58 protein-coding genes and 1 rRNA gene (1 of these 59 running past the window's edge) are annotated in these 57,671 nt (G+C 38.8%); 14 read left to right on the plus strand and 45 right to left on the minus strand.

All coding sequences use genetic code 11. The annotated features are described in order from the left end of the window. Together M3189_RS21285 and M3189_RS21290 are read right to left on the minus strand one after the other, a co-directional pair. Positions 1–201: ribosomal RNA gene (locus tag M3189_RS21285) — 16S ribosomal RNA — on the minus strand; the annotation flags it as partial. 272 nt (positions 202–473) lie between these two features. Next, a complete protein-coding gene (locus tag M3189_RS21290; RefSeq protein ID WP_251637661.1) occupies positions 474–1,349 on the minus strand; it encodes a nucleotidyltransferase-like protein in 876 nt (291 codons plus the stop codon). Between the two features lie 150 nt (positions 1,350–1,499). Between M3189_RS21290 and M3189_RS21295 the strand changes: the two genes are divergently transcribed. Next, entirely contained in the window at positions 1,500–1,850 is a 351-nt protein-coding gene (locus M3189_RS21295) for a YgzB family protein (protein ID WP_251637664.1), read from the plus strand. Between the two features lie 32 nt (positions 1,851–1,882). Here the strand turns inward: M3189_RS21295 and perR are convergent, their stop codons facing one another. From perR to M3189_RS21365, 14 genes are all read right to left on the minus strand, one after another. Continuing rightward, positions 1,883–2,320: a peroxide-responsive transcriptional repressor PerR gene (perR, locus tag M3189_RS21300; RefSeq protein WP_251637667.1), complete on the minus strand. Its 438-nt coding sequence runs from the start codon at positions 2,318–2,320 to the stop codon at positions 1,883–1,885. 106 nt (positions 2,321–2,426) lie between these two features. Further along, the gene (locus M3189_RS21305) at positions 2,427–2,981 is read right to left on the minus strand and encodes a cob(I)yrinic acid a,c-diamide adenosyltransferase (protein WP_251637668.1); all 555 of its coding nucleotides are present in this window, start codon (positions 2,979–2,981) and stop codon (positions 2,427–2,429) included. Positions 2,982–3,194: 213 nt separating this feature from the next. After that, positions 3,195–4,442, minus strand: a complete 1,248-nt coding sequence (locus M3189_RS21310) for an MFS transporter (RefSeq protein ID WP_251637670.1) — start codon at positions 4,440–4,442, stop codon at positions 3,195–3,197. 230 nt (positions 4,443–4,672) lie between these two features. Then, positions 4,673–5,599 carry an alpha/beta hydrolase gene (locus M3189_RS21315; RefSeq protein ID WP_251637672.1) on the minus strand — a complete coding sequence of 309 codons (927 nt, stop codon included), beginning with the start codon at positions 5,597–5,599 and terminating at the stop codon, positions 4,673–4,675. 102 nt (positions 5,600–5,701) lie between these two features. Next, a complete protein-coding gene (locus M3189_RS21320; protein WP_251637674.1) occupies positions 5,702–6,799 on the minus strand; it encodes an FAD-dependent oxidoreductase in 1,098 nt (365 codons plus the stop codon). Positions 6,800–6,844: 45 nt separating this feature from the next. Further along, positions 6,845–7,531: a 3-oxoacid CoA-transferase subunit B gene (locus M3189_RS21325; RefSeq protein ID WP_251637682.1), complete on the minus strand. Its 687-nt coding sequence runs from the start codon at positions 7,529–7,531 to the stop codon at positions 6,845–6,847. Further along, positions 7,524–8,219 (minus strand): 3-oxoacid CoA-transferase subunit A, encoded by a 696-nt coding sequence (locus tag M3189_RS21330; RefSeq protein ID WP_251637684.1) that lies wholly within the window; start codon positions 8,217–8,219, stop codon positions 7,524–7,526. The genes M3189_RS21325 and M3189_RS21330 overlap by 8 nt, the downstream gene beginning before the upstream one ends. Before the next feature lie 16 nt (positions 8,220–8,235). Further along, a complete protein-coding gene (locus tag M3189_RS21335) occupies positions 8,236–9,186 on the minus strand; it encodes an MBL fold metallo-hydrolase (RefSeq protein ID WP_251637694.1) in 951 nt (316 codons plus the stop codon). Between the two features lie 22 nt (positions 9,187–9,208). Next, positions 9,209–10,906 carry a CocE/NonD family hydrolase gene (locus tag M3189_RS21340; protein ID WP_251637703.1) on the minus strand — a complete coding sequence of 566 codons (1,698 nt, stop codon included), beginning with the start codon at positions 10,904–10,906 and terminating at the stop codon, positions 9,209–9,211. A 423-nt stretch (positions 10,907–11,329) separates the two neighbouring features. Next, the gene (locus tag M3189_RS21345) at positions 11,330–11,743 is read right to left on the minus strand and encodes a Zn-ribbon domain-containing OB-fold protein (protein WP_251637705.1); all 414 of its coding nucleotides are present in this window, start codon (positions 11,741–11,743) and stop codon (positions 11,330–11,332) included. Positions 11,744–11,746: 3 nt separating this feature from the next. Beyond that, positions 11,747–12,910: a thiolase domain-containing protein gene (locus M3189_RS21350; RefSeq protein ID WP_251637707.1), complete on the minus strand. Its 1,164-nt coding sequence runs from the start codon at positions 12,908–12,910 to the stop codon at positions 11,747–11,749. A 43-nt stretch (positions 12,911–12,953) separates the two neighbouring features. Next, positions 12,954–13,955 carry a phosphotriesterase family protein gene (locus M3189_RS21355; protein ID WP_251637709.1) on the minus strand — a complete coding sequence of 334 codons (1,002 nt, stop codon included), beginning with the start codon at positions 13,953–13,955 and terminating at the stop codon, positions 12,954–12,956. Between the two features lie 21 nt (positions 13,956–13,976). Next, positions 13,977–15,017 (minus strand): phosphotriesterase, encoded by a 1,041-nt coding sequence (locus M3189_RS21360; RefSeq protein ID WP_251637710.1) that lies wholly within the window; start codon positions 15,015–15,017, stop codon positions 13,977–13,979. Between the two features lie 507 nt (positions 15,018–15,524). Next, positions 15,525–16,085, minus strand: a complete 561-nt coding sequence (locus M3189_RS21365; protein WP_251637713.1) for a TetR/AcrR family transcriptional regulator — start codon at positions 16,083–16,085, stop codon at positions 15,525–15,527. Between the two features lie 132 nt (positions 16,086–16,217). On the opposite strand from M3189_RS21365, the gene M3189_RS21370 reads away from it, so the two are divergent. Next, entirely contained in the window at positions 16,218–16,988 is a 771-nt protein-coding gene (locus tag M3189_RS21370) for an IclR family transcriptional regulator (RefSeq protein WP_251637715.1), read from the plus strand. A gap of 50 nt (positions 16,989–17,038) precedes the next feature. Here the strand turns inward: M3189_RS21370 and bcp are convergent, their stop codons facing one another. Both bcp and M3189_RS21380 read right to left on the minus strand, forming a co-directional pair. Then, positions 17,039–17,509 (minus strand): thioredoxin-dependent thiol peroxidase, encoded by a 471-nt coding sequence (gene bcp / locus M3189_RS21375; RefSeq protein WP_251637736.1) that lies wholly within the window; start codon positions 17,507–17,509, stop codon positions 17,039–17,041. Positions 17,510–17,574: 65 nt separating this feature from the next. Further along, positions 17,575–17,979: a potassium channel family protein gene (locus M3189_RS21380; protein ID WP_353057468.1), complete on the minus strand. Its 405-nt coding sequence runs from the start codon at positions 17,977–17,979 to the stop codon at positions 17,575–17,577. Between the two features lie 175 nt (positions 17,980–18,154). On the opposite strand from M3189_RS21380, the gene M3189_RS21385 reads away from it, so the two are divergent. The 3 genes from M3189_RS21385 (at position 18,155) to M3189_RS21395 (ending at position 25,471) form a co-directional block, all read left to right on the plus strand. Further along, positions 18,155–19,450, plus strand: a complete 1,296-nt coding sequence (locus tag M3189_RS21385; protein WP_251637738.1) for a glutamate-1-semialdehyde 2,1-aminomutase — start codon at positions 18,155–18,157, stop codon at positions 19,448–19,450. A gap of 288 nt (positions 19,451–19,738) precedes the next feature. Beyond that, positions 19,739–24,208, plus strand: coding sequence for a glutamate synthase-related protein (locus M3189_RS21390; protein ID WP_251637747.1), 4,470 nt, complete (start codon positions 19,739–19,741; stop codon positions 24,206–24,208). A 189-nt stretch (positions 24,209–24,397) separates the two neighbouring features. Beyond that, complete coding sequence (locus M3189_RS21395) at positions 24,398–25,471, plus strand: FUSC family protein (RefSeq protein ID WP_251637749.1); 1,074 nt, start codon at positions 24,398–24,400, stop codon at positions 25,469–25,471. Between the two features lie 44 nt (positions 25,472–25,515). Here the strand turns inward: M3189_RS21395 and M3189_RS21400 are convergent, their stop codons facing one another. The 5 genes from M3189_RS21400 to fabL form a co-directional block, all read right to left on the minus strand. Beyond that, the gene (locus tag M3189_RS21400) at positions 25,516–27,291 is read right to left on the minus strand and encodes an ABC transporter ATP-binding protein (RefSeq protein WP_251637751.1); all 1,776 of its coding nucleotides are present in this window, start codon (positions 27,289–27,291) and stop codon (positions 25,516–25,518) included. Between the two features lie 108 nt (positions 27,292–27,399). Further along, positions 27,400–27,930, minus strand: coding sequence for a nucleoside tri-diphosphate phosphatase (ntdP, locus tag M3189_RS21405; protein ID WP_095249190.1), 531 nt, complete (start codon positions 27,928–27,930; stop codon positions 27,400–27,402). Positions 27,931–28,124: 194 nt separating this feature from the next. Beyond that, positions 28,125–28,382 carry a YgaB family protein gene (locus M3189_RS21410; protein WP_090760403.1) on the minus strand — a complete coding sequence of 86 codons (258 nt, stop codon included), beginning with the start codon at positions 28,380–28,382 and terminating at the stop codon, positions 28,125–28,127. Between the two features lie 282 nt (positions 28,383–28,664). After that, complete coding sequence (locus tag M3189_RS21415) at positions 28,665–28,994, minus strand: gamma-type small acid-soluble spore protein (protein WP_251637753.1); 330 nt, start codon at positions 28,992–28,994, stop codon at positions 28,665–28,667. A gap of 70 nt (positions 28,995–29,064) precedes the next feature. Beyond that, entirely contained in the window at positions 29,065–29,814 is a 750-nt protein-coding gene (gene fabL, locus M3189_RS21420; protein WP_251637755.1) for an enoyl-[acyl-carrier-protein] reductase FabL, read from the minus strand. Between the two features lie 114 nt (positions 29,815–29,928). On the opposite strand from fabL, the gene M3189_RS21425 reads away from it, so the two are divergent. Then, complete coding sequence (locus M3189_RS21425; RefSeq protein ID WP_251637757.1) at positions 29,929–30,153, plus strand: hypothetical protein; 225 nt, start codon at positions 29,929–29,931, stop codon at positions 30,151–30,153. A gap of 11 nt (positions 30,154–30,164) precedes the next feature. Here M3189_RS21425 and mutY read toward each other — a convergent pair whose 3' ends face one another. Continuing rightward, positions 30,165–31,277, minus strand: coding sequence for an A/G-specific adenine glycosylase (gene mutY, locus M3189_RS21430; protein ID WP_251637759.1), 1,113 nt, complete (start codon positions 31,275–31,277; stop codon positions 30,165–30,167). A gap of 122 nt (positions 31,278–31,399) precedes the next feature. On the opposite strand from mutY, the gene M3189_RS21435 reads away from it, so the two are divergent. Then, on the plus strand, positions 31,400–32,380 hold the full coding sequence (locus M3189_RS21435) for a metal-dependent hydrolase (RefSeq protein WP_251637761.1): 981 nt from the start codon (positions 31,400–31,402) through the stop codon (positions 32,378–32,380). Between the two features lie 59 nt (positions 32,381–32,439). On the opposite strand, the gene M3189_RS21440 is transcribed toward M3189_RS21435, so the two are convergent. Next, entirely contained in the window at positions 32,440–32,709 is a 270-nt protein-coding gene (locus M3189_RS21440; protein WP_251637763.1) for a YfhJ family protein, read from the minus strand. A 138-nt stretch (positions 32,710–32,847) separates the two neighbouring features. On the opposite strand from M3189_RS21440, the gene M3189_RS21445 reads away from it, so the two are divergent. Continuing rightward, on the plus strand, positions 32,848–33,021 hold the full coding sequence (locus M3189_RS21445; protein ID WP_133370586.1) for a small, acid-soluble spore protein K: 174 nt from the start codon (positions 32,848–32,850) through the stop codon (positions 33,019–33,021). A 53-nt stretch (positions 33,022–33,074) separates the two neighbouring features. Here M3189_RS21445 and M3189_RS21450 read toward each other — a convergent pair whose 3' ends face one another. Beyond that, complete coding sequence (locus M3189_RS21450) at positions 33,075–33,398, minus strand: YfhH family protein (RefSeq protein ID WP_179161419.1); 324 nt, start codon at positions 33,396–33,398, stop codon at positions 33,075–33,077. A gap of 86 nt (positions 33,399–33,484) precedes the next feature. Between M3189_RS21450 and M3189_RS21455 the strand changes: the two genes are divergently transcribed. Next, positions 33,485–34,162: an SDR family NAD(P)-dependent oxidoreductase gene (locus M3189_RS21455; protein ID WP_251637765.1), complete on the plus strand. Its 678-nt coding sequence runs from the start codon at positions 33,485–33,487 to the stop codon at positions 34,160–34,162. Positions 34,163–34,171: 9 nt separating this feature from the next. On the opposite strand, the gene recX is transcribed toward M3189_RS21455, so the two are convergent. Then, positions 34,172–34,981 carry a recombination regulator RecX gene (gene recX, locus M3189_RS21460; RefSeq protein ID WP_251637767.1) on the minus strand — a complete coding sequence of 270 codons (810 nt, stop codon included), beginning with the start codon at positions 34,979–34,981 and terminating at the stop codon, positions 34,172–34,174. 147 nt (positions 34,982–35,128) lie between these two features. Here recX and M3189_RS21465 point away from each other — a divergent pair, with 147 nt between their 5' ends. Then, positions 35,129–35,263: a YfhE family protein gene (locus M3189_RS21465; RefSeq protein WP_081825373.1), complete on the plus strand. Its 135-nt coding sequence runs from the start codon at positions 35,129–35,131 to the stop codon at positions 35,261–35,263. A gap of 144 nt (positions 35,264–35,407) precedes the next feature. Next, a complete protein-coding gene (locus tag M3189_RS21470; RefSeq protein WP_251637770.1) occupies positions 35,408–35,596 on the plus strand; it encodes a YfhD family protein in 189 nt (62 codons plus the stop codon). 155 nt (positions 35,597–35,751) lie between these two features. Here M3189_RS21470 and M3189_RS21475 read toward each other — a convergent pair whose 3' ends face one another. The 11 genes from M3189_RS21475 to argC all read right to left on the minus strand — a co-directional run bounded on the left by M3189_RS21475 (position 35,752) and on the right by argC (position 49,361). After that, complete coding sequence (locus M3189_RS21475) at positions 35,752–36,339, minus strand: hypothetical protein (protein ID WP_251637772.1); 588 nt, start codon at positions 36,337–36,339, stop codon at positions 35,752–35,754. Continuing rightward, on the minus strand, positions 36,332–36,826 hold the full coding sequence (locus tag M3189_RS21480) for a hypothetical protein (RefSeq protein WP_251637773.1): 495 nt from the start codon (positions 36,824–36,826) through the stop codon (positions 36,332–36,334). Before M3189_RS21480 ends, M3189_RS21475 begins: the two co-directional genes overlap by 8 nt. A gap of 181 nt (positions 36,827–37,007) precedes the next feature. Continuing rightward, positions 37,008–38,384 carry an argininosuccinate lyase gene (gene argH, locus M3189_RS21485; protein ID WP_251637781.1) on the minus strand — a complete coding sequence of 459 codons (1,377 nt, stop codon included), beginning with the start codon at positions 38,382–38,384 and terminating at the stop codon, positions 37,008–37,010. A gap of 60 nt (positions 38,385–38,444) precedes the next feature. After that, positions 38,445–39,656: an argininosuccinate synthase gene (locus M3189_RS21490; protein WP_251637783.1), complete on the minus strand. Its 1,212-nt coding sequence runs from the start codon at positions 39,654–39,656 to the stop codon at positions 38,445–38,447. Positions 39,657–39,734: 78 nt separating this feature from the next. Further along, entirely contained in the window at positions 39,735–40,712 is a 978-nt protein-coding gene (gene argF, locus M3189_RS21495; protein ID WP_251637785.1) for an ornithine carbamoyltransferase, read from the minus strand. Then, positions 40,705–43,932, minus strand: coding sequence for a carbamoyl-phosphate synthase (glutamine-hydrolyzing) large subunit (gene carB / locus M3189_RS21500; protein WP_251637787.1), 3,228 nt, complete (start codon positions 43,930–43,932; stop codon positions 40,705–40,707). The genes argF and carB overlap by 8 nt, the downstream gene beginning before the upstream one ends. After that, positions 43,919–44,995, minus strand: a complete 1,077-nt coding sequence (locus M3189_RS21505) for a carbamoyl phosphate synthase small subunit (protein WP_251637980.1) — start codon at positions 44,993–44,995, stop codon at positions 43,919–43,921. The genes carB and M3189_RS21505 overlap by 14 nt, the downstream gene beginning before the upstream one ends. 5 nt (positions 44,996–45,000) lie before the next feature. After that, on the minus strand, positions 45,001–46,200 hold the full coding sequence (locus M3189_RS21510; protein WP_251637789.1) for an acetylornithine transaminase: 1,200 nt from the start codon (positions 46,198–46,200) through the stop codon (positions 45,001–45,003). Beyond that, positions 46,200–46,994 carry an acetylglutamate kinase gene (gene argB / locus M3189_RS21515; protein WP_251637792.1) on the minus strand — a complete coding sequence of 265 codons (795 nt, stop codon included), beginning with the start codon at positions 46,992–46,994 and terminating at the stop codon, positions 46,200–46,202. Before argB ends, M3189_RS21510 begins: the two co-directional genes overlap by 1 nt. Positions 46,995–47,008: 14 nt before the next feature. After that, complete coding sequence (argJ, locus tag M3189_RS21520) at positions 47,009–48,235, minus strand: bifunctional ornithine acetyltransferase/N-acetylglutamate synthase (RefSeq protein ID WP_251637982.1); 1,227 nt, start codon at positions 48,233–48,235, stop codon at positions 47,009–47,011. A gap of 88 nt (positions 48,236–48,323) precedes the next feature. Continuing rightward, positions 48,324–49,361: an N-acetyl-gamma-glutamyl-phosphate reductase gene (gene argC, locus M3189_RS21525; protein ID WP_251637800.1), complete on the minus strand. Its 1,038-nt coding sequence runs from the start codon at positions 49,359–49,361 to the stop codon at positions 48,324–48,326. Positions 49,362–49,614: 253 nt separating this feature from the next. On the opposite strand from argC, the gene M3189_RS21530 reads away from it, so the two are divergent. Beyond that, positions 49,615–49,974, plus strand: a complete 360-nt coding sequence (locus M3189_RS21530) for a hypothetical protein (RefSeq protein ID WP_251637802.1) — start codon at positions 49,615–49,617, stop codon at positions 49,972–49,974. A gap of 18 nt (positions 49,975–49,992) precedes the next feature. Then, positions 49,993–50,730 carry an Mrp/NBP35 family ATP-binding protein gene (locus M3189_RS21535; RefSeq protein ID WP_251637804.1) on the plus strand — a complete coding sequence of 246 codons (738 nt, stop codon included), beginning with the start codon at positions 49,993–49,995 and terminating at the stop codon, positions 50,728–50,730. 35 nt (positions 50,731–50,765) lie between these two features. Here M3189_RS21535 and M3189_RS21540 read toward each other — a convergent pair whose 3' ends face one another. The 6 genes from M3189_RS21540 to M3189_RS21565 are packed head-to-tail and all read right to left on the minus strand — an operon-like array spanning position 50,766 to position 55,652. Continuing rightward, positions 50,766–51,095 carry a group I truncated hemoglobin gene (locus tag M3189_RS21540; RefSeq protein WP_251637984.1) on the minus strand — a complete coding sequence of 110 codons (330 nt, stop codon included), beginning with the start codon at positions 51,093–51,095 and terminating at the stop codon, positions 50,766–50,768. A gap of 21 nt (positions 51,096–51,116) precedes the next feature. Further along, positions 51,117–51,311: a hypothetical protein gene (locus tag M3189_RS21545; protein WP_095249164.1), complete on the minus strand. Its 195-nt coding sequence runs from the start codon at positions 51,309–51,311 to the stop codon at positions 51,117–51,119. Positions 51,312–51,323: 12 nt separating this feature from the next. Continuing rightward, a complete protein-coding gene (locus tag M3189_RS21550) occupies positions 51,324–51,827 on the minus strand; it encodes a ubiquinol-cytochrome c reductase iron-sulfur subunit (RefSeq protein ID WP_251637806.1) in 504 nt (167 codons plus the stop codon). Next, entirely contained in the window at positions 51,824–52,393 is a 570-nt protein-coding gene (locus tag M3189_RS21555) for a 4Fe-4S dicluster domain-containing protein (RefSeq protein WP_179161400.1), read from the minus strand. Before M3189_RS21555 ends, M3189_RS21550 begins: the two co-directional genes overlap by 4 nt. Next, positions 52,386–54,548 carry a formate dehydrogenase subunit alpha gene (gene fdhF, locus M3189_RS21560; protein ID WP_251637813.1) on the minus strand — a complete coding sequence of 721 codons (2,163 nt, stop codon included), beginning with the start codon at positions 54,546–54,548 and terminating at the stop codon, positions 52,386–52,388. The genes M3189_RS21555 and fdhF overlap by 8 nt, the downstream gene beginning before the upstream one ends. A 3-nt stretch (positions 54,549–54,551) precedes the next feature. Further along, a complete protein-coding gene (locus tag M3189_RS21565) occupies positions 54,552–55,652 on the minus strand; it encodes an MFS transporter (protein ID WP_251637815.1) in 1,101 nt (366 codons plus the stop codon). A gap of 148 nt (positions 55,653–55,800) precedes the next feature. Between M3189_RS21565 and M3189_RS21570 the strand changes: the two genes are divergently transcribed. Further along, positions 55,801–56,385: a YdcF family protein gene (locus M3189_RS21570; protein ID WP_435368114.1), complete on the plus strand. Its 585-nt coding sequence runs from the start codon at positions 55,801–55,803 to the stop codon at positions 56,383–56,385. Between the two features lie 18 nt (positions 56,386–56,403). Here the strand turns inward: M3189_RS21570 and M3189_RS21575 are convergent, their stop codons facing one another. Continuing rightward, positions 56,404–57,671, minus strand: partial view of a sensor domain-containing diguanylate cyclase gene (locus M3189_RS21575; protein ID WP_251637819.1) — the 3' portion only. Its footprint extends 58 nt past the window's final position; the window shows 1,268 of its 1,326 coding nt (coding positions 59–1,326); its start codon lies beyond the right edge, outside the window — the gene reads right to left on this strand; its stop codon occupies positions 56,404–56,406.

The following is a 57,671-nucleotide window of genomic DNA, read 5'->3' on the forward strand; positions in this document are numbered from 1 at the left end:
TTTCCTCATGAGAGGAAAAGGATTATCCGGTATTAGCACCGGTTTCCCGGTGTTATCCCAGTCTTACAGGCAGGTTGCCCACGTGTTACTCACCCGTCCGCCGCTAACCAAGAGGTGCAAGCACCTCAAGATTCGCTCGACTTGCATGTATTAGGCACGCCGCCAGCGTTCGTCCTGAGCCAGGATCAAACTCTCCAAGAAAGTTGATATAGCTCATTTGTTACGTTGGCTTAGCTTTTACAAAAAGCTAAAAAATTGTTTGTTGACGTTCTTGTTTGTTTAGTTTTCAAAGAACAAATTCTTCTTTCGCTCGTAAGCGACTTTCATAATATAACACAAATCATTTTACAGTGTCAATATTTTTTTAAAAAAAGAAGACCGTCACTTGCGAATAGCTTTGCATCATTCGTTCGCAGCGACGGTTATTAATATATCAAGTATCCCCAAAAAGGTCAATAGCTTTTATTACTTTTTTAAGATAATTTTTTACTCACCTGATAACATCTGTGAAATATCCCATGTCCTTTTGTCTCTACACTAACCACATCAATGAGTCCTTTTTCAATTAGGAATTCAATCAGAACAGCTAAATCCACAGAATATGGAATCAATTCTTGTTCATTTTGAATCTCATTGAACGTCCAATATTCCTTGGGACTTAGAACTTCTAAAAGATGAGCACAACCCACTTTAGTACGAGAATGAATCATAAACTCACTAGCTAAAAATAATAGCTCCAGCCTTTTTTCAATTGCCTCTTCACTATTAACAAGTTCTTCATATAATTTTACAATTTCCGGTTCAATCTGTTTTACCTGCTGCCAAACCGTTAATTCCGGATGAAGACCATTTTCAATTACAGCAAGTCTTGCTAAGTGGTGTAAAGAGTGAACTACATAATTATATGCATCAAGATATTGTTTGTTCTCAAAGAGCGCCTTACCATCGATATACCGTCTTATCAACTTTGCAAATTCTAATCCCATTTTTACCTTACGGCCATTAAAAGGGAATTCACGTAATTCTGTTTTTAGATTTTCTATATACTCATTTCGATCAAACAATATCTTGGCATTTTGAAGCCATTCAAATATTTTTCGATTCGTGCCTAATAGAAGCCAATCATTTAATTGGCTCTCTGTGACGATGTGCATTGCCGCCTTGCTATCATTATAAGTATAGTGCTTTATTAATAATGGCTGCTCTCCTTCTTTTACAATAATTAAAAGTATTACATCAAAGGTGTCTGTGGTATGGCTTGATTTAAGTCTTTTCTCTACCATCAATACTCCAAGTGTATTGGATTGACTAGCCCGTTCCTGATAAATGGGCCGAAGAATGTCTTTCATTCATCATTCCTCCATAATTTTCGATAACGTATATGTTCGACAGTAATAATAAATCTCCTTCTTATTAAGAAGACAAATTTCGACATTTATTCAACATAACATTTTTTCACAAGATGTAAATATGGTATAGTTTGTCTAGGAGGAGAATATATGACTAAATATTCAAGTAAAATAAATAAAATTCGTAGTTTTGCTTTATCCTTAATTTTTATCGGCTTTATCGTAATGTACGGTGGAATTTATTTTCGAAACTCTCCACTTATTATGACCATTTTCATGCTGATAGGAGTTTTATTCATTATTGCTAGTACTGTTGTTTATTTTTGGATTGGGATGTTATCAACTAAAACCATTCAAGTGACATGTCCAAGCTGTGGTAAATACACAAAAATGCTCGGAAAAGTGGATATATGTATGCATTGCAGAGAAACTCTAACACTAGATCCTAACCTTGTAGGTAAAGAGTTTGATGAATCTTACAATAAAAAATCAAAAAAATAAAAGCCGATTTTATTAATCGGCTTTTTGCTGTATTAATGTACTTCTTTACTCGTACACTCTGGACATGTTCCGTAGACTTCCATTCGATGATTATTCACCTTAAAACCCGTAACGTGAGAAGCAAGTTGTTCTACTTCATTTAATCCTGGGTAATGGAAATCAACTATTTTCCCACAACTTTCACAAATTACATGGTAGTGGTGTGATGTTACAAAATCAAACCGTGCTGAAGCATCACCATATGTTAATTCTTTTACTAACCCTACTTCACGAAATACTCGTAAATTATTGTAAACTGTTGCCACACTCATATTAGGGAATTTCCCTTCTAGGGCTTTATAAATATCATCTGCTGTAGGATGTGACATTGAGTTTATTAAAAATTCAAGTATCGCATGACGTTGTGGAGTTATCCGTACTCCCGTATCCTTTAATGTTTCCAATGCTTCTTTTAACTGATTCATCGCCATGCACCTCTATTCCAAAAATATTCTTAAATTATAATTGTTATAATTAGTTTACTAAGGAATTAATACTTTTGTCAATATTGTTATATCATAATGAAGTAATTGTTTATTACTTTTCATTGTGTAACGTTTGCTCTGTAATCCCTAATACATGATTTACAAATCGAGCTGTTACAAATAGCAGGTCAGACAGTCTATTTAAATATGCCAAAACAAGAGGATTTACATCGTCCCCCAAAGATACGGCACATCTTTCTGCTCTTCTAGCAGTTGTACGAGCAACATGGAAAGCAGCACCAGCTGAATGTCCTCCTGGCAAGATAAAATTAGTCAGGGTTGGAAGTGATTCATTTAATTCATCTATGTGTTTTTCCATTTCCTCAATATCACTTGGATTAAGAGACCACTTTACTTCCTTTCCCTTTGGTGTAGCCAGCTCTGCACCAACATGAAACAGATTTGTTTGTATTTTATGATACACATTCTCTATTAATTCTTTCTTTTGAAAAGATTCACCATTTAAATAGCTTAATGCAAGTCCAATTATTGAATTCGTTTCGTCGCAGGTTCCATACGCTTCAACCCGCAAGTCATTCTTAGCAACCCTTTGCCCATAAATTAAAGATGTCGTACCTTTATCACCGGTTTTTGTATAAATCTTCATTATAATTCCCCCCATTATTGTTCTTTTATCTTAATACTAATATATGTACGTACCCAATGGTTTTATTTTAATAAAAAAAGGGTCGATAATCGACCCAACAAGTTTTATCTGAGGAGGTATGCCCTAATAAAATGATATTCATTCCACAGTTGTTTGCATTGGACAAATGCCTTTTCTATAGAAAATAGGCTAGAAAATGCTGAAACCCTCAACCTATACTCGGACGCTAGCTTCAACATTTGGAGTTAACGGAACTTTAGCTGGTGCTGTTTCTTTATAGAGGAAACAAAATAGGAATGCCAGAGCACCTGCAGCCGCAGCTACGTATAATGGTGTTTGAATTCCATACATATCTGCTAAAGCACCATTTATCATTGGATTTAAGAATCCACCGATTAACTCACCAATACCGATGGTTAAACCGATAGCAAGTCCTGAGTATTGTAAAGGAACAGACTCAACCGGAATAACGGACATTGACATACCAATTACACCTGAACCCGCAGACCCGATGAATAAAAGAAGCATCATTAATGGAATTGAATCCACGAAAACGATAGATAGTGGGATAAGTATTAACAAAAAGCCCGAAACCAATGAAGCTGGTTTACGACCCGTGCGCTCTGAAAGTGTTGGAATTAAGAAACCAAAGATCGCATATCCCACCCCGAATGAAGCCATTACGAAACTCATTGTTGTTTCAGATAAACCTTTTGCTTGTACCAAATATGTCGGTCCAAAAATTTGGAATGCCATTAGTGTTGTCATTACTAAACTGAAAATAACAACTGATAACCAAATATTGCGGTGCTTAAGAACATCTTTTACTTTAACTTTTTCAGTCGATTTTGTAGCATGCATAGCATGGAATTTCACTGGATCGGGATTTTTTACGGATTTAAGGATAACAAAGCTTAAAATAACCCCTGGGATAATCGTTAAATAGAATGCAGTATGCCAGTCAAAATTTGTTGCCAAAGCAACGATTACTACAGGCGCTAAAATACTTCCAAATAAAGCGTTACTGGTATTCATGGTGAAACCTAAGTTAAATCCTCTTCGACGCTCTGACGATTCCATTGCTAAAATAGATTGTGTTTGCGGAATCAGCGGACCTTCTACAATCCCCATTAATAGACGTAGTACGAATAACATTGCAAATGATTGTGCTAAACCGTGCATTAATGAAACAACCGAAAATGCCAGTACTAAAACAGCTAACATCGATTTCTTACTTTTCACTTTATCTGAAATAAAGCCACCCAATGGTCCAGATATTGACCAAGTTAACGCAAGAGCTGCTCCAAGTAATCCCAATTGTGTGTAGTTTAGTCCTAAATCTACAGAAATCATTGGGAATAAGTAGTTAATTGCTAAACGGTCAAAGAATACGAATCCGATTGTGAAAAAGACGATGACGACTAACTTATTTTCATACGTCCAAAACTTTTTGTTTTTCATATAATAAAACACCCTTCCTTAAATCATTTTTTTAAAATTACATTCTGAATATTAAGAAAATTATCTGCAGTTTTATCCTTTATAAACATGATGCGTCTATACAAGTGATGCTCCCGTTTAAAAATGGCAGTGTAAAGAATTACACACAAATGGAAGTGATCTAACATAATGTGCTTGGTTTTAACACGGTGATCACTTCCATAGAAAAATCTGTTAACCTATCAATATTCTTATTTAGAGCTTAAAAAATCAGCTGTTCGTTTATAAACATCTTTATATTCATCAAGATGGGTAAATTTCCCTAAGAAGCCATGTGTCGCCCCTTCATATCTTATTAATTCAGCATTCACACCGCATTTTTTTAAGTTCGCAGCAAATAGTTCACCTTCGTCCCGGAATGGATCATATTCTGCTGTAAAAATAAGAGCCGCTGGAAGGTTTTCTAAATTTTCTTCTCGAATCGGTGAAACAAGCGGATTATCGGTGTCCACATCCCCTAATAAATAGAATGAGTTAATTTCTGCTAATTGATCGCTCTCCACAAAATAACCCTTTCCATTTTCCACCAATGAAGGGTAACGGAATTCACTAAAGTCAAGGTCTAAGGATGGATAAAACAATACTTGCTTTGTAATGGTAAATTCCTTTTTATCACGCGCCATTAGGGTAATGGCAGCAACTAAGTTACCACCAGAACTATCTCCAGCAACTGCTAATGATTTCCCATTCCATTTTAATTCGTCTTTATGTTGTGTTGCCCATTTTGTAACATTATAGCAATCTACTAATGCTGCTGGATATGGATGTTCAGGTGCAAGACGGTACCCCACAGAAATCACTTTATAGCCTGATTCCTTGCAAATCGGGCGAACCACTTCATCATGACTTTCTAAATTTCCTGACATAAATGCGCCACCATGGAAATACAAGAGGATTGGATAAGAATCTGCTTCCTCTGATGTATAGATTCTGACTGGTATATCTGCTTCAATTGTCGGAATAGTTCTTTCTTCGACATCATAAACTTGTACACGTTGTTCAACCGGTAAAACTGGAGCATCGAACATTTTTCTATGTTCTTCTGGAATAATTTTTTGTTTACTTTCAGAGTGTGGAATGAAATCCAATATTTTTTTTATCTCTGGATGTACAGGCATTTACGAACCCTCCCTATTTCATCCGTCGCTCATTTGATCGAACAACCGACGGAATATTCCTATCATAGTTAATATTCTGAAACTCATAATCAAAAAAATCTCTTATTCAGCATTTTCAAAGAATTCTTTTTCAGGGAAAAAGGTATCTTCTTGGTCATTATGGAACTGACGAGATAAATTTTGAAATAAGTGGCAAACTGGTTTTCTCAGAGCCTCATACTTTTGTAATGCTTCTGCAACGGAATCGGTTTCTAATAAGCATTCAGCCAATACTCCTGCATCTTGAATCGCCATATTTGCACCTTGGCCTTGGTTATGAAGCATTGAATGAGCTGCATCCCCAAGTAAAGTGATACAATTATTGCTCCACTGTTTAATTGGATCAATATCATATAGCGCACGAACATCCCAATGATCTACATCTTCCGCAATCTTCTGGAAGTTAGGGTGGTAATTCTTTAACTCTTTTAGCATTTCCTCTTTTGGCACGTTTGGTCTTCCAGTCGGATCGCTATGTGGTACGGTAATATCGACAGAAACTTGTTTTCGATATTTTAATGGCAGCAAATATATGTTAACTTTATCATCTGCTGCAATCCGTAGTGTGTCTTCAGTTGCTAAACCATAGGTTTCATCCTCATTGACAAGTGCCCGATAGGCATGATAATGGTGGAAAACCGGCTGAGCTTGGCTAAAAAATAGCGAACGAGTCAGGGAACGAATACCATCTGCACCAATAACCAAATCAGCTTCCACTTTCACACCATTTTCAAACTCAATTTCTGCATAATCTCCATGGCGAACGATATTTTTACACTTGTGATTCAAATGGAGGAACTCCGATGGAATGGCATTAATCAATGTGTCGAGACAGTCTGCACGATGAATCAATCTTGCCCATTTTTCATTAGGGTCATCTGTTAATGCTGGCCATTGTTCCTTAAGTATCACTTCCGCTTTATCTGAAAGGATCTCTATTTGAAGGCTTTTATGGGTTACTCTCTCAATTTCTTCCTTAAGTCCCCATTTCTCAAAATACTGGATGGATGGCGGACGTAACCCAATACCTGCACCTACCTCTGTTATGGCTGCTGCTTGCTCATAGACATTGACATTAAATCCCGCATGGCGTAAAGCTACTGCCGCTGACGCCCCGCCAATACCTGCACCGAGAATAGCAATTCTTAAATTTGATTTCATAAATATTTCCCTCCCAAACTATTATATTCCCCAATTATTGGTTACTTAAATTACCGCAGAATCTCCTTTTGAGAGTCTGGTCTCAAGAATCTTAAGCGGTGCAGCAGTATTGGCCTGCAGGTATTCAAACGTAACACCAGGAGCGAGTTCTTGGACGACAAGACCATCATCTGTCACGTCAATTACTGCAAGGTCTGTATAGATTCGATCCACACAGCGAGGTGCAGTCAGTGGGTACGTACATTCCTCTACTATCTTCGGTACTCCCTTACTACTATGCTGCATGCAAAGGAATACTCGCTTTGCTCCAACCGTTAAATCCATTGCTCCCCCAACACGTCCAAGCGGTTTGTTAGGGAGTTTCCAACTAGCAAGATCACCGTACATTGAGACTTGGAATGCACCTAATATCGCTGCATCAAGATGGCCCCCGCGGATCATTGCAAATGAGTCTGATTGTGAGAAAAAGCAGCCGCCTGGTTTTAATGTAATGGGTTCCTTACCCGCATTAACTAGGTCCATATCCTCTTCCCCTGGTTCAGGTTTTGGGCCCAGCCCAAGAAGTCCATTCTCACTATGGAGAATAATTTCCCGTCCTTCAGGAATGACATCAGCCACAAGTGTCGGTATTCCAATACCAAGATTGACAAACCAGCCATCTTCTAGGTCTTGAGCTACACGAGAAGCTAACTCTATCTTTGACCATCCAACCTTCTGTTCGTCTTTACTCATTGACTAACACCCTCCCTTCTCTTTGAGGTTCCAATTTAATTAAACGATGTACGTAGACACTCGGTGTCGCAATGTTTTCTGGGTCCAATTCTCCGACTTCTACGATTTCATCTACCTCAGCAATTGTGATCTTCGCTGCAGTCGCCATTACTGGGTTAAAATTACGCTGTGTCTTATTGTAAACAAGATTTCCCCAGCGATCTGCTTTATGTCCTTTTATAAAAGCAAAGTCACCTATGATAGCGTGTTCTAAAACGTGCAAACGACCATTGAACATACGAGTTTCCTTGCCTTCTCCAAGTTCAGTGTGCGCCGCCGTCGGTGTGTAAAATGCTGGAACCCCCGCACCGCCTGCACGGATACGTTCTGCTAATGTTCCTTGTGGGGCAATTTCTAACTCGATCGTTCCATTCTGAAGACGAGCAATCAAATCGTCTGCGTGTGGACCGACTGGGAAAGAGCAAATAATTTTCTTTACCTGATTATTGCTGATTAATGCAGCAACACCATCACTAACGGCACCAATATTATTGGATACAACGGTTAGATTCTTTGCTCCTTGCTCAACAAGGGCAGCTATTAGGTGGGAAGGCAATCCGCTTCCTCCAAATCCACCAACAAGCAAAGTTGCTCCATCATGTATATCGGCAATTGCCTTTGCTGTATTTTCATATTTTTTTTGAATCATTTAAATGTTCCTCCTCTCATTTCAATTTGCAACCACTAAGTTCTTCATAGTAACCATTCATTGTTATAAAAAATGCACAAGGTAGGTTTCTTGGATTACCTGTATAACCAATCTCTTTTGCAATTGATCCAAACGGTCCATACAGTTCATGCTGTTCACTAGGAAGTCCTTTTGTTAAATGGTGCTTCACCAAATCGCTTAATTTAGTGTCCATTTCAAGACTTGCTTGTAACACTGCTGCCACTTGCTCACCTTCGATTTGTGCACTTTGCAATTCGCCATTGACATTGCGGAATGGATGCCCTAAAAATAATCGATTAGGGCGAACTTCTGTTAATAAACGCTGTACACTTCTGCGATATAAAGTTGGGTCTTCAATCGTTGGGAATCCGCTAAAACCCCCATACATTTGAACAGCATCTGCTGCAAATGCCCAGTCTAAGCCTTCCAACACATATGTCACAGATCCTATCGAATGACCTGGAGTTTCCACCACTTTTAACGTGATGTCTGCTCCTAGGTGGATTGAATCACCCTCCACTACCTCCAGATTCGGTTCGATAGTGCCGCCAATATCTGCTGTTAGCATTGTGATATGTTTTTCTTGTATGGCTGGATCGGTGATGTATTTTCCTTGCAGCGACTTGTAATCAACAATTTGTTCATTCTTATCACGCAAAAGTCGAGCTTCAATATTGGGAATCACGACTTTTGCGTTTCGTCCTGTTTTTTCCCATACTGCATAAGCGCCACCGAGATGATCGACATGACCATGCGTCAGTAAAATCCATCGAATATCTTCTATACGGATACCATGTTCAGCTAAGATTGGCTCTATATCTTGCTGTGCCGAGATACTAACACCCGTATCGATAATTGCTGGTTCCGGTGCGTCCACATAATATGCAAATGCGGAAATTGGACCAAATTTACACTCAATCGGTATGACACGTACTGCATTTGTCATGTTGTTCACCTCTTTTCCTTTGTTACTTATTTGTAACGTCATACTGTTTAGGAATTACAGGCAATACTAAACGTGATTGGTGATCAAGGTCACGATAGATTTTGTGTGTTGTTGCACGTCCGCTTGGTAAGTGATAACTATCAGGCGGTAATAATTTCGCATCTTCTCCATCAAGTGGTTCGTTACATGCAAGATCTAATTCAATTCGATGTCCTGATTTAATTAAGAAAGAAAATGGGTATAAGCGAATTGCATATTCGTTAATCTCACCAGGTGTAACGGGTACCACAGAGGTATGTGGGTGCCATGGCTCTCCGTAGGTTGATTTATCTTCATTTAGTTCACGATGAGAGGCTTTTAAATAACCAGATGTCATTAACGTACGTTTGCCGTTAGAATCTACATCATAAAGCTTGGCAATGAAGTTTGTATCATCGGTATCGATTTCTGCATGAATATATAACGCCCCTGTACCTGTCATTTCCACAGGCTCTAGGAATTTATCACTCGTCCATTTTATCTTTTCTGATGTTGTTGTTACGGTTAATGGTGCTTGGTAGAAGCCATCTGGATGTGCATATTCAGATGATAAAGGTTCGCACTTTTCGCTAATTTTGTGGCGAGGACGAAGGTAGAACTCTTTCTTCACCTCATTTGGCAATGGCCAGTGATCTTCTTTACGCCATTTATTAGAACCTTCTACAGAAAATTGCACAGTTGGTTCATCCATAATGCCATTATCAATACCCTTTAACCAATAATCATACCAGCGGAACATTTCGTCATGATTTTCATGGAATGGACGCTCTAACATAGGCGGCAGTGCTTGGATATCAAGTTTTTTAATGCCTGATACTTTGTGGAAACATTCTATTGTGCCTTCGACGTTCCAACCGCGGCCCCATTTTGCTTGGAAGTAGGTTGGGATAGTAACTTTGTGTGCCACTTGAATAGCACTGTTTTCTTGCCAGAATGGTCCATCTAGCGGATTTAATAAGTAATCCATCCATAATTCGTGACGATCTTGATAATGTAATAGATGAACAAAATCTGACCAATGAGCAATATCTGGATCATTTAATCGTTCTTGCGTTTTTTCTTTAATCTCTTCTGGTGAGAACACTTTCGATGTTTTACTCGCTACGTTATTAAAAGCGTTACCGCTGTCGCCTCCACGTCCTTCACGAGAAGCACGCGGCATTAGCCACATGATACCGCCGTGATAACAAAGTTCATAAAGATCAAAGTGCCCGCCGTTTGCAAAGATTGCTTTTAAGTGTGGCGGCTGTTCCGCTGCACCTAAAATTTGAACAGATGCAAAGTATGAAATACCAATCATCCCAATATTGCCATCGCACCATTCTTGCTCAGCCATCCATTCAACGAGGTCATAGATATCTTTACCGTCTCCATGGCCGCCTGAATTGTAGTTACCGCACATCTGACCTTCGGAGTGACCAGTACCACGTACGTCAGCAATAATATGAGCATAGCCACGTTCGACAACAGCATGGATATCTCCAGCCTCGATGGCACCGTTCCAGAGATGACTTGGTCGTGCTTGTGGCGGTAATGTTAACGCCTGTGCTTGCAGTTCCTTCCCATACGGACTAATTGCAAGTAATGCTGGTACTTTGGCAGCGCCATCAGGAAGGTAGATATCAGCTGCAATATGTACGCCATCACGCATCGGTATGCGTACATCCTTAATGATTCTCATTTATTTCAACTCCTCTGTTTAATCCTTCTAAGAAACTTATTGATCTAGTAAATATCTACTTATTGAGGACTAATCTATAGGACTCCCAACTAAGATTTGTCCTTAAGACCCCTTATTGAGGACTAATCTATTGGACTCTCAACGAGATTTGTCCTTTAGACACCTTATTGAGGACAAATCTATTGGACTCTCAACGAAGATTTGTCCTTTAGACACTTTATTGAGGACAAATCTATTGGACTCTCAACTAAGATTTGTCCTTAAGACCCCTCAATGAGGACAAACCTTCTAAACTCTCAACGAAGATTTGTCCTTAAGACCCCTCATTAAGGACTAATCTTCTAGACTCTCAATGAAGATTTGTCCTTAAGACCCCTAATTGAGGACAAATCGACAAAATTCTCATTGAGTTTTGTCCTCGTATCATCCTTCAACAGGTGTAAAACAAGGTATAAAAGGACCTGGATTATTTTCATCCCCGCTCTGCTTGAATACCACTTTTACCCTTTGATTGATGTGCACCTTATCTAGGTCACAATCAACGATATTTGTCATCATTCTTGGTCCTTCATCGAGTTCTACAAACGCAATCGCATATGGCACGCCTCGTCGCATTACACTATAGGTATAAATGTTGCCAGTACCTTTTGCTTCCACCCAATTTGTCTTTTCGCTCATGCAATGGGGACATAACACTCGTGGATAATAATGAAACTCTCTACAAGAATCGCACTGTTTGATTAGTAGTTTTCCTTGTGCAGCAGCATCCCAATATTCCTTATGTTCTGGATGAATTTCAGGGATTGTCATACTTCTATCGTGAAAGGTTGTTCCCATTCTTTACACCCTCTCCATGATAAGTGTGGCACTTCCGTGACGGCTTGCTAGTCCCCCACCAGTACCGTGAGCTAAAGCAATGTCACAATTTTCAACCTGCACTCGTGGATGTGCTTCGCCGCGCAGCTGACGAACAGCCTCAATTACTTTTACAATGCCGCCTCGACTTGCAGGGTGGTTGTTATTTAACCCGCCGCCATCCGTATTGATTGGAAGCTTTCCAATTCCTGAAATCAAGTTGCCATCGGTAACAAACTTACCGCCCTCACCTTTCTTACAAAAACCTAAGTCTTCAAGCTGCATCAACACGGTAATGGTAAAGCTATCATAAATGGACGCATATTTAATATCTTGGGGTGTCACTCCAGCTTCCTCAAAAGCTCTAGGTCCTGACCAAATTGCTCCTGAATAGGTTAGTGTTGTTTTGCCGCCAAGTAATCCTTTTGGTGCTTCGCCTGCTCCCATCACTCGGACAAGTGGACGTTTCAGACTTTTAGCAATCTCAGGTCTAACAATAACTAGTGCACCGCCGCCATCGCTTACAACACAGCAATCCAATTTATGTAATGGATCAGCAATCATAGTGGACGAAACAACCTCTTCCACGGTTACTAAATCCCGCAGCATTGCATTTGAGTTGTATTGTGCATGATGTGAAGCCGCCACTTTAACCCAAGCTAATTGCTCGCTTGTTGTGCCATATTCATGCATATGACGCATCGCAGCCATTGCATATTCATTTACAGCTGTAGGTCCAAATGGAAGTTCAAACGGTGTATCTGGAACATTGGCACCAACTCGCTTCTGTTTCACACCACTTCTGCCTTCTGAACGTGGACGACCTGCCATTGTAATTAATGCAACATTGCATTTACCTGCTGCGATTGCCTGCGCAGCATGTGATACTTGAGCAATGTACGACGAGCCGCCAGTGTCTGTACCGTCTACATGACGTACATTGAGTCCTAAATAATCGACCATTGACAGAACTCCACCCGGAGCATCACCGGCACAAAAGTAACCGTCAACATCGGAGAAATTTAACCCCGCATCTTCTAAGGCACCTTTCGCACATTCAGCATGCAAGGCAGCAACGGATTTATCAGGAGCCTTACGTGTTGGATGCTCGAATGCCCCAGCTATATAGGCCATTCCTTTAATCGTCATCTGTCTTAACCTCCCGTTTATTACGTTTAGTCGTCTTTATCTATTAACGAGATTTTTGCACAGAACGTCCTAACAAAGGTTTGATATCTTGCGGTTCTTGTATGGTTAAAAATTTCGTAGGATTGTGTACTAATAGTTGTTCAATTACCTCTTCACCCACACCAGCTTTACGCAAATCAGGTAAGAACTCTTCGAATAAGTAGTTTACTGAATGTCCTTTTAATCCTGGCCAGCCTAGTGCACAGCAGTTAGCATCTGCTGAAATAAGGGCACGGTTGACATAGCCTTTATCAAGGAAGCGAAGGAAATGATCCACACGATCTTGACGAGGACGTGACCAATATGGAGCACCTTCCATTTCACTGTCATAGCCGATTGTATCGAAGCCTACCCAGCCGCCTAGATTGGCAATCAGATTATCACGGTCTTCATTTAGATATCCGCCATCATCAGCATGGCCCATAAGGACACGATCAAGTGGTAATCCTTCTTCATCAAAGATAGCAATTGCTGTTTGGGCATCTACGCATAAGTGTGTAATGATTGGTGCACCTGTTTTTAACGCTGCTCGTGCCGCTGCACGATAGATGCGTTTATCTAGTTCGCTTAGTTTTCCGCCGCGGCTTACGCCGACTTTAATCGCACCGGCTTTTGCACCTGTACCGTCAATACCAACCGTAATTTCATGGATGAATAAATCCATTAGGTACTCGACTGGTTTGTCACGGAAATATGGAAGAGCTGAGTCTCCCGCTACAAAGCCTGTAACCGCAATGATATGAACGCCCGTTCTACGTGAAAGTACTTGGAAATACTCGACATCTCGTCCGTTGCCTATTCCTGTACAATCTACGAACGTCTTACCACCGTGTTCACGGAAACGGCGTAACTTTTCGATTGTCACTTCAAATGCTTCTTCAGGTTTTTTCCACCACTGTGTATCTAAATCACAACCTGGCAGACCGAACCCAATATGCTCGTGCACTGCTATAATTCCTAAATCCTCTGTCGGGATTGGCCCTAGAACCGTATTTACCTTACCCATCTATTTATTCACTCCTTACGATTAGTTTTTCTTTGCTACACCAACGGATTCTTTTTCCGCAGCTACTGATGTATTCACCGTTAATACACGTTGTGGGTTTTCTTCTAAAAGAACACGAACTTGCTCGTCCGTCACCCCTGCTTTCTTTAACAGTGGTACGAATATTGTTAGTAAGTAATCATAGCCAATATCTTTTGCTTCATAACCTTTGGCAACACCAACCGCATTTGTTGAAACTAGAACGTGATTGCCAAGACCTTCATTAAATAGTTCAGCAATTAGTTGAACACGCTTCTCATCGTTCACATAGCCTTCGTTTGTAGTCCAGCCAACATGGTCAAATGCCACATAAGCTCCACGACGGGCGACAGCAAATGCTTCCCCATGATCTACAGCATCGAGACGATCCATACCTCCGATGATGATACGGTTTGCTTCAATGCCTTCCCCTAATAAAATTTCTAAATCGTTAACAGCATCTTCACCGTATTGTACGGATACAGGTACTCCTGTTCTCTTTGCAGCTTGTGCTGAACCACGGAAAAGATTAATTTCTTTTTCGGTGATACCACTTTGACTTGCGATTGAAGTTACTAATCCTGCTAGACCCGAACGTTCAATACGTGGTACAACAATACCTTCGGTTACCTCTTTTGCGAACAAATCGGCAAATTGTTCTGCTGACCATGGTGTAGGAGGATTCTTTTGAGGTGTAACAAAGTAACCACTTAACATCGGCTCAGGCCCTAAGCCTGTTGACGCTACAATATGGACACCTGTTGTTTTAGAAAGAGTTTCATAGAGTTTTACATCACGGCCATGGAACATTCCACTGCGGTCAACAATGGTTTTTCCCCCATTGCGTCGAAATTCAGTAAGCTTTCTTTTTAAGACCTCAAAGATTTCACTTTTATCCATGTTTATCTCTGGCGCATATTCCGCACCGGGAACAACAGAAAGAAGTGATTCATGAATATGAACAACACCTAATTCATCTGCTGGTACTAATCCGAGAACAGTCTTAACCACGTCCGAACTTTTTTCTTGTAAATGATTTAGCATTGTAGAACCTCCTCATATATTTTTAATTCTTCACCATAAAGACTTTGTAGAAGATGATTTAATCGTTTAGAGAATTAGGTAAACAGACTGGTCGGTCCAATAAAAGCGTAGCACCAAAACCTTTATAATTATTGATACCGAATTCCCTAAACAGACTGGTCGGTCCAATAGTACTATAAATAAAAAAACGATTAAAAAAGTGTTGGGTTTATAGGTCGAATCTCCCCCACATAATGCTACTTTTTGATGTAATCGCTTTCTTTCCCCATAAAACAGTGTTGTAATCTATGTGATTAATATCATATTATGATATTGTTATACCAAAGTCAAACAATTTTAACTTTTTAAAATAAACAAAATATTAGTTATTATTTTACTATATTGATCATTATTGGCAGTACTCTACCATTTTTTCATAAAAAAAAAGCTGACATAATAGCCATTTTTAAAGGCTATTAGACAGCTTGCATTATAAAAAAAAATTATTCTTTGGATAATAAAAATCAATCATGATTTTTTAAGTACTTTCAATAATTCATTTGAGATTACTTTTAGTGGGGCACTTGATTTTTGTGTTAAACAAAGCATTATCGCACCTTCAATTGAAGCAATCATCATGAGAGCTATAGAATTTGCATATTCTTTTGAAAACCCGTCTGCTTCTAACTTAGTACAATATATCTTTTGCATCTTCATGTAAAGGTCAGAACATGCGATTCGAACTGGTTCACTGAGAGACCCTATTTCACTAACAAGGCTAGTGAATGTAGAAACAACAACCCTGCCTGCTTCTTCAAAGTCGTTAATTAATATATCAATCATCGCCTGTGTAGCTTCTTGAGTCGTTTGATATTGTTTGAAAATATCTATCATATGTGTTGTAATCGTTTCATCTATTGACTTAAGACAAGTAATAAGTAATTCCTCTTTTCCATTTGGAAAATGATGATAAAACGAACCTTTAGAAATGTTGCAAGCCTTTATAATTTCAGTTACCCCTACACCCTTATATCCTTTTTGTTGGAATAGCGGTGTCGATATCTCGATTATCTGTAATTTAGTATCCATTTCTTAGAAAAACTCCTTTATACTAACAGGTCTTTTTCTACTATATCAATAAATGTAAAAGGGCGCCATTCTATTTCGAGAATGGCGCCCTCCTATGGTAATATTGAAATTAAAGTCTATAGGGGGTTACATATGGAAGTCTTAAAAAAAGGAACGACGATTCAATCATTAGAGGTAGGAATGGGTATTATAGAAACAATCACCCGACAAGGGAGACCATTAAAATTTTCCGATATTCAAGAGTTAACACAGATTACAAAAAGTAATCTTTATAAATACTTAAATACCTTTACACAATTAGGCATCCTTTATCGTTACCAGGGTACGGGAGAATATGTACTAGGGAGCAAGTTGATTGAGTATGGTATGGCTGCTGTTGATCAAGAAAATGTAATCGACCGGATTACACCTTTTATGCATGAAATTAACGTGAAGTTTTCGAATACCGTTCTATTTTCAAGCTGGACCCAAAATGGTCCAATGATTTTAAAAGATTTGAACAACAATCGAGGAATAAATATTGGCGCTCAGATTGGAACCTTACTTCCTATACGTTCTGCATCGGGCAAAGTGTTCATGGCCTTTATGGATGAGCAACTGATTCTTGAATGGAAAGAGAAAGAATTTATGCAAATTCCGCCAGATAAGGCAAGTCAGCTTGAAGTCGAATGCGAATCCATACGAGAGAAAGAAATTGCCTTTGCAAGGGAACCGCTTGTACCATCCGTGTCATCCGTTTCCATTCCGATATTAAACTATAAGAAAAAACTCCTAGGTTCAATAACAGTTGTAGGCTTTTCAGAAGTTATCCCTCAAAATGAAAATAATGAACTATCTCAATATTTAATTGGTATCAGCAAAGAAATTTCAGGCAGTTTCGGCTATAGCTCACAGGTGCTATAAAGAACGAATAGTAAAAAAGCGAGGGAGCTCCCCCGCTTTTTTGCTGACTTTTAGGCTAAATTCTCTTTTACAAACTGTAAAGCTTCTTCCACATGCCCTTTGACCTTCACTTTTCGCCATTCTTTTGCTATTTTACCTTCTTTATCAATAACAAATGTAGATCTTTCAATACCCATATATTCTTTACCAAAGTTTTTCTTTAATTTCCAAACCTCGTACAATTCAGAAACCTGGTGGTCTTCATCAAATAATAGTAAAAAGGGTAAGTTGTACTTTTCAATAAACTTTTCATGCTTACCTATAGTGTCTGGACTGATTCCAATAATTGTGCAATTTAACTGTGCAAAGTCATTGTGAAAATCTCTAAAATCACATGCTTGAGTAGTACAGCCAGGTGTCATATCCTTTGGATAAAAGTACAATATAACATTTTCACCTTTAAAGTCTGACAGTTTTACTTTTTCACCATTACTAGCTAATAATTCAAAATCAGGTGCTTCTTTCCCTAACTCGATTGCCATAACTTAATCACCTCATGGAAAGTATTCTCTTCCATAAGCCTAACCAAACATGATCGACAATACAACTATTTGATTTCTTTAACTTCTCTGTCCATTAATGCACGTGCCACAAACGCTGCAGGCAGTGTATAGCCAATTAAAGCCTCAACAACAGCAACCATTCTGCCCAAGCCGTGTGGTACAACATCCCCATTACCAACAGAAAATAATGTCATTGCACTGAAATAAAAGCTTGTTTCAAACAAATTATAATTATTTTCATGATTTGTTTCTACGAGCAATGACACACCCTTTAATTCAAACAATAAATAGATGAGGCCAAACCCTAGAATAACAGTTAAATAGATAGACCCTAAAAAAAGGGCATTTTCAATGGATACAAATTTCCCTTTTATTGTGTTTGGTATAAACAATGTTCGTATACTCATAAAGATACAGAAGATAACAATTGGCAATAAGAAATAGAACATCAGCAGTCACCTCAGGTAGACATCATTAGTCTCATTCTATGCAGGCTTGGACGATAAAATATCAACAATCCTTTCTAAAGTAACGGGGCAGTTAAATTTTCAAAAGTAAAACAAATAAAAGTCCATAAAAAAAGTGCTATTATTAGGAAGGAATCCATTTCAAGGAGGAAAAATAATGCAACTTACAAATTCAGAACGAATACATAATGAAGCTTTAGAGCACATTGTTGGCGGGGTAAACAGCCCTTCCCGTTCCTATAAAGCTGTTGGCGGCGGTGCCCCAGTCGTTATGGAACGTGCTCAAGGCGCCTATTTTTGGGATGTCGACGGAAATCAGTACATCGATTACCTAGCAGCTTATGGTCCAATTATCACAGGACATGCTCATCCACATATAACAGAAGCTATCAAAAAGGCTGCAGAGAGCGGAGTTCTATATGGCACTCCTACTCCACATGAGGTAAAGTTTGCAAAAATGTTGAAAGTAGCCATGCCTTTTTTAGAAAAGGTTCGGTTTGTGAACTCCGGTACTGAAGCAGTCATGACAACGATTCGTGTTGCACGTGCCTATACTGGCAGAGATAAGATTATTAAGTTTGCCGGATGTTATCATGGTCACTCTGATCTGGTTCTTGTTGCTGCGGGGTCAGGTCCATCTACACTTGGAACCCCTGATTCTGCTGGTGTTCCAAAGAGTATTGCCCAAGAAGTTATTACGGTTCCATTTAATGATATTGAGCCTTTTAAAGAAGCATTAGAAAAATGGGGCGACCAAATTGCTGCTGTTTTAGTTGAACCAATTGTCGGGAACTTTGGAATTGTAGAACCAAAACCTGGATTCTTACAGCAGGTAAACGATCTTACCCATGCTGCAGGCGCTCTAGTTATCTATGATGAAGTCATTACCGCTTTCCGCTTTATGTATGGAGGTGCACAGGATTTATTAGGGATTCAGCCTGATTTAACAGCCCTAGGGAAAATTATTGGCGGTGGTCTGCCAATTGGAGCATATGGTGGAAAGAAGGAAATTATGGAAAAAGTAGCGCCACTTGGGCCTGCCTATCAAGCTGGAACAATGGCAGGAAATCCAGCCTCCATTCTTTCAGGAATCGCATGTCTCGAAGTATTAAAGCAAGAAGGGGTATATGACTACCTTGATCGCTTAGGGGCAATGCTTGAAGAAGGAATTCTAGAAGCTGCAAAAGAGCACGGTATTCAAATTATGATTAATCGTTTAAAGGGTGCTTTTACCGTTTATTTTACAAATGAAAAAATTGAAAACTATGAGCAAGCAGAAAAGACAGACGGTGAAATGTTTGGCAGGTTCTTCAAATTAATGCTGCAACAAGGTGTTAACTTGGCACCCTCTAAATACGAAGCCTGGTTCTTAACCATTGCACATACAGAAGAGGACATCGAAGCAACACTTCATGCAGTAAATAATGCATTTTCCTTACTCGCAGACGAATAAATATACATTTCTTATTCACTTATAGAGAGTGTAAAACACTCTCTATTTTTAACTACCACAATGAAAACGTTTACATTAATACTTTTCTAATTATACAGCTCCCTAATACCCTTCATTTTCCTATCCACTTTTTTGCATATTTATTTGATTTCTGAAAATTCATATGATATATTATTTTCACGCAATCTTATTAAATTGTGCCCTAATTTCTTTGTCAACAAATCTTACATTTATAAGCTAATAGGAGGTGAGCGGCTTTAGAGGAAATTTCAGCTGAAGCCAAATAATATGACAGAAAGATGGAATCCTTCCCTTTTTAAAGATTTTCATAAGCATGAACATGATGCCTGTGGAATTGTAGCTTGTCTTGAAAAGAACAAGCAGCCTACTAGAAAAAACATTTTTGATTGCATAGATGCCCTTGTTACAATGAATCATCGTGCTGGTTTTATTAACGGTGAGGGCGATGGTGTTGGAATTCATGTTGATATTCCTAAGGCACTGTGGAAAGAAAAGTTACAAAATGCAAATCTTGATCCCTCCCTAGCTGACACAGATAGCTTTGCTGTTGGTCATGTTTTTATCAGCCAAAAAGCTAACTGGGAATCTACTAAACAAGAATTACTTCAAAAACTAAAAAACTACGATTTAGAAATCATCTTTGAAACAAATCAGGTTACCGACTCTAGTGCTCTCGGCCCAATCGCCATTCAAGAAAATCCAGTTTTCTGGCAATTCGCATGCACATCCAAAAAGGATGGTCAAGAATTAACCAAGGTATTATTCGATGCGATTATTGATTTTGAAACCAATGAATATGTTCATGTTGCATCCTTAAGCCAGAATCATGCTGTTTATAAAGTAATGGGTGCCGGAGATATTCTTCCTCGCTACTATATGGATTTAGCCAATCCCATTGTTGCCTCAACCGTAACACTTGGTCATAACCGCTATTCCACTAATACACTTTCAAGCTTTTTCCGAGTTCAGCCATTTAGTGTTCTTGGACACAATGGAGAAATTAATACCATCGCAAAGCTTCGTGATGAAGCTAGAATGATTGGTGTTCCACTCGTTAAAGATGGCAGTGACTCACAGGATTTAAGCCGGACAATGGAAACATTGATTTGCCGTGAAGGGTATACGCTATTCGAGGCAATTGACCTATTATTCCCGCCAATTATCAATGAAATTAAAGCATACTCAGAAGATTTACAAGACTTATATACTTATATTCGCGAAGCATGGGGACATTTTGCTCAGGGTCCTGCCGGTATTATTTCTAGATATGGGAATGAAGCTGTTTTTAGTGTCGATGCGCTAGGTCTACGTCCACTTTGGATGCTGGAAATAGAAACTTCATATTTATTCTCATCTGAACCAGGCATCATTCCCTCAAGTGAGTATGTTAATGACCCTAAGCCACTGGCTCCTGGTGAAAAAGTCGGCTTTAAGTGGAGCAATAGTAAATTAGAAGTTTACGAGCAGGACAAATTTCAAAAAGAGGTAGTTAACCGCTATTCGAAGCGCTTGAATCTTCATGGTTCAAGAGTTCGTTTACAGGCACCTTCTTTAGAAAAAACAATAATGATGAATTATCCAGATAAAATTCATAATGGACAATATAAAGCTTTTGGCTGGGAAAGAGACCACATTCAATTAATTGAGCAAATGGCTGAAAAAGGTGTCGAGCCGATTCGTTCACTTGGTCATGATGCACCACTTGCGGCTCTAAATCCTGAGCGCAAAAACCTTGCAGATTATTTTAAAGAAAGTGTTGCCGTTGTTACGAATCCTGCGATTGACCGAGACCGTGAAACGGAGCATTTTTCAACACGGGTTATTATTGGAAAACGTCCTACTCTATTTAAAAATGAAAAAACAGATACACTTCTAGAGTTAACCACTCCCCTTCTACTAGAAGGCAAAGCAGGTTATAGCTCCTCCGAGACTATTGGCCAACCGAGCTTCGATCAAGTGGTACAGCATTTCCAAGAAGAGAAGCTAGTTGCGTTTATTTCAATGACCTTTAGAAAAGATGAGAACATTGACACTGCATTAACAAGAATTTCTGAAGAAGCTGTTAAAGCTGTACTTTCTGGAAAGAGTTTAATTGTTCTTGATGATGCGAAAGCACATCAGGAGGACTATTATTGGATTGATCCGCATTTAGTTACATCTGCTATTGACCAGGCGTTGGTAAAGGCAGAAGTAAGAAGAAATTGTTCTATCGTGCTGCGCTCTGCATCTATTCGTTCGCTGCACGACTTGATTACTGTTTTTGGATTAGGTGCAGATTTAATCAGCCCTTATTACATGTTCATGACAGTCCTCGATGAATCCAATAAACCTCTAATTAACCTTTATAGCGCACTTTCTAAGGGGCTTGAAAAAGTTATTTCAACCATTGGTATTCATGAGCTACGAGGCTATGGCAGACTGTTCTCAAGTATTGGTCTGCACGAAGAGATTGCAAATATATTAAATATCGTTAACTTTTTTGGATCTACTGAGATTGAGAATAATTTTGAGGCAATGAAGAATGATGCTTTTCAAAGAGCTGAGGATTATCATAATGAGAAGGAAAGAGTCGGGAAAACCTTCCACCTCTTCCCGCGTATTTGGAAGGCTATCGGTGAAGTTGCAGCAACAGGTGACTACAGTGCCTACCGTGATAAAATTAGTGAACAAGAAGAGCAGAATCCAACAACGATTCGCCATTTAGTTCAATTAAAGAAGAGCATTCAATCCATTTCCCCAACGCAAGTTGATATAACTGTTGGTGAGCATGATTTGCCGTTTATTATTTCTTCGATGTCGTTTGGTTCACAAAATGAGATTGCCTTTAGAGCTTACGCGGAAGGTGCTGACCGCTTAAACATGGTCAGTCTAAATGGTGAAGGCGGCGAAATCAAGGATATGCTGGGTAAATTTCCTAAAACCAGAGGACAGCAAATTGCCTCCGGACGATTCGGAGTTAACGCTGAGCTTTTAAACTCTTCTAATCTATTAGAAATTAAAATTGGGCAGGGTGCAAAGCCTGGAGAAGGCGGCCACTTACCTGGCTCAAAGGTAACTGCTAAGGTTGCTGCAGCACGTAACGCTACACTTGGATCAGATTTAATTTCACCATCAAACAATCATGATATCTATTCAATAGAAGATTTAGCCCAAATGATCCTAGAATTAAAAACAGGTAATGACCAAGCGAGAATTGCAGTAAAAGTCCCTGTTGTTCCCAATATCGGTACCATTGCAGTTGGTATTGCTAAAGCAGGTGCTGATATCATCACCTTAAGCGGATTTGACGGTGGTACGGGTGCAGCCAGAATCCATGCGCTCCAGCACGTTGGACTCCCTGTCGAAATCGGTGTAAAAGCAGCTCATAATGCCCTGCTTGAAAGCGGACTTCGTAATAAAGTAGAGATTTGGGCAGATGGCGGTATGAAGAGTGCCATGGACGTCATGAAGGTTATGCTACTTGGTGCAAACCGTGTTGGTTTTGGAACGCTTTCGATGCTTGCAATCGGCTGTACCACTTGCCGTGGGTGTCATTTAGATACCTGTCACGTTGGTATTGCAACCCAAATTGAATCTGAAGTTCAAGCGAAAGAACATGGACTCCGCCGCTTCGTTCCACGTCAGTTGGATTTAGCTGTAAATGGAATTATGAATCTATTTTCATCCTTCGGAAATGAGTTAAAGGCTCTTGCCGCTTCTGTTGGGATCACAAAGTTACAGGATGCAGTTGGACGGTCTGATTTATTAGAGCAAGTAAAAGGAAAGAATCAGCTTAGCCTCTCCTATTTACTTAAGCCGCTAGAAATTAGCCAATTCTCAAAATCAGAAGAAACAAAGGCTTTCCAAGAAGTCCAAATGCAAGTGGCAGTTGGTGCCGAGTATTTAGACGCTAGCGTTGATCAATTACATTCTTCTCGTGAATTTGACAGCGTTACTTCTGAACAGCGTGTCTTAGGCAGCAGAGTTTCCTGTCACCGTGTTCGTGGAAGACTTGATGGTTCATACCAGCAGCTTCCTCCTGTGCAGCTTAAGTACAAGAATGGCTCCATTCCTGGAAACGGCTTAGGTGCTTACAATAGCGGCGGTATTGAAATCACTGTTAATGGCGGCGGTCAGGATGGTGTTGGAAAAACATCTTTTGGCGGCAATATCTTTATCCTTAAATCAAAAGGGAAAAATGGGAATTATTATAATGGTTCTGTCGGAAAAGGGTTTGGATATGGCGCACAAAAAGGTCTGCTAGTTGCTCAAGGTAATGCTGACGCTCGTGCAGGAATCCGCCTTTCCGGTGCTGATTTGATCATTGGCGGCTCAGTGAAGCAGCCACTTCCTGAAATAGAAGCTGGAAATATTGGTGCCAATGCAAATATTAAAGGCTTTGCATTTGAATACATGACAAATGGCCGCGGCTTAGTATTAGGAGACCCAGGTCCATGGATTTGTGCCGGGATGACTGGTGGAGTCGTATATGTTCGCCAGCAGCCTGAGGTTGGTTTAACAGCCCAAGCGATTATGAGAAGGATTGCGAAAGGTGCAAAGGTTTCTGTCATGAGCTTAACTGAAAATGGGAAAAAAGATGTTAATGAGCTTCTAGGTAAATATACAGATGTACTTGCTAAAGATGGACAGACAGAAGAAGCTAATCAGCTTCGAGCACTACTCACTAACCCAGAAGATCACTTTATTCAAATTGTACCAGTAAAAGAGCAGGCCGATCCAGCTGTATCAACAGAATGATATGAAAAAAACGTCCGCATTCTATTGCGGACGTTCTTTTTTGCGTATTGGAAAATATCTTTAACTATTACTTAATTAAATTCATACAATATCTCTTGATTAAATATTTGAATCCATGTATAGTACGTAAATGTTCATTATGAAGTAAACTAAGAACAACGACTTAAATTTGAAAGGAAATTATTTAGAATGAAGTTAGGTGCCCGCATTTTCAAAACGGGAATTGCAATTGTTTTATCCCTTTATTTAGCACAGCTACTGCACTCCCCCTCTCCTGTATTGGCAGGTATTGCTGCAATCTTTGCGATTCAGCCAACGATTTATCGTTCTTTTTTAACGATAGTTGAACAAATACAAGGAAATTTAATCGGGGCAATTCTTGCAGTCATTTTTGTCCTGCTACTAGGAAATCACATTATCATCATTGGTTTAGCTGCTGTGATTGTAATTATTATTAACCTCAAATTAAAAATTGAAAATACAATCGGACTTTCCCTTGTAACGCTAGTTTCAATTATGGAAACCCCTGGTACTGACTTTATTCCGTTCGCAGGAATTCGTTTCTCAACGATTATGATTGGGGTATTTTCTGCCTTTGTCGTCAACCTTGTCTTCCTGCCGCCAAAATATGAAAACAAGCTTTATTTTAGGATATCAGAGACAACCGAGGAGATAATTCGCTGGATTCGATTAAGTACTCGGCATGACTTCGACCATAATCTTTTAAAAGCCGATATTGAAAAACTAAAAGATAACTTAATGAAAATGAGCCAGTTTTATTTATTGTATAAAGAAGAAAGAAGTTATTTCAAAAAAACTAGTCTAGAGAAGTCGAGAAAACTGGTGATTTTTAGACAAATGACATCCGCTGCCAAAAAGGCACTTGATACATTAAAGAAACTTCATCGATTTGAAAATGAAATGCTTCATCTCCCTGAAAACTTTCAACAGTCGATTCAGGAACAGCTCGACTGTGTCATTTATCATCATGAGCAGTTAATGCTTCGGTATATTGGAAAAGTCCCAACACCCTCGGACAGTGAAACGAATACCTGTATCAATAATAAAGAGTTATTCGAGTTATTCTTGACTCATCAAAAACTTTACAACAATCAAGACGATTCGCATTTATATCACACGATGCAAATTATTTCTTCTATTATTGAATACGGTGAACAGGTTCAACATCTTGATACACTAATAACCAGCTTTCACTCCTTTCATCATAATGAGGTTTCCATTGAACAAAAGGAGATTGAATAACAAAAAACTTACCGGAGTTTCTGGTAAGTTTTTTTCAGTTTATACTATGCCTGAAGTGGTGTTTTTTCTTCATGCTGTTCAAGCTGCTGGACTTGAAATAATTTATAATAATTGCCCTGTTTCGCCATTAATTCATCATGTTTGCCGACTTCGACAATTTTTCCATGTTCGATTAAGACAATTCGATTTGCGTGGGTGATGGTCGATAACCGGTGGGCTACAACAAATGTCGTTCGATCCTTCGCCAGCTCATCCAATGCTTCTTGAATAAGATGTTCACTTTCTAAATCAAGAGCTGAAGTTGCCTCATCTAATATCAAAATCGGCGGATTTCTTAAAAATACGCGGGCGATGGCCACTCTTTGCTTTTGACCGCCTGAAAGCTTTACGCCTCTTTCGCCGACCTTCGTATCATACCCATTTGCTAGATTCACAATAAAATCATGCGCATTGGCCGCTTTGGCAGCTCGATAAACCTCTTCATCACTTGCGCCAGGCTTACCTAATAAGATATTGTTCTTTACAGATTCACTAAATAAGATATTGTCTTGAAACACTACACCAATTTTGTCCCGTAAGGACTGAACATTAAAGTGACGAATATCCACTCCATCTAAAAGAATTCTACCCTCCGTGACATCGTAGAAACGAGGAATCAGGCTGACAAGTGACGACTTGCCTCCACCGCTCATCCCCACAAGGGCAATTGTCTCCCCTTTTTTCACATCAAGGTTGATATCTTTTAGAATCATGTCCTCTGATTCATTGTAGGTAAATTGAACATGATCAAATGTGATGTCCCCCTTCACATCCTTACACTCAACTGCATTAGGAGCATCAACAATATCATATTTTACATCAAGGAATTCAAATACCCGATCCATTGAGGCGAATGACTGAGTTAGAGTTGTGGAAGAATTTACAAGCCTTCTTAACGGATTGTACAATTTATCAATATAAGCAAAAAACGCAATCATTGTTCCCAGCGTCAGACTCCCTTGGATAACCAAGTAAGCTGAGTAACCTATAACCAGTAGCGGTGCAATATCAGTGATCGTATTGACAGCCGCAAATGCCTTTGCGTTCCAGCTCGTGTGCTCTAAAGCCTTATCTAAAAAATTCTTATTTTGCTTGTCAAACTGCTTTTGTTCAAACTCTTCAATCGCAAAGCTTTTAATCACTGGCATTCCTTGAACCCGTTCATGTAAATAGCTTTGTACCTCTGAAAGTGCTTGTGAGCGCGTCCGGGTGAGTTTACGAAGATTACCAAAAAAGTACTTGATAGAGATCGCATATAGCGGGAATAGCATGATGGATACAAAAGTAAGACTCACATTCATGTAGAACATTATAATAATGGCAATAATAATTGTTGCGATATCGAGCCAAAGATTCATAAGACCAGTAATCACGAATGTTTTTGTCTGCTCAACATCATTTATAACGCGTGATATAACTTCTCCTGACCGTGTGTTGGCATAATACTTAAAGCTGAGTTTCTGGATATGTGTATACATCCGATCCCGAATATCGTATAGAATTTTACTCGACGTCCATTGTGCGAAATATTGACGATAATACTCAATCGGTGGCCTTACGACGACAAAAACAACTATCATAATTCCCATTATGATTAGTAATTTATTTAACTTCTCATCACTTGTTAGACCACTTGCCCCAATAATATCATCCACTACATATTTTATTAGCATGGGTATCATAAGCGGGATAGCGAATTTTACAATCCCGATAATAATCGTCCCGATAATTTGAAGTCTATATGGTTTAACAAATTCGAGATATCTGCGAACACTGCTCAAGATATGCCCCTCTTTCTGCGCTGTCACATTAATAAGAACAGGGAAAGATGATGAAGACAGCTACAATATATGTAGGTGCCTTCATCATCTTTCCGAAACATTCTTTCATTAACGTCTGTACGTTAAATAACGTTCATACCAAATATCAATAAAATCTGGCGCAAATGGTCCTTTGCGCTGCCGAATCCATTGAATTAGCTTTTCTACATTTCTTTTCAGAATTTGGTCAATAACCTCAGGATACTTCATCTCACGACGGTGGCGTTCATACTCATCTTCGTCTAACAAATTAAACGTCATATCAGGGAATACCTTAATATCAAGATCATAATCAATATATTTAACTGCTTCACCATCAAAAATAAATGGTGAGCTGAGATTACAATAGTAATAAATACCATCTTCACGAATCATCCCAATAATGTTAAACCAATACTGTGAATGAAAATAACAAATCGCTGGTTCTCTTGTAATCCAGGTTCTTCCATCTGACTCGGTAACAATTGTACGATCATTCCCGCCAATTACCAGATTTTGCGATCCTTTTAAAACGGTCGTTTCTTCCCAGACGCGATGGATGTGCCCATTGTGCTTATAGCTATGTATTTGTATTGGTTCACCTTCGATGGGTACGCCCATGATTCTCCCCTTCTTCCTTCCTAAACGCTTTGTAACCTTTCTTCTAAGCATTAAACGACAAATGGCAACAAAGTTCATTTACTATTTCTTATTATTATAACGGTTGAGTAAAGAATTTAAAACAAAAGAGCCATTGATTTCAATGACTCTTTGAAAAAATTTGCATATTTTTCAATCTTTTTTTGATTTTCGACCTAAATAGACGGTTCTAAATCAGTTTCACGGTAGGATTGGATGACTTCCTCCGTTTGTTTTTCAAAGATTTCCTGAATCTCTTTTAACTCTTTTTTCATTTGATTAATATCAAATTGGACACTTTCTAACTCTGTTTCATTTTGAAGAGTCTGTAGTTGTTCTTCAATTTCCTGACACCGCTCAAGCTCACCTTGAAGGTATAGTAATTTTTCCATTGTCATCATCTGCTCAGATACTAAACGGTTAAAATGATCCATTTACCACACCGCCTTATTTTTACTTCCTAATATGTATTCTTTAATAAATAGATTTATCCTTTGACTAGTTATGTAGACTTGGGAGAAGTTTTGTCGATTTGCGGAAAAGCGGAAGCGCCTTGACCAGGGGCGACAGGCATAAGACGAGCCGGCGGGAAGGTTGTTCTTTAACCTTTCTGACGGATTGGCTTATGACCCCGAGCCCCTAGGCGCTGTAGCTAGACAATTAACTAATTTTCCACTGAAAGAAGGCACCCTTAGGTGCCTTCTAGTTACTACTTATTAGCTTTGACCAAATTGACCAGAATTGCCTTGGCCTTTGTTAGCTTGAGACTGCTGATTTTGCTTTCTCACTTCTGCAGCATCTGTTTGGCTAGCGAATTCTGTTCCGAATTGACCAGCTGAACCAGTAGCTCCAGCAGAGCTTTTACCAGCTTGAGATTGCTGATTTTGTCTTCTCACTTCTGCAGCATCAGTTTGGCTAGCGAATTCAGTTCCAAATTGACCAGCTGATCCTTGACCACCTTGAGATTGAGCGTTTTGTTGTCTAACCTCTTGGATGTTTGTTCCAGCAGACGTTTTGTTAGGTTGTTGATTGAAGTTGTTTGCCATTGTAATCACCTCCACGAAATTAATATGTCCCTCTCCGTGGAGATTATCCTAAAAAAATTTTTAAAAAATATTAAACGAGTAAGGAAATTCCTCCGTCAACTATAATCGTTTGTCCTCTAATCATGCTGGATTCTTCTGATAATAAGAACATAATACAATTAACTATGTCCTCTATTTCCACCATTCTCCCTGCTGGAGTTTTCTCCTTTGCTTCCTGAAGAAGCTCCTCACGGTTTGGAAAATGAGTTAACGCTTCTGTATCGACAGCTCCGCCAGAAACCGCATTTACAACAATATTTTTAGCTGCTAACTCAACTGCTAGATACCTCGTTAAGGCTTCTAACGCAGCTTTAGAAACACCTACTACGGTGTAATTTTCTAAGTAACGAATGGACCCTAATGAACTGATGCTGACAATCTTGCCTCCACCATTTTTCTCCATTAACTTTGCTGCTTCCTGTGCACAAAATAATAATGCCTTACTGTTAATATTTATGGTCCAATCCCAGTGATTTTCTTCTAGTTCCATTATAGGACGCTGCACTCCAGAGGCAGCATTATTAACAAAAATATCTAACCTGCCAAATTCCTCATCAATTTGTTGGAACATTGCCTTAATTTTACTAACATCCCCGACATTCGCTTTTACCACTAAAACCTTTCGGCCTAAAGCTTCAATTTCCTCTGCTACTTTTAGTGCAGAACTTTTACTACGTGCATAATTGATAACAATATCATATCCTGCTTGAGCAAGCTTTAAGGCTGTAGCCTTCCCTATTCCCCTGCTGCTGCCTGTTACTAGTGCTACTTTTTGTGTCATATACTCGGGTTCCCTTCTAAATCATGTTTTGTACTCATTTTAAACTTTCCATGCATAGATGACAATCGATTACAAAACATAAGGCTAATAAACAGTTGAGAAAGGAAGAAAATTATGTATGTAGGACGAGATATGACAGAGCTTTCAATGGTCTCTAAAACCGATTGGAGGGACAGTGAACTAGCCTTCTTTCATCACTCCTTACAGCAAATTGCACCGTACTTAAATAGCGAAGGAGTAACCATTCATCGTGAAATAATCGAGGAAATTGAAAATCGCGGCGGGATAAAGCGTCAAGAAGCAGATTATACACATGGAACAAAAACTAGTTATGATTAATAAAGAACGCCTTAATTCAGGCGTTCTTTTTTGATATTCTTTGTATACAGCTTAAGCATTTTTTGGAAAGAAACCGGAAATGCATAGTTTTCTATTTCAGATAAGGAAATAAATTTCCATTCATTCCCTTCTGGAAAGTCAGAACTAATTGTTCCTGTAAATACACGGATGTTCCAAATCAAATGGGAAAAAATATGTTCAATTTGACCAATACCCTTTTCAATCAAAATATTCATATCAAAGGAAGTTTTGAAAAGATCAATGATTTGGGTACGATCCATCAGTATCGGTTGATGAATTTCAACATTAGGAAATTCCCATAAATTTGCAAGTAGTCCTGTTTCAGCACGTTTATGAATTAAAATTTTTCCTATTTCATTTTTCACAATAACTGCTGCTAGTTCAACATTCTTCTGTGAACTCTTTTTAGATTTAATTGGAAGTTCTGACTCTACTCCCTCATGAAAGCCTTGACAATGGTCACGAACAGGGCAGAGTAAACAAGAAGGAGATGTTGGCGTGCAAATTAAGGCGCCAAGTTCCATTAATGCCTGATTAAACGCAGAAGGATCATCATGAGAGATGAGCTGTCTAACTGCATTTTCAAATACCTTTCTAGTAGCTGGCTTTGCAATATCCTCCCAAATCGAAAGGATTCGTGATAATACCCTCATTACATTACCATCTACGGCGGGTTCAGGTATACCATAGGCAATACTTAAAATTGCGCCGGCCGTGTAGGGGCCAACCCCCTTAAGGTTTGAAATTTCTTTCGGAGTATTAGGTACCTGACCGTCGTATTTCTCGTTTACTTCTTTTACAGCTGAATGTAAATTTCTTACTCGCGAGTAATAACCTAGACCTTCCCACGCTTTTAGAACTTTATCATCATTTGCGTTCGCAAGGTCTTCTATTGTTGGAAACCATTCGATAAATCGATTAAAATAAGGAATAACCGTATCTACTCTTGTTTGCTGCAGCATGATTTCTGAAACCCAAACTTTATAAGGGTCCTGGTCTTTCCTCCATGGCAATTCACGTTGTTCGGCTTTAAACCAGGAGATTAAATCATCTTGAAAATTTTCTATTGAGATTTTTTCTATATTTTTCAACTCATTTACCATTACTAAAATGCCTCCAAGTTAGTTAAACAAAAAGAAATAAGGGAATATAATAATAAGCATTTTTTAACGATAAGCCAATTTCGTCAATTTGACAAGAATTAATTAAGGGAGGAATTTTCCTTTTGGATACTGGAACTCATGTTGTAATGGGAATTGCACTAGGAGGTCTTGCGACTCTTGATCCTGTAGTTGCAGATAGCTCTGTAACTGCAACAAGTGTATTAATCGCTACAATTGCAGGCTCACAAATACCTGATATTGATACAGTTTTAAAGTTAAGAAATAATGCCATCTATATTCGTAATCATCGAGGAGTCACACACTCTATTCCAGCTGTACTTTTATGGCCTCTTATTCTTTTAGCAGTGATTTATCCCTTTTTTCCTAATGCAAATCTTCTTCACCTATGGGGATGGACATTTGCAGCGGTGTTTATCCATGTGTTTGTAGACATTTTTAACGCTTATGGCACGCAGGCTCTTAGACCTTTTACCTCAAAATGGGTTGCGCTTGGAGTAATCAATACCTTTGACCCGATTATATTTGGAATTCACATAGTAGCCATTATTATTTGGGTTTTTGGCGCAGATCCCGGTTACACATTTTTAACGATGTTTATCGTGTTATTTGGATATTATCTACTCCGGTTTTATGCTCAAGGTAAAGTAAAGGCTGAGGTTAAGAAATTAATTCCAGACGCGACGGATATCATTATTGCCCCAACGATGAAGTTTCATCTATGGAGAATTGCAGCGATGAACGAAGGTGAGTTCTTTGTTGGCCGAGCGGCAGGAACGAATGTTGAGATACTAGACCGTTTTAAGCGAGTACCGGTACCGGAGACTCCTGTACTCGAAGCGGCTAAAAAGGATAAAAACCTAGCTGCCTTCCTGTCGTTCTCGCCTGTCTATCGATGGGAATTAGATGAGTACGATGACTATTACGAAGTTCGTTTTATCGACTTGAGGTACCGCAGCAATGGGCATTATCCGTTCGTGGCAGTCGTACAGTTAGATTTAGAGTTAAATCCAATTAGTTCCTATACCGGCTGGGTGTTCAGCGAACAGAAGTTAAGGAAAAAACTAAATATTATTCCCAGTTAATTAGAAAAGCTGCAGTTAGACAATTAAAGTAAAGGCGAGTGACTTATAGCCGCTCGCCTTTACTTTATTTCATTCTTATCTTGGATGAGGAAATCCTTATACTTTGGATTTTTGGCTACAAAATCATGGAGTCTTCCGCCATATGTCTCAATCCATTGTCTAACAATTCTTTCCGTCATTTCACTGCCAAGGTAATCTCTTCCTGCCTTCGCAGCGGTGGTTTCAAAGTCCTCCCACATTAACTCAATCCAGGTCCGGGCTTGATTGTAGGATAGCAATTCGTTTTTTTCTAACAACAGCTTTGCTAATCTTTCATGGTAATCGTTCATACATTCACCTCATTGCCAATTTCTTATAACATAACCTAAACCTAAATATCGAATACTAATATCACGTGGTAAGCACTGGTGTGACGACACTTTGCTTTTCACGGTTTCTCATTCCCGTTTAATGGAGGTACCAACATGGTGAGAAATAAAGCAAGGAATTTCCCGAACCAAAATAACAACAAGCTTGAAGGAGAGCCGCGGGCGAAAGCAGAATATGCTTCAAAACGGGCTGACGGAACAATCAACACTCATCCACAGGAGCGTATGCGTGCTTCTGGTGAGCGTGAAAATGATACACCCGAGTATTTTTAAATTGGATTGAAAAATGAGACAAACCAGGGAAGGTACTCTGGTTTGTCCTTATTTTACTTTAGCCATTTTAACATTGATATCGGCAATGCTTCTTCTTTGCCATCACCCTTTAATCGGTATCCCCAGGCAAAAACACCATTCATATAATCTATCTTAAAATATTCCCCAGGGTCACCTTCAAGTTCATAAATTTCACCCGGTTTAAAAGCAGTAGGATCTAATAAATAGGCCCTGGCCATTGCTGCTTTTCTCTCTAATACAGCATATTCACTGACCATTCCCATTTGCTCTGCTTTTCTTCCCTTTTCTAACAACTGGGCAATTTCCTGCTTTAATTCATGCTCGGTCATTGTGCTATATCGTTTCTCCTGTTGCATAAAAATCCACTCCCATTTTCGTTTTTTCTCTTATTTTAGTATAGTTATTTTTATGTAAATAATAAAGGTTTGAAGGAGAGATTTCTGTGAAAACCATCATTGTAACCGGAGCAGGTTCCGGATTGGGGAAGGAATTAGCCATATTATTTTCGCAGCAGGGTTATCATGTCTTATTGACTGGAAGAACGGTTGGTAAACTTTCAGAAGTTACATCCGAAATCGAACAAGCAGGTGGTACCGCAGATTATGTTGTTCTTGATGTTCAAAGTGAAACAGATATTTTAATAAAGATAACCGAAATAAGCAAAAATTACCGAATTGTTGGTTTGGTTAATAATGCGGGTGTCGGTCATTTTGGACCTTTTGTTCACATAACGGAGAAAGAAATCAGTGAAATGCTTAACACGAATGTTCTCGGAACGATTTTAATGACAAAAGCAGTCTTACCTTTACTGCAAGAACAAAATGATGCTCTGCTGATGAATATCATTTCAACAGCGGGATTAAGAGGAAAAGTGAATGAAGCTGTTTATGCGGCAAGTAAATTTGCTGTAAGGGGCTTTACGGAAAGCCTGCAAAAAGAGTACGAAAATAGCCATATTAAAATTAAAGCCATTTATATGGGTGGGATGGATACCCCATTTTGGGCAGGGAGCAATCACGTTGCCGACACTTCCCGCTTTCGGTCACCTAAAGAAGTAGCTGAATTGATTATGGAGCAACTCGGCCAAGATGAGATTATTATTGAAAGCAAAAAATCATGACATCCTTTGTCATGATTTTTCTATTTCTGCTATATATTTTTCAATAATATCCATGGAAAATCCTTTTCGATATAAAGCCTGCTTCATTTTTTGATCGTATTCAAAGCCACTATATTTACAATACTTCCGATGTGCTTTTTCACCTTGGAATCTTATCGCTTCCATTTCCTCATCAGGTTCTTTGTCCGTCAAAGCTTCACTTATGGCGATTTGGATAATATCAAAGGAATAACCCTTACGTAATAATAATTGCTCTATTTTTTGCTTCATAATCCGTTGGGAATCCTTTGAATACTTTTTATATAATTTCAGTGATATCTTCGTGGCTTTTTCAACCTGTAGCTCTAAAGAATACTCTGCTAAAGCAAGGGAGATGTATCCCTCTTTTATTCCTTTCTCTTTTAACTCCGTACGAACGAGGTCCGGACCTTTATCTGTCGTATTCATTTGTGTCCTTACATAGGATAGGGCAAATTCCTCATCATTGATAAACTTAAAAGCAAATAATTTATGAAGAACTTCATTAATAATGGGTTCCTCAATATCTTTTTGGGTGAGATAATCCTTTATTTCCTTTTCTGATCTCATTCTTCTTGCTAAATAATTTATAGCCATATTATATGCCTTGCGAATGGAATCTTGATGCTGTATTTCTAGAAACGAAAAGTCATCTATCTCCATGCCTTTTTTTAATTGGAATTTAATAAGGACATCACTATCAACACTAAAGGCATATTCTTCGCCTTTTCCATAGTCCATAAAAATATTAAAGCGATCTGTATTTTTCTGCTGTGTGGTGATTTTTGTAATAACAGCCATATTATTCACCTCATCAATACTTTATCATATTTTTTCTTCAATGGAGTATCATTCCATTCTGAAAAGGTAAAAATGGAGAATGTGCTTAATTTTTTCCATAAGCTTTTTAACGATTAACAAAATTAAATGTTGAAAGGAATGAGCAATATGGCAGAAAAGAAGAAAAAAGATAAGGATAGAGGGAAATATTCCCTTACAAGTATGCAGGAAGTATCCTACCAGCGTGAATTTAAAATGGCAGACCGTGCTGGGGGCTTCCATGACAAAAAGACTCGATTATAAGTAAATAGCGGGAGGCGCCTGCTTTTTATGCAACGTGAGCTCGATAAGGAGTTTTTTCCATTCATGAACTCTCTTTATTAGTAAAGGCTATATAAGGGAACCTAATTGAGTTCCTAAATGCCAACATTGAAAGGGGTTTTTGTAATGGGTCGTGCGCAGGGACATAAAACTCGTGATAAGAACAAAGCTTCGCTTCCTCAGGTTCCAAAAAACATGAAATCTGATGGAAATGATGTGGAGTATTCCGCTGAATTTGCTGACCATGCAGACCTTGAGGCAATGGCACGAGCAAATGCAGCCAACCAGCGCGTTACAAACAAACGCAGAAAATAACCCTTTTTAAAAAATCTGGCAGGATTCTATTGCTGCAAAAAAAGAGAAGCAGGATATTCCTGCTTCTTTAAAATATATAAGGGAGAAAACTTAATTAAATCATCGCACACTTTTAACATAACAATGGTAGAAATGTGAATGGGTTTCGAACTAAGTTAAATGGTAATTGATTTAAGTACGTCCCCCACACTCGCTCTAAAAACAGGATATTTTTGATTATGAAGATCTAAAGATTCCTTTTGCTTACTAAATCCTATCTTAGGAAGGATTCTTTCTCCGTCACTAGAAATAGCAACAGCTCCAATTTCTTTAACAACGATACCCAACTTTTCCAATCTTCTTAATTCTTCTGGAATTCCATGAATAATTTTTTTTGCATAGTGAGTTCGATTAACATCGTAGATATCGACAATGATTGAAATAAAATATAAATATACTTCCTTGGGATTTTTATAATCTAAAACCATTTCTGATAATTCCTTTTCCTCAAGTTCTCCCCTAAGAATGGATTCGTAATCTTCTTTTACTAATGGAAAAAGACTAAAAATGCCCTTTATTCCAGTATCTGTTCTAAGTACATTATATACCTCAGGATTCTTTTGCATGATTTTAAAAACATATTCTTCTGACACATGCCATTCAGCAGGATATATTTTGTAATTAAGGTCTAACATACTATAAATATCACTGGGTATAGCTTTTGTTATATCAGTAACACTATTTTCTTTATTATTCTCATTCACGTTCTGCACTCCGTTCCATTTCAATTTTTTCAATAAGCTTCTTGTAAAATTTGCCTTGGTCAATATCATACAAATGATACGATTTTTTTATAGTATTTCGTGCTTGGGAACATCCTTTTAAAAAATGCTCTATAAATTGTGTCCATGCATTCCATTGTTTTTTATCATTTCTATTTTGAACAATTTGTCGATGATAAAATTCAAAAATTACATCAAATAAATTTAAATAATAATAAATAAACGCTTCTTGCTTAGCTTGAAGAAATGGACTTTCTTTATTTTCCTCTTTAGACAATGGATGTTCGTCATAAATTCCCCATAACTCCGGTTCATCTATTAAAATTTTATCAATTTCTAATAAAAGCTTGTTATGTTCAAGTATAGCCGTATTCCTTATAGTAATTTTATTGAATCGATATGTAATATAACCTGTTACAGCAGAAACAATAAATGAAACAATTGAGATTATAAGTGCAAGATTATCCATGCCCTACCTCCATATTTTCATAAATAATCCAAACCTTTTCTACTATTTGATAGATTTGTAATCTATAACTATTTCATTATTAACGATTTTTGATGCATTAACAAGTATGTTTCTTGATAAAGTAATTGAAAAAGCAGAATAGTCCCAAAAGGAACTATCCTGCTTATTTAAACATTTTGATTTATTTTCCTACCCTGGTCTCAGCGAGCTTTATTTGTTCCACAACCTGTGCAGGTGATGTCCCTCCGAAGCTATTTCGAACGGCTACAACATGTTCTGGAGATAATACCTGATAAATATCCTCTTCAAATAAAGAACTGAACTCTTGGTATTCTTCAAAGCTTAAATCAAGTAAGAACTTTTGCTTCTGAATCGCATATAAAACAATCTTTCCGATGACTTCATGTGCATCCCTAAATGGAAGCCCTTTTCTAACTAAGTAATCGGCAATGTCTGTTGCATTTGAAAAGTCGTTATTAATCGCTTTACGCATGATATCTTTGTTTACCGTCATACTTTCAATCATTGGCGCTAACAGCATAAGGGATCCTTCTAGTGTTTCCACTGTGTCAAACATCCCTTCCTTGTCCTCCTGTAAATCCTTATTATATGCAAGCGGCAAGCCCTTAAGGACAGTCAGCAGGCCAATCAAATTACCAAAAGTTCGACCCGTCTTTCCTCTTAACAACTCAGGAACGTCTGGGTTCTTCTTTTGCGGCATAATGCTGGAGCCCGTACAAAAAGAATCATCAAGCTCAACAAATTGAAATTCTTGGCTTGACCAAATCACAAGTTCTTCCGATAATCTCGAAATATGAGTCATGATAATGGAACCAATCGAAAGGAATTCTAAAATAAAATCACGGTCACTAACTGCATCCATGCTATTCGGATAGATTGTTTCAAAACCGAGCAGCTCCGCCACACGTTCACGCTTGATAGGAAAAGTAGTCCCTGCTAATGCGCCAGCACCAAGTGGAAGCCAATTAACACGCTTTAAGCTATCAATTAATCTCTCCTTATCTCGTTCAAACATCCAGAAATAAGCCATGACATGATGAGCAAATGAGACTGGCTGTGCACGCTGAAGATGGGTATAACCCGGGATTAATGTGTTAACATTCTCTTTTGCCTGCACAAGCAGAGAATTTTGAACATCCTCAAGAAGTTTAATTAATTCCGTTGTCTTTGTTCGTAAGTAAAGGTGCATATCGGTTGCAACTTGGTCATTTCGACTGCGCCCAGTATGAAGCTTTCCGCCGACAGGGCCTATTTTTTCAATCAATAATTTTTCAATATTCATATGAATATCTTCATCTTCAACTAAAAACTCGACCTCGTTTTGGTCCACCATCTTTTTGATTTCAAGTAGACCTGCCTTTATTGTATCGGCATCCTGTGTTGGAATAATGCCACATTCTCCTAGCATTTGAACATGTGCTAAGCTTCCTGCGATATCCTCTTTAGCAAGCTTTTGATCAAATGAAATCGAAGCCGTAAATTCTTCTACTAACTTATTTGTTTCTTTCGTAAATCTTCCGCCCCATAATTTGGACATTACTAGCTCCCCCTTACTCATAAAGAAGGCTGCCCTCGAAATGGTTTCGAGGGCACCTGATTATTTTACTATCGTTTCTTTAGTATTTACCTCAGAATATACTTTAGTCGGCAGACCCCAAATTTTAATGAATCCAACCGCAGCATTGTGGTCGAAAGCATCTCCTTTTGAGTAAGTTGCCAATTCTTCATTATAAAGGCTGTGTGGAGACTTACGTCCGACAACGGTATGGTTTCCTTTATGAAGCTTAACTCGAATGGTTCCAGAAACTACACCTTGGGTTTCTTCAATAAACGCATCAAGTGCTGCTTTTAATGGTGAATACCAAAGTCCTTCATAAATTATTTTAGCCATTTGCTGTTCAACCTGAGTTTTGAACTGAGTCACTTCGCGCGGCAGTGTTAAAAATTCTAATTCTTTATGTGCATTAATTAAAATTAACGCTGCTGGATTTTCATACACTTCTCTAGATTTGATACCTACTAATCGATTTTCAATATGATCAATACGACCGACGCCATGCTTGCCGCCAAGTTCATTTAAGGTTTCAATTAATTTCACTAATGGCAGTTTCTCACCATTAAGAGCAACAGGAACGCCCTTTTCAAATTCAATTTCAAGGTATTCAGCTTGATCTGGTGTTAATTCGATTGGAGCCGTCCAATCAAAGGCTGCTTCAGGTGCCTCTGCCCATGGATCCTCTAACACACCAGCCTCACAAGCACGTCCCCAAATATTAGCGTCAATTGAGAATGGATTGTCTAAGTCTACTGGAATTGGAATACCGTTTTCCTGTGCATATTTTATTTCTTCATCACGAGTCATTCCCCATTCACGAACGGGTGCAACAACCTTTAGGTTTGGATTTAGCGCTTGAATGGAAACTTCAAAACGAACCTGGTCATTCCCTTTACCAGTACAGCCATGAGCCACAGCTGCAGCCCCTTCTTTTTCAGCCACTTCAACCAATAATTTAGAAATTAATGGACGAGATAACGCTGATGATAGTGGATATTTACCTTCATATAAGCAATTTGCCTTTAAAGCTGGCAAAATATATTCTTTTGCTAGTAATTCCTTTGCATCAATCATATAAGCTTTAACAGCTCCTACATTCAATGCCTTTTGTTTAATCGCTTCTAGATCCTTTCCCTCACCAACATCAAGACCTAGTGCAATGACATCATAGCCATATTTCTCCTGAATCCATTTCACTGAAACCGAAGTATCTAAACCGCCTGAATATGCTAAAACAATTTTTTCCTTAGCCATTTTGTATTCTCCCCGCATCTATATGAATTAATATTCAATCAATAGAATTATTATACATAATAATGAAAATAAAATCTACTATTCTAGTAAAAGTTTTAAAATTGCTTTTTGAGCATGAAGTCTATTTTCTGCTTCATCAAACACCACAGAATGCGGGCCATCAATAATTTCTGCTGTTACCTCTTCTCCACGGTGTGCAGGTAAGCAATGTAAAAAGATATAATCTTTTTTAGCATACTGACATAGTTCAGTATTTACTTGATAGTCTCCTAGATCTTTTAGTCTCTTTTGGGTTTCTGCTTCTTGGCCCATACTGGTCCAAACATCTGTGACAACAATATCCGCATCCTTTATGGCATCTACCGGATTATGTGTAACCGTAATTTTGCTGCCCGTTAATTTGCCAGTTTCAATCGCTTTTTCTGTGATTTTCCCATCAGGTAGGTACCCAGGAGGGCTTGCAACGCTGATATGCATTCCAACCTTTGCTGCCCCTTCCATTAATGAATGAGCCATATTATTGTTTCCGTCACCCAAATAGCACATTTTTAATCCGGCCAATTTGCCTTTGTGCTCTTGAATTGTTAATAAATCTGCCATCACTTGAGTCGGATGGTGCAAATCAGTTAAACCGTTTATAACTGGAACGGTTGCATGCTCTGCCAATTCTTTAACTGAGTCGTGTGAGAACGTTCTAATCATCATACAATCGATATAACGTGATAAGACTTTTGCTGTATCTGAAATGCTTTCTCCTCTACCTAACTGAATATCCCTTGAACTTAAGAATATTGCATGCCCTCCTAATTGGAGCATCCCTACCTCAAAGGAAACTCTAGTACGAGTAGAAGACTTTTCAAATATCATCCCTAGAACCTTTCCGCTCAAATAAGGATGTGGTTTTCCTTGTTTTTGAAGACTCTTTAGTTCCTTTGCTTCCTCTAATAGGTAGAGAATTTCATCAGGTTGAAAATCAGACAAGGATAAGAAATCCTTGCCTTTTAATTGTGGCTGCTGCGGTAAACCCTTTGCGTTCCATTTAATTACATTAGACATGCTCCACACCGCTCTCTTTGATATTGTAATATTCCGTTACAGTAAGTACCTCTGATTGAGTAAAGGTTTGAGCCTGAAGACTAACCATCGCCTCAACAGTATCTAGATGGGTAAATACCGGTACATTGTAGCGGGTCGCTTGTTCACGAATGTAAAAACCAAATTTAATTTTATTTCTTCCTTGGTTCGGTATATTAATGACAGCTTGAATACTATTATTTTTGAAAAGTTCATCTACATCCTGGTTATCCTTAATCACCTTTTCAATGGTAAAGCCCTTTTCTTGAAGGAATCTTGCTGTCCCTTCTGTTGCAGTTAGCTTGTAATTCTGATTCACAAATTGCTGCAGTATTGGAAGGCTGGCAGGTTTCTCACGGTCAGAAATCGAACAGAATAAATAGTGCTCTTGTTCATCACTTGTTGCAGGAAGTGCCTTTTCAAGCGCTTCATGGAAGGTTGCTCCTAAACCTAAAACTTCACCTGTTGATTTCATTTCTGGTCCAAGGACGTGGTCGACTCCCTTTAATTTGCTTCTTGAAAATATAGGTGCCTTAACCGAATAGTAATTTGGCTCTGGTAATAAACCAGTTTCATTTGATAGAGATTCCAAGGATACACCTAGTTGAGCCATTACTGCCCACTCTATCATTGGAATTCCTGTAACCTTGCTCATAATAGGAACCGTACGTGAAGAACGTGGATTCACTTCTAAGACTAGTACTTGATTCTTATAAATGACAAATTGGATATTCATAATGCCAATAATCGGTGAGGTTCTGGCTATTTTTTCAGCATAATCAATTAATGTTTCTTTTACCTCATCCGCTAATGAAATCGGTGGAAAAACACTAATACTATCTCCAGAATGAACGCCAGCTCTTTCGATATGTTCAAAAATTCCTGGGACAATAACATTCTTTCCATCACTAATGACATCCACTTCACATTCTAATCCAGGTATATAGGTGTCAACTAATAATGGCCACATTTTTTCTTGTGAAGAGTTTTCTTCAAGCTGAGTGATATAATAGTTTAATTCGTCTTCTGTAAAAATAGTAAACATCGATTGGCCGCCAATGACGTAGGAAGGACGTACCAATACGGGATAACCAAGTCTTGCTGCAGCTGCCAGCAATTCATCTTTATGTGATACAGTCTCCCCTACAATATGTGGGATGTTTAGACCTTCAAGCAACTGATAAAATTCTTTACGGTCCTCGAAACGGTCAACATTTTCCACCGTTGTGCCTAAAATCTTTACGCCTTCTTCTTCGAGGTCATGTGCCAAGTTAATCGCCGTTTGACCACCGAACTGAATTAACACACCTTCTACCTTCTCTTTTTCAATAACAGTAAGAACATCTTCTGCTGTTAATGGTTCAAAGTAAAGGCGATCAGCAACAGAGTAATCTGTACTGACTGTTTCAGGGTTATTGTTAATTACGACTGCCTCATAGCCCAGCTTCTTAATCGCTTTTGCAGCATGTACAGAGCAGTAATCAAATTCAATTCCCTGTCCAATCCGAATCGGTCCTGAACCAAGAACTAGAATCTTCTTACTGTTTGTTTCTTCTACCTCATCTGCTCCAAGCCAAGTCGAATAGTAATAAGGAGTAACCGCATCAAATTCTGCCGAACAGGTATCAACCATTTTGTAGCCTGGTTTCCAGTTGAGTTCTTTCCATTTACTTCTTACTTGTTTTTCATCGATACTGTAAATTTGTGAAAGGTATTTATCGGAAATATTATGACGCTTCGCTGTTTTTAATAATGAAAGTGGTGCTTCACTCCATGTATAAGAAGCTAATTCCACTTCTAAAGCGACGATTGCGTTGATTTTGTTTAAAAACCATGAATCGATTTCTGTTAACTGCTTAATTTCCTCAAGGGAAATACCTCTTCTGAATGCTTCTGCTATCATAAATAATCTTTGATCATTTGGTCTTTCAAGCTTTTCAAATAAGACATCATTGTCTATAGTTTTATTTGATTCTAGACAAAGTCTAAATATATTTAATTCCATTGAGCGGATTGCCTTATTTAGTGCCCCTTCAAAGGTACGGTCAATCGCCATTACTTCACCGGTAGCTTTCATTTGTGTGCCTAATGTACGGTCTGCTTCTGGAAATTTATCAAATGGGAAACGCGGAAGCTTAACAACAATATAATCGATTGCTGGTTCAAAGGATGCAAAGGTGTTGCCTGTTATAGGGTTCACAATCTCATCCAAATGATAACCAACCGCACATTTAGCTGCTGTCCTAGCAATTGGATAACCGGTAGCCTTTGACGCTAAAGCGGAAGAACGGCTTACCCTTGGGTTTACCTCGATTATGCAATACTGATTTGACAAAGGGTTAAGAGCAAACTGGATATTACAGCCGCCGATGATTTCTAATTCTCGTATTACTTTTAGAGAAGAATTTCGCAGCATTTGATATTGGACATCCGTCAAGGTTTGCGATGGTGCAACAACTATGGAGTCACCTGTATGAACTCCAACTGGGTCCATATTTTCCATATTGCAAACAATGATACAGGTGTCATTGGCGTCCCTTATGACTTCATATTCAATTTCCTTCCAGCCTTTAATGCTTCTTTCAACGAGGACCTGATGAATCGGGCTGGCTGCTAATCCCTTCTTCAGAACATTCTCAAGTTCTTCATCATTATGGGCAAAGCCGCCGCCGTGTCCGCCAAGAGTATAGGCTGGACGGATGATTACAGGAAAACCAATTTCATTAACGAACGATACACCCTCCTCGTACGTATGAATAATCGCAGATTCTGGAATCGGTTCGTCAATCTTTATCATTAAACTGCGGAACCGATCGCGGTCCTCGCCATTTTTTATCGATTCTACAGAGGTTCCTAACAACTCTACATTGTATTTTTGAAGAATACCTTTTTCATAGAGTTCAACCGTTAGATTTAAACCCGTTTGACCACCTAAAGTACCAATAATTCCATCAGGCTTTTCTTTTAGAATAATTTTTTCAATGGTCTCTACATTTAATGGTTCGATATATACCTTATCGGCAACAGTTTCATCCGTCATAATCGTTGCAGGATTATTATTGATTAAAACCACCTGTATTCCCTCTTCTTTAAGAGCGATACAGGCTTGTGTTCCCGCATAATCAAATTCTGCTGCCTGCCCGATTACAATCGGACCTGATCCAATTACTAATACTTTTTTTAGGTTTTTATTTAATGGCATAACGTTTATCTCCCACGGAATTTATCTGATAAACAAATTCTTCTAGAATGTATTGTGTGTCACTTGGTCCTGGATGTGCTTCCGGGTGAAATTGAACGGTTTGAATCGGAAAGCGTCGGTGCTTTAATCCTTCGATGGATTTATCATTAACGTTACGGTATGTGATTTGAAAAACCTGAGCATCAACGCTCTCGTCAACAACAACATATCCGTGATTTTGTGCTGTAATTTTAACCTTACCTGTTGCTAATTCTTTAACAGGATGATTGCCGCCACGGTGTCCGTAGGCAAGTTTTTCCGTTTTTGCTCCATAAGCTAGGGCAATTAACTGATGCCCCAGGCAGATGCCTAGAGTTGGATAGTGTTGTGTAATCTTTTTGATTTCTGGAAACCATTGTTTCAGTGCCATTGGATCTCCAGGCCCGTTACTTAATAACACACCGTCTGGCTTTAAGGCCTTGATTTTTTCAAAAGAGGTATTAAAAGGGACGATGGTCACACAACAATTTTCATCTAGCAACGCATTCAATATTGATTTTTTATATCCAAAGTCGATAAGGACAACGTGTGGTCCTTCATTTTTGAAGTATTGCACTTTTTCAGTTGAAACTTTCTCTACCCAAAATGGTATCGTTTTATTTTCATCAAAAGTTTCTTGTTTAGATTTACTTAAATATCCTTTTACCGTTCCGCGGCTTCGAATCGTTTTAACAAGTAATCTTGTGTCGACGCCTGCAATTCCTGGAACGCCTGCCTGCATTAGTTTTTCAGAAAATTTATTAATAGATTGGTAATGGCTTGGTGTTTCACATAAATCACCAATCACCACTCCTGCCAAGGAAGGCGAAATACATTCATCATCCATCGCATTAATTCCATAGTTTCCGATTATTGGATAGCAGAATGTTATGAGCTGTCCTGCATAAGAAGGATCTGTAATGATCTCCTGGTAGCCAGTCATACTTGTGTTAAATACAACTTCACCGATTGAATCCTTGTTTGCACCTATTAGTATTCCTTCAAAAACTTCTCCGGTTTCCAAAGTAAGATATCCCTGTTCCAAAACACTCACTCGCCTTTCTCTATACCTTGGAAAATTATTTCCAATGCCTTGATGAATTCGTTCATTTCTTCTTTTGATGCTGTTAAAGGCGGTAGTATTCTCACTACATTTGGTCCCGCTGTTAGGATCAACAGTTGATTTTCAATTGCTTTTTGAACAATTTTTGGTGCCTTATCTCCAACTACAATCCCCTTTAATAGCCCTTTTCCTCTAACTTCTTTTATAAAAGTGTACTTTTCTTTGAACTGGGTTAGCAGCTCATCTAGGTAAACAGAAATTTCATTTACGTGCTTCAACAAATTACTTTCAGTAATATGTTTTATAGTTGCGACACCAGCTGCAGTAGCTAATGGATTCCCCCCAAAAGTACTTCCGTGGCTTCCTGGGTCAAAGCCCTTTGCTGCCTTTTCTTTCGCTATGATAGCCCCAATCGGAAACCCTGATCCTAGACCTTTTGCTACACTAATCACATCCGGCTCTATACCGTATTGTTCATATGCAAACAGTGTACCGGTCCTTCCAATCCCAGTTTGGATTTCATCAACCATTAACAGGATGTCTTTCTCTTTACAGATTTCTGCAATTTTCTTTACCCATTCCTGATTTGCCGGAATGACTCCACCTTCACCCTGGACGAGCTCGAGTAAAATCGCTGCTGGCTGAAGTGTTTTTAGTTGATCAAGTGCTTCGATATCATTAAATGGCAGATAACTAAAGCCTTTTACTAAGGGCGCAAATCCCTGTTGGATTTTCTCCTGACCAGTGGCTGATAAAGTAGCCAAAGTTCTGCCGTGAAAGGATTGCTGAAAGGTAATGACTCCAAAAGAATCTGTTCCTTTTACTTTCTGTGCGTATCTTCTTGCGAGCTTAATGGCCGCCTCATTTGCTTCCGCGCCGCTGTTGCAAAAGAAGACCTGGTCTCCACAACTATTGGCTGTCAGCAGTGCCGCAAGTTCCTGTTGATTTGGAATGTTATAAAGGTTTGAACAGTGCCAAAGATTTTGCAGCTGCTCTTCAAGCTTTGCTTTAACCACATCAGGCACATGGCCTAAGTTGCATGTTGCAATACCTGAAGTAAAATCTAAATATTTTTTCCCTTGATCGTCCCATACATAGCTTCCTTTCCCCTTAACCAACGTAATAGGAAAGCGGCTATACGTAGCCATTACTGACGAAATGGGGGAAACGGAAGTGTTAATGGTCATTAGACAAGCTCCTCTTCTAAAACAATTTTTGTTCCAATGTTTTTGCCGTTCACGTATTCTACCAAGCTATTTTTTTCAAATCCGTCAATGATACCGACCATCGGTATTTTATGCACTAAACCATCGATTGCTGCTTTTACCTTGGGAATCATCCCGCCATAGATGGTTTTATCTTCAATTAGTTCTTCCACTTTTGCTTTCGTAACCCTGTCTAATTTAGATTTTTCACCATTCTTTTCGACTAGGATTCCCGGTATATCACTGATAAAGCAAAGATTGGCTCCTAGTGCCTTCGCAACTGCACTTGCGGCAACATCGCCGTTTATATTATACCGCTGTCCATCTGCACCAATCCCGATTGGTGAAACGACAGGTATATGTCCTTGATTTACAATGCTTTCAATGACTAAAGTATTTACTTCCACGACTTCTCCTACAAAACCTAAACTTTCATCTGAAGTAGGAATGGCTTTTAACAAGCTCCCATCCACTCCACTGACACCAAATGAACTGCCGCCTGCCTCAATGATGTTCCGAACCACTTGTTTATTCACGGTTCCGCTTAAAACCATTTCTACTATATCCAATACTTCGTGATTGGTTACTCTTAAACCATTTACAAAGGTAGTTTCTACATTTAAGTTCTTTAACAATTTATTAATAAGTGGACCGCCGCCATGGACAATAATTGGTGTCCAGTCCCCTTTTTGATGAAGGGATATCACGTCTTCATAAAAGGACTTTGGCAGATTATCTAACACACTTCCGCCACACTTAATGACTATATAATTCATTTTTGTCCCTCCACTTACGTGCGGTAGGATGCGTTGATTTTTACATAATCATAAGTTAGATCGCATCCCCAGGCTGTTGCACTTTCTTCACCTTGGTTCAAATCAACAAGAAGTTTTACTGTTTCCAGTTCTAGATATTCCTTGACTTCTTCTTCCACAAACGGACATGGTAAGCCATTTTCGAACACTTTGTATGGACCAATTGCTACTATTAATTTATTTGGTTCAACAGGTATTCCTGAATATCCGATAGCAGTAACAATTCTTCCCCAGTTCGGGTCAGTGCCATAGATAGCTGTTTTTACAAGATTAGAAGAGATAATGGACTTTCCAACCGCTCTAGCTGCTTCCTGACTGTATGCGCCGTTTACTTGAACTTCAACAAGCTTAGTGGCTCCTTCACCGTCTCTTGCTATTTTTTTCGCAAGCTCTTCACTTACGAGCTTTAAGCCAGCTTTGAATAAATCCCAATCTGGATGGTCTTTTGTCAGCTGGCCATTACCGGCTAACCCGTTTGCCAAGACCAGTACCATATCATTTGTACTTGTATCTCCATCAACTGTTATCATGTTGAAGGTTTGATTTGTAATTTCTTTAAGGGCAGAATGCAAATCTTCATGCGCTATATTGGCATCTGATGTGACAAAACCAAGCATGGTCGCCATATTTGGGTGAATCATCCCAGACCCTTTAGCTGCACCGCCAATGCTGACTGTCTTTCCGTCTATTTTCATTTGAACTGCTATCTGCTTAATGCATGTGTCCGTTGTTAATATTGCATTTTTGAAATTTTCTTCTGTTGCATATTTGGATTGTAGAATTTGATTAATACCTGTTGTTACATTATCCATCGGTAAAAGTTCACCAATTACACCTGTTGAAGTAACGGCAACAAGGTGGTCCTCAATGCCTAGTACGCTTGCAAATCCTTTTTGCATTGCAAAAGCGTCTAACAATCCCTGTTCCCCAGTGCATGCATTGGCATTTCCTGAATTGACGATGATAGCCTGAATCTTATTCTCCTTTGCGATACTCTCTTGAGTAACCAATAGGGGGGCTGCCTGAAAAATATTTGTTGTATACACCCCTGCAACACTTGCAGGAACTTCCGATACAATATAACCAAGATCCAGACGTTTTCTTTTAATCCCGCAATGCATACCTCCAGCCACAAACCCCTTTGGCAGAGTGACACTTCCTTCTTCTAAAACTATAATCTCTTTATTTGAAATGGCTGGCATCAATTTAATTTCCTCCTTGAATGTCTTCATTGTTTGGCAACCCAAGACTTTATAAAACTTTCCATCTATTATTCAATCAATCATTTTATTAAGGATATAATGATATGTCTTCAAGCCCTGTACTGACAGCCCAGCCATTCATTAAATTTGCATTCTGTATCGCTTGCCCTGCTGCACCTTTAACTAAATTGTCGATTACCGAAATCACAGTTAGTCGATTCGTTCGCTGGTCAACATGTAATCCAATGTCACAATAATTACTGCCGCTAACCTCTTTGGTAGATGGATAGATTCCCTCTGGCCTAATTCTGACAAATGGATGATTTTCATAAAATTGTTTATACAACGCATTCACTTCACTCGTAGAAGTTTTCCCAAGTAAATTAACATAGGCAGTTATCATTATTCCTCTAGTCATCGGAATCAAATGAGTTGTAAACGAAATTGTTACCAGCCTGCCTGTTTCATCCTTAAGCACTTGTTCAATTTCAGGTATATGTTGATGTGCTCCAAGCTTATATGCTTTTAGATTCTCATTTATTTCAGCGTAATGTGCGGTTAAGGAAAGAGCTCTGCCGGCACCGGAAACCCCAGACTTCGCATCAATAATTATAGATTTTGAGTCTGCAAGATTTGCCTTCAAAATTGGAAGCAAACCGAGGCTGGTTGCTGTTGGATAGCATCCAGGATTAGCAATGAACGTAGCCCGTTTAATTTCATCTTCATAAATCTCACTCAATCCATAAACTGCCTTACTTAAGTATTCCTCTTCTGGTGCTGAATGCTTATACCAGATTTCATATTCATTTTGTGACCTTAGCCGGAAATCTCCTGATAGATCAATCACTTTAATACCTTTATCCACAAGCTCCGGTGCCATCTTACTACTGACGCCTGATGGTGTAGCTAAGAACACAATATCATTCTCTTTTGCTAATCGATCAGCATCATAGCTTTCAAATGGTTGATTTATAATTTCAGTAAGGTGTGGGTAGGATTCGCTAATGTCGTTACCAGCTTGAGAGTTGGAAACAACTGAACCAACGCTCAAATGTGGATGCTTGTTGATAAGCCTTATTAACTCTATTGCCCCATATCCTGTTCCACCGATAATTGCAGCCCTCATTTTTCCCACTCCTATGTCTCTTATATAATGTATCATTATACATACAGAGTAATAATTATTCAAGAAATAAATTGCTCAATTTTCTGTTTTTATCGATTTTTTTACATTTGTTTTTGGAAACGCTTTCATTTGAAGTTGTATGAATATACGGATACTATGCATATTCTATGCATTTTGCAACTTCCTTGAAAAAGATGTTTTTTATGAGGACAAATGGTAAATACTGTTAGAGAGTGATAAGGAGGTATTCAGAATGTTAACTACAACATTAACCTTTCATCAAGAGGTTGACCTTACCAAATATGATTTGCCTTTTCTAAAAAAAAGGTCCGATCGCCAGTATGAAATCTATCTTGACAGTTCCGATAAGGCACTAGGTGATGTCCATATCGGCAACAACGAGGTTAAGCTTGAGTATTCAAGTGAATTATTGTTAGAGGAATATATCATTATTCATGACATCATCTCTCGACTGCGAGAAGGAAATGAAGTGGCAATCGATGATTCTAAGAGTTTTTTAGGTTATTTGTCTGATGGAGAACCTGCATATATGATTAAGAATTGGGAGCCTTGGATCGAGTACCTTCAAAGCTCGATGAAAAATTGTCTTTAAACAAAATGAGGTGAGAGTATGTTATCTGGAAAAGTCATTTCGGTGATTTCGGGTAAAGGCGGGGTCGGTAAGTCTACTGTATCTGCGAATCTTGCTGTTTCGTTGGCTAGACAAGGAAAAGCGGTAGGTTTAATTGATTTTGATATATATGGAAGCAGTATTCCAAACATGATGAATATTAGTTTTGGTCCGAAATCGATGAATAACAAGATTATCCCTGTCGAATCACATAATGTCAAAATCATGTCAATGGGCTTTATTGTTAAAAATAATGATCCTGTTGTATGGCGTGGGCCTATGCTCGGGAAGGTCATCAACCAATTTATTAATGAGGTGATATGGGGTCCTTTGGATTACTGCATTATTGATATGCCGCCAGGGACTGGTGACGTTGCCATGGACGTGAACCGGCTGATTCCAAGCTCCAATCAGATTGTTGTCACCACTCCACATCCAACCGCTTCACATGTCGCAGAACGAGCAGGTAAAATGGCTGCAAGCAATAATCATAATATCTTAGGTATCGTCGAAAATATGGCCTATTTTCAGCCGCCAGATCTCGAACAAAAGTATTATCTTTTCGGCAAAGGCGGCTCGGAACAACTCGCCTCAAAACTGGGAACCAATCTCATTGCTCAGCTGCCAATATTAGCTCCACAAGAGGATGATTATGAACCTTCTATCTATAAAAGAGGTTCCTTGCTGTTTGATAAATACAACGAATTAGCTGATACAGTACAGAATTCAATTGCCTAAAAAAAAGTGGTGTCCCATAACGGGGCACCGCTTTTTTATTTGCCTAAGATATCGCCTTTATATCCTTGTAATATTCCATGTATCTTTTGTTTGTCCTCTGCACTAAAACCATTGTCATCTAATGTGGAAATGAAATTCCCGACCATTGCTTCAAAATGTTCGTCGTTGATTGGGATATCTTTATGTGCATTTGCTATCTGTTCATTGCTATATTTTCCTTCACCCAATCCATGCTGTAAAAATGTCTGCGGGTGATGCTGAATTCTCTCCTGATCATGGTCCTTAAAAAACTTGCTCATTAGATCATCTGCATGAATTTTATGGAAGAAGTCTTTTACAACCGAAGTTATTTTATCATCATTCATCTGCAACCCATTCGTCCTCCTTTAATGATCCATTACCTTATCCACTCTTCTAAAGAATAGATACGTTATCAGTGTCAAAACAAACATAAAGCCTAATGCAAGGACATAATAGAAAAGATTTCCGTAATGACCTGCCAGATATTCCTCTACCATGTATTGAATAAGAATAATTTGCACGGTCAAGAGACTCATAAAAACCCACCATGCCATTTTCATAAAACCCGCCTCCTAATGCTGAGCCTGAGTGATTCCAACAGCGTAGATTTTTTTACCTTTAAATTTCAATTTAATGGATGGAAGCGCCCTTGGCGGCGGTCCCGCAAGTACGGACCCGTCCTCCACATTAAAAAATCCATTATGACACGGGCAGGTTAATTTCCCCGTATCCTTTTCCCAATAAACCGGACACATTAAATGCGTACATTTACTGTTATACGCCCTATATTCCTTTTCAGAGATTCGTACCAATATCGCAGAATCATTCTCATCAGGATAATAGAATGAAACACTCTGTCCAACAGCGATATCTTTTTCATTGACAATAAACATCTCAGACTCATGGGCTTCTTCTTCACGATTCTTCGATAACGCCATTAATGGGGTTGAGCTTACAAATAATACACCCATTAACGATAACGAAGAGGCGATAAAACCTCTTCTATTTAATTCTAATTCTTTATCTCTTTTGATATTAAAAGACAACTTTCGAAGAAATCCCTCTATTTTCTTCATGATTGAACACCATCGCCTTCTCTAAATCCATATCTGTTTGTCTCTGTATCCGGCATACCAATGACAGTTCTTGTTTCAATTACTGTACCGCCGAAATCCCACTTAAATTGAACTTCCTTAGGCGGTTCTGCTTTAATTTCGTGTTCATCCACAAAGCGAATCGTATCCGTTGGACAAACACTTGCACACATTGGCGGTCTTCCTTTAGAAGTCCGGTCATAACACATATCACATTTGTACATTACCTTTTTCACATCATCCACCCGTGGAATTCCAAATGGACAAGCGTATGTACAGTTTTTACAGCCAATGCATTTTTCTAATGAGGCAGATAATACCGTTCCATCATCCGCGATTGCAATTGCTTGGACCGGGCATGATTCCGCACATGCTGGTGTCACACAGTGCATACAGGGAGTTGGGGAAGCTGCTACCGTTTCTCCTGGATTTAGCTCATCAACAAACATCCTCGATAAATGGTCATGCCCACTACATTCCTCACATCCAATGACACAAGCCCGGCAGCCAATACATCTTTCGTAATCAATATATAAAACCTTAGCCATGCTTTTCACCTGCATGCGAGACAATCTTTTCTAATTTGACTGCGCAAACCTTGAACTCTGGTATTTTCGACTTTGGTTCTAGCGCCGGGTTCGTCAAATGATTGATTGCTAATGATTTCCCCCAGTGATAGGGAACGAAAACCATGTCCTCTCTCGTGATTTTGGTAACTCTTGCAGGGAGCTCAATGCTGCCCCTAGGGCTTGATATCTTGATAGGTTCTCCATGTTCAATGTTATATTTTTTCGCCAGGTTGGGGTGAATTTCCACATATGGGTCTGGACATAAATTCCGCAGAGCCTCAATCCTCCTTGTTTGATTTCCACTTAAATAGTGAAAGACAACTCGTCCAGTTGATAAAATGATTGGGTATTCTTTACTCGTTTTCTCATTTGGGCCTTTATGTTCAAAGGCTAAGATTCTTGCTTTTCCATCGGGAAAGTTAAATTTTAAATCCTCAAACAATCTTGGTAATCCTTCCGATTCCTCTGTTGGGCATGGCCAAAATACCCCCTGCATTTTATCGAGCTTTTCGTAGGTGATTCCGTAATAATCTGCGGTCCCGCCTTTACTTGCAACCCGAAGCTCATTAAAGATATCCTCTGGTGAATTAAATTGGAAGTATTGCCCCCTGCCAAGTCGTTCTGCAATTTCACAAATGACCTTCCAGTCCCTTTTTGTTTCACCAGGTGTACGATCAATACCTTTCACTCGTAATACCCGGCCTTCCACATTTGTCATGGTTCCATTGTCTTCAATCCAAACGGTTGATGGAAGAACAACATCCGCTAGCTCTGCCGATTCTGACAAAAAGAAATCCATGCAAACAAAAAAGTCCAAACTCTTTAGGTACTCACCCACATCACCTACTGTTGGGGAAGAGACAATTGGATTACTGCAGATTAATAACAATCCCTTAATTTCTTTACCAAGTGCCTGAAGCATTTCAAAAGCTGATAACCCCGGTCCTGGAATCTCTGATTCATCAACACCCCACACACCTGCGATATATTCTCGCGCTTTCGGGTCGGTAATTTTTCGAAATCCTGGCAGTTGGTCTGTTTTCTGACCGTGTTCCCTCCCGCCTTGCCCATTCCCTTGACCTGTGAAGGTTGCAACCCCGGAACCCTTTTTTCCCATTTTTCCGGTTACTAAACATAGATTCACATAGTTTGAAACGGAATCTGTACCTGTCGCATGCTGCTCAACCCCGCGTGCGAACATAGTCATCCCGGTTTTTGCCTGACCGAATAGTCGAGCAGCCGTTATGATTTTATCTACCGCAACACCTGTAATTTCAGAAACATGTGCAGGTGTGTATTTTTTTACAAGTTCCTTTAATTCTTCGTAACCAGTTGTACGGTTATGAATAAAGTCATGGTCAACTAAATCCTCTTCAATCATGACATGCAGTAAGCCATTTGCTATCGCCACATCGGTCCCTGGACGAATGTCTAAATGGACATCTGCTACGAGTGCTGTTTTCGTTTGTCTAGGATCGACAACAATTAATTTTGCCCCGCGATCTCTAGCACCCCAAATATATGGCATCGATAACGGGTGGCACTCAGCCGTATTCGAGCCTGCAATCAACAATACATCCGCAAATTTGATGTCAGACCAAGGATTGGTCGAGCCTCTATCAATTCCGATACTTTGGTTGAAGCCAACAGATGCAGATGACATACAATATCGGCCATTGTAATCAATATTCTTGGTTCCAAGTCCAATCCGTGCGAATTTACCCATTAAGTAACATTTTTCGTTCGTCATGGAGGAGCCGCTATAAATTCCAAAGGCATCCTTTCCATACTTACCTTGAATTTCTTGGATTTTTGATACAATCAAATCCATGGCCTCATCCCATGTAGCCTGTTCAAGCTTTCCATTTTTTCGAATAAGCGGGTGCTTTAACCGTTCCACATGTTCTGCCTGTCGGTAAGCACTTACTCCTTTCGGGCAAAGCCTTCCACCGTTCATTGGAAAATCATATCTTGGCTCAACTCCGAGCACCGATTTATCCTCTTTGTTCACGCGAATGTTCATCCCGCATTGCATCCCGCAGAAACAGCAATGAGTAGAAATCAGTTCTTCGCCATCTCGTAATATCGCATCATAATCTCTTTGAGAGTAGTCTTTATTCTGTGCATGACCCATCTACTAATCTCCTCCCTTCTTCAATTGAAGTCCATTTTTCTGATTACTTTCTAACACAAGGTTAGCTTTACGGAAATGAACTTTAGCACCATAGGCACCCAATCTGTGACTAACTCTCCGGCACTCTGAACACAGGTCTGAAAAATGCAGTGTTGTGTGATCAATCGGAACAGACAAATGTCTTTTTTCTAAAGCTAATTGAACATCCTTGATTTGTGTAGCCGTCGCATATTCTATCCCACATCTAGCGCATTCCTTCTGTTCTCCCATTGCATGGTACATCGGTACAATGACAGCTAAAAATCGAAGCGGCAGATGCCAGAACTTACTGAATGGAAAATATAACAGAAAAACAATGACAGTTATTTGGTGTGCAAGCGCAATACCTAAGTAGAAGGCCCCCTCCATCCACAATGCAGAAACCGTGAGTAAGGAACCAGTTATTGAGATTGCTATTAGTAGAAAGAGTGGAAAGAAATCATATTCTTTTGATTGCTCAACAATCTTTTTTTCGTCTGTTACTCTTCGATAAAGCGCCATCCCGCAGCCAATAATGACAGCAATACCTGTCCAATTTAATCCGTGATAAATGGCAATAGCGAGAGGTGAGTCAACTCCCATTCGAAACATTGGAATCCCAAAAACCACTGCTGCATACGTTTTAGGTTCTACTAATTCAAAATGAAGCCAGTTAAGTACAAGGGAAAAGGTAATCGCAAAGGAGAAGATGACTCCCCAAGAAATGAACATATGCTGTGCCCAGCGATAAACAGATCGATTTCTTATAAACCTTTGCTCTCCGATATTGGTGTATAAAGTCTTAAATACGAATGTAAGCCCTTTAGCACTAAACATCATTTTGAAACCTTGCTTCCACAGCCTTCTAGTTGGAGGACGAAGGGTCCACGAGGTGATTCTGATTGTCAAGAGTACAAAGCACAAAACAGTTGCCCACAAATACCCATATAAGGCCATATCGAAATATCCAAATTGTTCTGATCCGATATAAACAGAAAAGAATAAAATTACTAACACGATAAAAACATTTCGTGCTGATTTCTTTGAAAAAAGCAATGAATCTTCTTCATATGGATAAAAGTTCATACGCCAAACTCCTTTACTCTTTGTCTCGTTTAGTATGCCAAGGGAATATAAAAAAATCCCCAGTAATTTAACATATACAGGGAATTGATATTCGACTGTGGTAGAATAAAAGGAAGATTAGATTATACATAGAGGGACGGATTTGATGGTGAAGAGGAAGACATTTTTTGCGGTCATAGGCTTGCTTACACTCAGTGTGCTACTATACTTCGCTTTCTTACATTCTAAGATTAGGGACCACATAAATATTGAAGTACCTTTGCATGCTGACTATATCATTATTCTTGGGGCACGAGTTAAAGGTGAAATACCTTCACTGGCTCTTCAATATCGGATTGATGCAGCGGCAAATTATATGAAGAAAAATGAAGATACCATTGCAATTGCATCAGGAGGACAAGGACCAGGAGAAGATATCACTGAGGCGGAAGCGATTAAAAGAGGTTTACTTAAACATGGAGTTGATAGAAATAGAATATTAATAGAAGATAAATCAACAGACACAGTTGAAAATATCACTTTTTCAAAAAAGCTCATTCCAGATCATCTCGAAACTGGATTGCTCGTAACGAACGATTTTCATCTTTATCGAGCCAAGTCCATTGCTAAAAATCAGGGTTTGAATTTACAAGGAATTCCCGCAGAAACTCCGACAGTGGCCATCCCAAAATCATACACAAGGGAGTACCTCGCGATAACCAAATATTATCTAGTAACATTCTTTAAAAAGTAGAAACCGGCTAATTCAGTATTAGCCGGTTTTTTGATCATTATAAATTTGATAATTATTTTTCCCTTTTTTCTTTGCTTCATATAAAGCAAGGTCAGCGTTTTTAAATAGTGTTTTTTCTTCTAAGTCAAATTGGTTGTAAAATGATATTCCAATACTTGAAGTGATTTTTACGTTTTCATTGGCAACAATCCACTCATCACCTAGACATTGTTGGATTCTATCAGCTATTTCTATAACCTTTGTTTTTTCTGTCAACTCAGGTATTAGTATGACGAATTCATCTCCTCCAATTCTTGCAAGGAAGTCATTTTTTCTAATCGCTTTTTTAACGCGCATGGCAAATTCCTTTAACACCTCATCACCAATGTCATGTCCATAGGTATCATTAATTTCTTTAAAATGATCAATATCAAGGACAAAGACTGAAAGCAGCAGGTTCGTTCGTTTTGCTTTTTCCATCTCTGTTTTAAGACATTGTGAAAAGTAAGTTCTATTAGGAATACCCGTTAATGGGTCATGAAGAGCTAACTCTTTTAATTTATCTTCATATTTCTTTCTTTGCGTGATGTTTTTGTAGGCAACTACACCCCCATCCCAATCACCATTGTGATCAAAGAGAGGTGAAAACGAGCCAAGAAAATATATCATTTCACCACTTTTTGTCATTCGTTTTACCTCATGAGAAGTCACTGTCTCGCCGCTTTTTACTCTTTCAATGACTTTTCTAAGGTCTTCTTTATCCTCTTCTGGGATAAAACTGATGGACTTTTTCTTTACCAGATCTTCTGCTGTCCAGCCTAATAATTTTTCGAATGCTTTATTAACGGATACTATATTTTCATTTTTATCAAATGTAAACATGACATCCGCAACACTATTCCAGACGAGCTCAAAGCGATCTTTTATCCTTCGTATTTCATACTCCTTTTCTCTTTGTTCTGTTAAATCACGGACGATAGCTAACAAATGGGTACACTCGCCGTCTTGATTGAACACAGGTGTGATCGTCGATTCCCAATAAATGATTCCATGATTATTGTTTTCGAGAAGAGGCGAAACACTAACCATATCCTCGTATTTGATGGGCCTTTTCTTTTCCATTGCTTCTTCGTATTTTCCCTTGATAATTTGGTAAGCATTATTTGGAAGAACCTCTTCTATCTGTTTGCCAAAACATTCATTTGTTAATCCGTAAAGGTCTTTAGCTGGTTTATTTAAAATAACATAGCTTAATGATTTATCTTGATTTACTTTTGTCAAAAAGACCAAATCAGTCATATTATTAA

The organism is Neobacillus niacini (assembly GCF_023715415.1).
GTDB classification, from domain to species: domain Bacteria; phylum Bacillota; class Bacilli; order Bacillales; family Cytobacillaceae; genus Neobacillus; species Neobacillus niacini_C.

Excerpts from the sequence above, each read along its gene's own strand:
- M3189_RS21290 (WP_251637661.1), bottom strand. The coding sequence starts at position 1,349 with ATGAAAGACATTCTTCGGCCCATTTATCAGGAACGGGCTAGTCAATCC.
- M3189_RS21295 (WP_251637664.1), top strand. The coding sequence starts at position 1,500 with ATGACTAAATATTCAAGTAAAATAAATAAAATTCGTAGTTTTGCTTTA.
- perR (WP_251637667.1), bottom strand. The coding sequence starts at position 2,320 with ATGGCGATGAATCAGTTAAAAGAAGCATTGGAAACATTAAAGGATACG.
- M3189_RS21305 (WP_251637668.1), bottom strand. The coding sequence starts at position 2,981 with ATGAAGATTTATACAAAAACCGGTGATAAAGGTACGACATCTTTAATT.
- M3189_RS21310 (WP_251637670.1), bottom strand. The coding sequence starts at position 4,442 with ATGAAAAACAAAAAGTTTTGGACGTATGAAAATAAGTTAGTCGTCATC.
- M3189_RS21315 (WP_251637672.1), bottom strand. The coding sequence starts at position 5,599 with ATGCCTGTACATCCAGAGATAAAAAAAATATTGGATTTCATTCCACAC.
- M3189_RS21320 (WP_251637674.1), bottom strand. The coding sequence starts at position 6,799 with ATGAAATCAAATTTAAGAATTGCTATTCTCGGTGCAGGTATTGGCGGG.
- M3189_RS21325 (WP_251637682.1), bottom strand. The coding sequence starts at position 7,531 with ATGAGTAAAGACGAACAGAAGGTTGGATGGTCAAAGATAGAGTTAGCT.
- M3189_RS21330 (WP_251637684.1), bottom strand. The coding sequence starts at position 8,219 with ATGATTCAAAAAAAATATGAAAATACAGCAAAGGCAATTGCCGATATA.
- M3189_RS21335 (WP_251637694.1), bottom strand. The coding sequence starts at position 9,186 with ATGACAAATGCAGTACGTGTCATACCGATTGAGTGTAAATTTGGTCCA.
- M3189_RS21340 (WP_251637703.1), bottom strand. The coding sequence starts at position 10,906 with ATGAGAATCATTAAGGATGTACGCATACCGATGCGTGATGGCGTACAT.
- M3189_RS21345 (WP_251637705.1), bottom strand. The coding sequence starts at position 11,743 with ATGGGAACAACCTTTCACGATAGAAGTATGACAATCCCTGAAATTCAT.
- M3189_RS21350 (WP_251637707.1), bottom strand. The coding sequence starts at position 12,910 with ATGACGATTAAAGGAATGGCCTATATAGCTGGGGCATTCGAGCATCCA.
- M3189_RS21355 (WP_251637709.1), bottom strand. The coding sequence starts at position 13,955 with ATGGGTAAGGTAAATACGGTTCTAGGGCCAATCCCGACAGAGGATTTA.
- M3189_RS21360 (WP_251637710.1), bottom strand. The coding sequence starts at position 15,017 with ATGCTAAATCATTTACAAGAAAAAAGTTCGGACGTGGTTAAGACTGTT.
- M3189_RS21365 (WP_251637713.1), bottom strand. The coding sequence starts at position 16,085 with ATGGATACTAAATTACAGATAATCGAGATATCGACACCGCTATTCCAA.
- M3189_RS21370 (WP_251637715.1), top strand. The coding sequence starts at position 16,218 with ATGGAAGTCTTAAAAAAAGGAACGACGATTCAATCATTAGAGGTAGGA.
- bcp (WP_251637736.1), bottom strand. The coding sequence starts at position 17,509 with ATGGCAATCGAGTTAGGGAAAGAAGCACCTGATTTTGAATTATTAGCT.
- M3189_RS21380 (WP_353057468.1), bottom strand. The coding sequence starts at position 17,979 with ATGTTCTATTTCTTATTGCCAATTGTTATCTTCTGTATCTTTATGAGT.
- M3189_RS21385 (WP_251637738.1), top strand. The coding sequence starts at position 18,155 with ATGCAACTTACAAATTCAGAACGAATACATAATGAAGCTTTAGAGCAC.
- M3189_RS21390 (WP_251637747.1), top strand. The coding sequence starts at position 19,739 with ATGACAGAAAGATGGAATCCTTCCCTTTTTAAAGATTTTCATAAGCAT.
- M3189_RS21395 (WP_251637749.1), top strand. The coding sequence starts at position 24,398 with ATGAAGTTAGGTGCCCGCATTTTCAAAACGGGAATTGCAATTGTTTTA.
- ntdP (WP_095249190.1), bottom strand. The coding sequence starts at position 27,930 with ATGGGCGTACCCATCGAAGGTGAACCAATACAAATACATAGCTATAAG.
- M3189_RS21410 (WP_090760403.1), bottom strand. The coding sequence starts at position 28,382 with ATGGATCATTTTAACCGTTTAGTATCTGAGCAGATGATGACAATGGAA.
- M3189_RS21415 (WP_251637753.1), bottom strand. The coding sequence starts at position 28,994 with ATGGCAAACAACTTCAATCAACAACCTAACAAAACGTCTGCTGGAACA.
- fabL (WP_251637755.1), bottom strand. The coding sequence starts at position 29,814 with ATGACACAAAAAGTAGCACTAGTAACAGGCAGCAGCAGGGGAATAGGG.
- M3189_RS21425 (WP_251637757.1), top strand. The coding sequence starts at position 29,929 with ATGTATGTAGGACGAGATATGACAGAGCTTTCAATGGTCTCTAAAACC.
- mutY (WP_251637759.1), bottom strand. The coding sequence starts at position 31,277 with ATGGTAAATGAGTTGAAAAATATAGAAAAAATCTCAATAGAAAATTTT.
- M3189_RS21440 (WP_251637763.1), bottom strand. The coding sequence starts at position 32,709 with ATGAACGATTACCATGAAAGATTAGCAAAGCTGTTGTTAGAAAAAAAC.
- M3189_RS21450 (WP_179161419.1), bottom strand. The coding sequence starts at position 33,398 with ATGCAACAGGAGAAACGATATAGCACAATGACCGAGCATGAATTAAAG.
- recX (WP_251637767.1), bottom strand. The coding sequence starts at position 34,981 with ATGGCTGTTATTACAAAAATCACCACACAGCAGAAAAATACAGATCGC.
- M3189_RS21465 (WP_081825373.1), top strand. The coding sequence starts at position 35,129 with ATGGCAGAAAAGAAGAAAAAAGATAAGGATAGAGGGAAATATTCCCTT.
- M3189_RS21470 (WP_251637770.1), top strand. The coding sequence starts at position 35,408 with ATGGGTCGTGCGCAGGGACATAAAACTCGTGATAAGAACAAAGCTTCG.
- M3189_RS21480 (WP_251637773.1), bottom strand. The coding sequence starts at position 36,826 with ATGGATAATCTTGCACTTATAATCTCAATTGTTTCATTTATTGTTTCT.
- argH (WP_251637781.1), bottom strand. The coding sequence starts at position 38,384 with ATGTCCAAATTATGGGGCGGAAGATTTACGAAAGAAACAAATAAGTTA.
- M3189_RS21490 (WP_251637783.1), bottom strand. The coding sequence starts at position 39,656 with ATGGCTAAGGAAAAAATTGTTTTAGCATATTCAGGCGGTTTAGATACT.
- argF (WP_251637785.1), bottom strand. The coding sequence starts at position 40,712 with ATGTCTAATGTAATTAAATGGAACGCAAAGGGTTTACCGCAGCAGCCA.
- carB (WP_251637787.1), bottom strand. The coding sequence starts at position 43,932 with ATGCCATTAAATAAAAACCTAAAAAAAGTATTAGTAATTGGATCAGGT.
- M3189_RS21510 (WP_251637789.1), bottom strand. The coding sequence starts at position 46,200 with ATGACCATTAACACTTCCGTTTCCCCCATTTCGTCAGTAATGGCTACG.
- argB (WP_251637792.1), bottom strand. The coding sequence starts at position 46,994 with ATGAATTATATAGTCATTAAGTGTGGCGGAAGTGTGTTAGATAATCTG.
- argJ (WP_251637982.1), bottom strand. The coding sequence starts at position 48,235 with ATGCCAGCCATTTCAAATAAAGAGATTATAGTTTTAGAAGAAGGAAGT.
- argC (WP_251637800.1), bottom strand. The coding sequence starts at position 49,361 with ATGAGGGCTGCAATTATCGGTGGAACAGGATATGGGGCAATAGAGTTA.
- M3189_RS21530 (WP_251637802.1), top strand. The coding sequence starts at position 49,615 with ATGTTAACTACAACATTAACCTTTCATCAAGAGGTTGACCTTACCAAA.
- M3189_RS21535 (WP_251637804.1), top strand. The coding sequence starts at position 49,993 with ATGTTATCTGGAAAAGTCATTTCGGTGATTTCGGGTAAAGGCGGGGTC.
- M3189_RS21540 (WP_251637984.1), bottom strand. The coding sequence starts at position 51,095 with ATGAATGATGATAAAATAACTTCGGTTGTAAAAGACTTCTTCCATAAA.
- M3189_RS21545 (WP_095249164.1), bottom strand. The coding sequence starts at position 51,311 with ATGAAAATGGCATGGTGGGTTTTTATGAGTCTCTTGACCGTGCAAATT.
- M3189_RS21550 (WP_251637806.1), bottom strand. The coding sequence starts at position 51,827 with ATGAAGAAAATAGAGGGATTTCTTCGAAAGTTGTCTTTTAATATCAAA.
- M3189_RS21555 (WP_179161400.1), bottom strand. The coding sequence starts at position 52,393 with ATGGCTAAGGTTTTATATATTGATTACGAAAGATGTATTGGCTGCCGG.
- fdhF (WP_251637813.1), bottom strand. The coding sequence starts at position 54,548 with ATGGGTCATGCACAGAATAAAGACTACTCTCAAAGAGATTATGATGCG.
- M3189_RS21565 (WP_251637815.1), bottom strand. The coding sequence starts at position 55,652 with ATGAACTTTTATCCATATGAAGAAGATTCATTGCTTTTTTCAAAGAAA.